Here is a 56,252-nt window from a genome sequence, read left to right on the forward strand (position 1 = left end):
TCGACCACCACGACCCTCAACGCGGACGAAATACACCGGCTCGGCATTGCCGAAGTCGGCCGCATCAGACAGGAAATGGAGGCCCTGAAGGCGAAAGTCGGCTTCACCGGCCCGCTTCGCGATTTCTTCAAATATCTGCGTGAGGATGATCGCTTCTACTATCCAGATACCGACGAAGGCCGTCAGGCCTATATCGAGGCCGCAACCGGGCACATCGCGTTCATCAGGCAACAGCTTCCACGCTATTTCGGAATTCTGCCCAAGGCAGGCGTGACAGTGCAGCGCGTCGAAGCCTATCGCGAGATCCCCGGCGGGCCGCAGGAATATCAGATGCCGGCGGCTGACGGATCACGGCCAGGCGTTTTCTATATCCATCTTGCCGACATGCGGGCGATGCCCATCCCGCAGCTTGAAGTCGTCACCTATCACGAGGCACTGCCGGGTCATCACATGAACTATGCGATCGCGCAGGAGCTGAGGGGCGTTCCCAGGTTCCGCCGCTTCCTGTCGATCAATGCCTATCAGGAGGGCTGGGGCCTCTATAGCGAGAAGCTCGCCAAGGAAATGGGCGCCTATCAGGATCCCTATTCGGATTTTGGGCGCCTGACGACGGAGATGTGGCGTGCGATCCGGCTGGTCCTCGACACCGGTCTCCACGCCAAAGGCTGGACCGAAGAACAGGCGATCGCCTATTTTCTGGCGAATTCACCTCTCACCGAGGCCCAGATCCGCTCCGAGGTCCGCCGTTACATCGTCATGCCGGGTCAAGCGACCGGCTATAAAATCGGGATGATCAGGATCGAGCAGCTTCGGCAAAAAGCGCAGGCAAAGCTCGGTGCCCGGTTCGACATCCGCGGATTTCACGACGTCGTGCTGGGCGGTGGCCAGCTACCTCTGGATCTGCTGGAACGCCGGGTAGACGAGTGGATTACCGAGAGCTGTCGGGCCGGCAAGGCAGCCGGCAGCCGGGGTTGCTAAACGCATGCATGCAAGCACGCTGCGCGCGCATCGGCATTGGGTTCACATTGCGCAAAGCTCGCCTCCTTGCCGAAGTTTGATCCGGCGAAACGACCCTGTGACCATAAGCGCATGACACCCCAACCGCGCCGATGAAGACGGTTTGTGACGCCATATCGAAGATGCCTGTGCGGTTCCGCAGCCGGGCTGCCGGCGCCAAAGGCCCCCATCCGCCCCGTGGAGACCAGCTCATATCCGAGCAACAGAAAATCCCGACAGGCCGCCATCGCGGACCTTCGTCACGCCGGGATCATGAGCGCCCGCGCCACAGTGAGCGCACATAGCCCTCGGCCCTTCGTCCCCAGTTCGTCTCGCGTGCCCAATTGAGGATCACCGAGCTGACGATGAAAAAGAAGAACGGCACGAAGACAATCAGCGCATAGAACATCAGCGCCACCGTCGTGACCATGATCGCGTCTCCGCCCAACGCGATATCGGGGAAACCCAGGAAATCGAGCGTGACCGGTTCGGCCTTCTTGTCGGGACCGCCCTTGGCGGTCTCGCCGATCCAGTACATCATTTGCCCCGCGCCGAACACGCCGGTCCCGCCCAGAAGGATCGAGAGCTGGCGATCGCGGCGTGCCGCGGCTTTCTCGTTACTCGCCTCATTTCGCCGCTGCAGGTCGCTCGCATGATCCTCAAGACTGGCGACAGCGAGGTCGAGAGCGTCCTTCTTGCGCTTGATGCCGCGCAATTCCTCGAGCTTGCCGAAGACGGCTCGCTCCGTGTCGTATCGGAAGGGGTTGGCGTACCGGAAACGCTCAAAATCCTTATATTCGGAGAACTTGACATGGTTGATCGCCATCTCGGCGCGATCGAAATCGTCTTCACCTTCCAACGGCTCGCTCTCGGCAAGCGCTTGCGCCGATGCGCTCAGCGGCTCGGGAAGGCGTCCCTGACCCCTCGCTACAAGCGCCTCGATCCGCTCTATGCGGGCCATGCTCCTGGCTTCGTGCCCGCGCGCAAGAAACTCGTTGTGAAGCGCAAGCGCGTGAATGAGGAACGCATAGGGACATGTGCCGATATAGTCGTTGCCGGTCTCAAGGCTTCGGCTCTTGGGAACATAGGTGAGCATTGCGCGATGATTGGCATAGCGAACGAAGAACCGCTCGTCGGACTGCGCGTCGCTCTCCGGATAGATCGGATCAATGCTGTCCAGGATCTCCGAGGTGTCCTGGTTCATGAAATCGATGATGTTCTGGTTGAATCCGGCCAGAAACAGATAATCCAGGCAATCCGTCCGCCCCTCTTCGAATGCCGGGATCCGTAGCGGTAGCGGCGCGGACAGCCGCCGCCCGGCCTCGTCGACCGTTTGTTCGACAAGGCCGAGCCGCATCGCTGCAGCCAGCTCATCGACGCTGCTGAACCTCCCTCCGCCGGCCTTGCGCAGCACCGGGCTTCGGCCCCTGATCCAGTCGGCATATTGCGGCTGCGCCGTGACCCAGCCCCAATAGCCTTCGTCGAGCCTTACGATACCGTCGCCGGCTTGCGCGGCATCAACCTGTTTTTCCAGCCTGAGCTGATAGGGGAGGTAGCAGCGCTCCTGTACCATCACCTTGGGCGCGGCGCCGTCATTCGTGACCGGATCAAGCGGCATCAGCCGCTTGAAGAATCGCTCGTCATGGATGAGGAACATGAAACGCGACTTGGGCACGACGAGCCCGGGAACCTCGATAAACGGCACCTGGTCGATCAAATGCTCGTCGAGCGCGGAACTCCGGGCCTGGCCGAGCTGCAACGCCAGCCTGTCGAACAACCGTGCGGCATCGTCGAGCATTCGCCGACGCACGAATGGCCAGAAACGCTCGGGCTTTCCGCTCGCGTCGGTAACGGTCAGCTGATCGAGCGGCGCAATGCCGAGATGCTCGTCGAATACCGACGCGGTCGAACCCGGTTCCCACCGCTCATCGAGCTCGAACTCCTTGGGCGCGGCAAGCTTCTGAAGCAGCGACAAGAAATAATAGGTCGCCGGGGTATAGTTTGCCTCGTCCCCATCCCTTTCCAGCGACGCATAATGGTGGCTGAAGGCGAGGTGGTAGCTGAGCGCTCCGTTATTGTGCGCAAGCCAGAAGCGACGGAGACGGACCGCACGTTCGTCCCCGAGCCCGGGCGGAATCGCCTCGTAGGTGATCCCTTCAGTGGACCATTGGACCGATGCCGGTGGAGTGAAGATGAGGCGCTCGCCTGTTCGGATCGACTTGGCGGCTGCGAGACGTCGCTCGCGACGGTCGGTCCCCTCGGCCATCGCGGGTCCATCATCGGCGGCGAGCAGATGCTCCTGCACCTCGCCGAGCACCTCGCGATCGGCAATATCGTTGAACAGCGGATCGATCGCGTTGCGCAGCAGGAGCGAAGGCAGGTGCCGAGCCTGCATCGTGCCGAATTGCTCGTGGTGCAGCGGCTTGCCGGCCTGACCGGCCGCGGCCGCCACGCGATCGGGCTCGAGATAGAGCGACAGCGTCCAGTAGAGCGTGCCCGGCCTCGCCTTCTCGAAACCCTGCCCCTCAGGCCAGTCCCCCCTGATCGCCATATCAACCTATTCCTCCGCAGAAGATGTCTTGGCGAGTGCACGGAAGCTGTCGAAGTCATGCGTCGGCCGCCCGCTTCGGAGCCAGTCGAGCGCCGGCTCCATCGGCAGCAGCGGCACTGGCGCGGCGCGCGCGCCAAGCGCGGCGAGTTGCCGGGCCGCGACGCCGTCGGGCACCTCGGCCACGCCCTTCCGGACCGAAATCCCGAAGAAACTTTCGAGATGATCGTGCAGCAAGCCCGCATCGATCGCGCTGTGCGGATAATCGATCGCGGCATAAATCAATCCGTCGTCCGGCTGCTGAAGGGCCGACAGGGCCGGCTGGACATAGGGAAAGTCGACGACGCGAGCGCCCACCTTCGCCCAGATCGCGAGCCGGTCGACCTGATCGGTTCCCGAATGAGCGGTGTCGGCGGCGTATTCCTCGGCGGTCAGGCGGAGCGGATCATTCTGCTCGATGAAGATGGCAGGGGGTAGAGACGCCCGATCAAGCCCGAGTGCGACGAGCGCGAGTTCACGCACCGCGCCCAGGATGACACGCAAGAGGCCACGCCCCCGCGCCGCTGCCTCGACATAGACGTAGTTGAGCGCGATCGTTGCAGGCGGCAGCCCGCCGCCGCTGTCGATGCCGGTCGCGAGAAGATTGGCGCCGCCGAGCAGGGTTCCCCGTTCATCTTCGAACACGGCGACGAGTTCCGAATGCGTACGGCCATAGGCGTGACGATGACTTCGGTTCAGTGCCAGGCAGGCCTTGAACCCCTCCAGTTCTTCGCGCTCGTCAGGAAGGACGAAAGCCCGGTCATATCCTGAAAAGAAGCGGCTCAGCACGGTCGAGCCGGGATCGCCCGACGCCTTGACGCGTATCCCGCCGCCAAGATCGAGCACGATCAATCGATTGTCGGTCCCCCCGGGCATGGCCGATGATTGCCACGCGATCCCGACCGTCGCAAGGCTAGGTTATCCGCAAGCAGGCGCTCCACGCAGCAGACCGCTGTCGGCCGGACGCCATCTTTGAACGAGGACCACATCCCTGAGGCTTCGACGGTTTTCGATGACGATTCGGGTGCCCGGCGGCATGCCCCTCCTCGCCTGCCTCCTTCCTCAATTGAGTGCGAGCACCTGTTTGCTCCTTATCCCTGACTCCTGAAGCTCGCCTTGTCGCAATAAACCCGCTGCCAGGCCGAGGAGGATCGCGGCCTGTTCGTCATTGAGTTGATGCTGGAAATCCGACAAGAACTGACCGAGCGTCATAGCGGCTTCAGTTCCCGATATCGCCGGCATAGCTCCAGCAATATCTGAAATTAGCTCCAAGATGTCGAGTTTACAGCTTTCCATGATTGCCCCCGCGTCCATTTATGACTGCGCGCATCGGGTTGGAAACCGTCCGGCCCGCTCGCCATGCCTCCGACGGCGTCTTTTTTATCGTTGTGCAACGCAACAAATCCTAAATCCATGATGGTTGCGGCTGCGTTGAGACCCGAAAACTGCACGCTTGACCCGTGAGCGGAGCAAGACCGCCGCCGTTTAGCTCCCTCGCGCACCCTCGCCCGGAGGCATGACGCCGGTCTAACGCTCCAGCGCCGCCATTGATCGAAGCAGCTCGATCAGGTCATGGGCGGCAAACGGGTTTGGTGAAGCCGAGGGAGAGCGGACGAGCGGACCCAACCGGCTTTCAACCAGTGTAGCGGGGCCCGCATAAGCCATCGTCCAGTTGGCAAAGCGGCGCATGGAGATTTGCTCGACCTCCAAAACCCTCACATTCGTGTGTCGTGGATCCCGGCTGATGCTCTCCATGAGCTCATCCAGCGCCCCCGGTTCCCCTTCCAGTACCTGTGCGAAATGCGAGTATGCGAACATGAGGGCGCCGGTGACATCGAGCTTCATGTTGCGAACACGCGAGACATCGACAATTTCCGTGACGCGCCATTCCTCGTCAGGAACCTTCACCCTGGCGTCACTGACGTAAAGGAGCGAACGTAGAGCCATCAATATCTCTCCTCGTCGGAGCACATCCCGCGCTGCCGACCCTTAGCCACATCCAAGCCCCTAGTTGTAAGAGTCTTTGCCAGGAACCTGAAAGACGTGATCTAAGTTGGACAGCCAAGTGCAAATTCGATCGGGTCGCTCGTGCAAACCGCAAATGTGACATCACCCCTGGAGCCGTTTTTGACAAGGTTACGGGACCATGCGGATCTCACCGACTTGGACGCAGCATCGGTCCTGGCGCTGCCGAGTACACGGCATGTCTTCACTGCTGGCGATTATCTCGTGCGCTATGGCGAGATCCCAACCAGTTGCCATCTTTTGTTAACGGGCTTTGCGCAGCGCAATAAGCTCTTGCCGGATGGCTCCCGGCAAATCATCGGCCTCCATATCGCCGGAGACCTTGTCGACTTCCAATATTCGTTGTTGGGTCGTGCAACCCATAATGTGCAGTTGCTCACGCCGGCCAAGGTTCTCGAGATTCCTGTCGGGCCGCTCGTCCACCTGATGCGTTCCCGCCCCGCGGTGGCGGAAGCGATCTGGCGCAATGGCCTGACCGAGGCCTGCGTGTTCGAGGAATGGATCGTCAATATTGGTCGGCGCGACGCACGAAGCCGGATCGCCCATCTTTTCTGCGAGATCGGAATCCGGCAGGAGCAGGTCGGGCTTGGTTCCCGATCGCATTTCGACCTTCCGTTGTCCCAGGAGCAATTGGGTGATGCGCTGGGCCTGACCGCAGTCCATGTCAACCGAGTATTGAGACGGATGGAGGCGGAAAAGCTCGCTTGGAAAAGCCGGCGTTCGGTCAAGGTTTTCGACTGGGACCGCCTTGCCGCTGTCGGCGACTTTTCCGGCGACTATCTGGATCAGCGACGCGCCGGACAAGGCGGGCTGTAAAGGCGCATATCACCCTGTCGCACGACAGGCCCGGAGGTGGCGCCCGCCGGGAGCGGGCGAGCCCAGGACAAAGCACACTTGATGCCGATTTTTCCAGGAAATGGCTGTTAAGGGATAGAGCAGCGGGAAGGCTGGCGGCGATAGCGATCCGATGCGAGGGCCGCTCGTTTCCAGTATTTTGAGCGCCAGAGTGTTGGGAGAGCCTGCCTTGTGGCAATGAGCGTCCTCTGTCTGCCGGCATCCTGGGAACGGCTCACCTCGAGTGAGGTTCGTTGGTCCCTCGCTCCAGTTCCTCGCGCGTCACCCAGGTCCCGACAGTCCCGCCGTACCTGTACCGACTATCCTGATGGTGCCCGTCCTGCCCCAGATAATGCTCGATACCCCCGATGATGGCTCCTGCGATCATGAAGAGTCCGTCACGGGTCTCTTCCTCGCGTTCAATGATAAAAGTCACGATGCCACTGGCACCAAAGTGGCGGAAGGTCTGACCGATTGCCATGTTACCGATGTGCCCGATGCCAAGGCTGATGTCACATTGTCGGCTAGGCTCAGTCCGGGAACTTCGCGAAAACATTGCGAGCGAATTGGCCGGGATCGATGATCCGGAAGCGCACGCGACGCTTGGGACCTTGCCTAATTTCCTGGTTCGCACTGAGGCAATCCGCGAGCATATGCGCGCGACGGTCGATCACATCTCGGTCTTGATCGAGCAGCACGACCCGCGATGAGCAGGAGCAGACCAGCTGCTTTAGGGATTTTCATGCGTTGCGATACCGCTTCCGGGTTCGATGCCGCGCCGCTGATACTCCAACTCAACCAGATTAAGCCAAGGCGCATTACCTGCAGAATTCGCCACGCCCTGAACGGCATCGATCCAAGCGCATCTTTGATCTCGATCAGCTTTTTTTCCATGTCTTGCCTGCCGGCGGCCAAGGCAACGGCGCATCAGCCTAAGGCGATAGGGGCCGGCGCCCCATGGCGGAAGCTGTCGGGCCGGAGCCACCAGGGGCAGCCCGATCGCAGCACATGGAGGATCGCCTCGATCATCCGGCGCATCGACCATCGTCGTCGCCGTCAGCATGGTCGGGGTGATGGCAGATACGGCTCGATCAGTCGCCAATCGGAATCGCTGAGATCGCTTCCATATCGCAGGCCCGCGCGGGTTCGAGCCCCAGACTCTCGTAAGAAACGGGAGGCCCGGCAAGCCGGGCCTCCCGCAAGTCAGTAATCCGTCGACTGCATCGACGCGGCCTTCTCCTCCCGCGGCACCTCGGCGACGAGCGCCTCTGTGGTGATGAGTAGCGACGCGACCGAAGCCGCATCCTGCAGCGCTGTGCGCACGACCTTTGCCGGATCGATCACTCCTGCCTGGACGAGGTCCTGATACTCAGCGCTGGCTGCGTTGAAGCCCCAGTTATAGTCGGAGCTTTCGAGCAGCTTGCCGACGATATAGGCGCCGTCCTCGCCGGCATTTTCGGCGATCTGCCGCGCCGGTGCGCGCAGCGCCCGGCGGATGATGTCGATGCCGGACTGCTGGTCGTCATTGACGGCCTTCAGACCATCGAGCGCCTTGATCGCACGGAGCAGTGCGATGCCCCCGCCCGGCAGGATGCCTTCTTCGATCGCGGCCCGCGTCGCATGGAGCGCGTCGTCGACCCGGTCTTTCTTCTCCTTGACCTCGACCTCGGTTGCGCCGCCGACGCGGATCACCGCGACACCGCCGGCGAGCTTGGCCACGCGCTCCTGCAGCTTCTCACGGTCATAGTCGGACGTGGTGGTCTCGATCTGCTGGCGCAGCTGCGCGACGCGGCCATCGATATCGTCCTTCTGGCCCACCCCGTCGATGATCGTCGTATTGTCCTTGTCGATCGTTACCTTCTTGGCGCGGCCGAGCATGTTGATCGTGACATTCTCAAGCTTGATGCCGAGGTCCTCGGAGACCACATTGCCGCCGGTCAGGATCGCGATATCCTCCAGCATGGCCTTGCGGCGATCGCCGAAGCCCGGAGCCTTGACCGCGGCGATCTTCAGCCCGCCGCGCAGCTTGTTGACGACGAGCGTCGCGAGCGCCTCGCCCTCAACGTCCTCGGCGATGATCAGCAGCGGTCGCCCCGACTGGACGACCTTCTCCAGCAGCGGCACAAGCGCCTGAAGGTTCGAGAGCTTCTTCTCGTGGATCAGGATGTAGGGATCGTCGAGCTCGACCTTGAGCTTCTCGGCATTGGTGATGAAATAGGGCGAGAGATAGCCGCGGTCGAACTGCATGCCCTCGACCGTTTCAAGCTCGGTCTCGAGGCTCTTGGCTTCCTCGACCGTGATCACGCCCTCATTGCCGACCTTCTCCATCGCTTCGGCCAGGATGCGACCGACTTCCTCGTCGCCATTAGCGGAGATGGTGGCAACCTGCGCGATCTCGCTGTTGGCGCCGACCTTTTTGGCGTGGCTCTCAAGATCCTTGACGACCGCGTTGACCGCGAGGTCGATGCCGCGCTTGACGTCCATCGGGTTCATGCCGGCGGCGACAGCCTTCGAGCCCTCGCGTACGATCGCCTGGGCCAGCACGGTCGCAGTTGTCGTGCCGTCGCCCGCCTTGTCATTCTGCTTGTTGGCGACCTCGCGCAGCATCTGCGCGCCCATATTTTCGAACTTGTCGGCAAGCTCGATTTCCTTGGCGACGGTCACGCCGTCCTTGGTGATCCGTGGAGCGCCGAAGCTCTTGTCGATGACGACGTTTCGGCCTTTGGGCCCCAGCGTCACCTTCACGGCGTTGGCCAGCGTATCCACGCCGCGCAGCATGCGATCACGCGCGTCCGACGCAAACTTCACTTCCTTGGCAGCCATCGCTGCTACTCCTTTCTATTTCCTTCCTGAATGTTCGAGGGATAAGGGCGGTCGATCAGGCCGCCTGCTTGAGAGGCACGACGTTGTCGATCACGCCGAGGATGTCGCTCTCCTTCATGATGAGCAGATCCTCGCCGTCGATCTTGACCTCGGTGCCCGACCATTTGCCGAACAGGATGCGGTCGTCGGCCTTGACGGACAACTCGACAAGCGCTCCGCTATCGTCGCGCACGCCGGGGCCGACTGCCACAACTTCGCCTTCCTGCGGTTTTTCCTTGGCGGTGTCGGGAATGATGATGCCGCCCGAGGTCTTTTCCTCGGCTTCGATGCGGCGGACGACCACACGGTCGTGCAAGGGGCGGAAATGCATGCATAACCTCCAGATGCAAAACAGATTGTGATGTCCCTATCGTTCAAATGAGCGACAGGTTTGGGTGAGCTAGGCGAAGAAATTTCTGCGTTCAAGAGGGACGAAGAAATTTTTCTGGCACTCAGGCACCCAGAGTGCCAGCTCAGCCCTTTTCCAGCGACAAGCACCGGCACTAGCCCTCTTGACGCGACTCAAGACCGCACCAAAATCTTCGGCCAAGCGCGGTATCGCCCACGCATGAAAAGGAGCGACAAAAGGAAAGGAGCCACGGTCATGTCGCAGCCATCTTCGCGTTTTCTACACCCGTTTGACGTTGCTTGCCATCCGAGCCTGGAGCCGGAAGTGAAGCGTGCCATCCTCGCCTCTTGGGCGTCCGAGCACACCGCGGTGAAGGACCAGCCGGCGATGCGCAGGCCGCCTGCCCCCAAGCGCGCCGAACCGGTCGACGAGATCCTAACCACCATGCGGTCGCCCGAGGCATCGCGGACAGAGAGCCGGGCGGAGAGATGATCGATCGCGATTTCACGGCGCAGCTGGAGGGCTATGGTCTCACCACCGCCGAGATTCATTATTATCGGCCCGATGCACCGTCGCTTCTCCAGCTCTTCGTCTGGCAGGAATATGACTTGGCGCCTGATTTCCCCGTGCTGTTTGACTTTCTCGACCATTGGCGGCGCGAGATCGAGGCTGCACTCCATTCAGTCCGCATCGCCCATGAACGACAGATTGGCCCTACCGAATGGCGCGCGGTCGACGGCATCTTCCCGCTTCGATGACCATGGTCGATCATTTCGGCAGAAAGCGCAGACAAGACGGTATCCGGTTGGAAATCGAATAATTTCAAGGAGTCGTGCCGGAGGACGGCCTGCTGCCTGCGACTTGCTGGAACATATATTCGACGCGTGGACCTCTAAAGACCGCCAGGCGGACAAGCCAACCGGCACCTGGGGCTGCTCCGTTTGCGTGAGTGATATAGAGTTTCTGAACTCCCTCTCGCGGCGGAGTCTCGATGCCGAGGCGCATTCGCGAGGAATCTGGGCAAGCGCCCGCATCAACTCGACGAAGCCGCCTTTGTGACCTTATACTGCCCGCGCACCAATGAAGTCCCGTTCCCAGAGCCGGTATCCGATCCCGCGACGTGCGTTATCGAACGCGGCGGTTGACCCGCCGGCAGGCACGGGCAGGCTTTAGACGGGGGGGGCGTCGTGCGTTTTTCCATCGGATCTCGGATCATCGTCGCTCTTGTCGCCATGCTCTCGATGCCGGCGCCAGGCATTGCCGCGCCTCCCCCGGTCGCGCGAAGCCCCGTCACGATAGCGCTCGGCGACTATCTCGGCGTGCTCAAGACCGCCGAGATCCGGATCGGCGACGAGCGCGCCACAATGATATTGGACACCGGGGGCGGCATCACGGTCATCACCCCCGAATTTGCACGCAGGATCGGCTGCAAGCCCTGGGGCCAGCTCAGCGGCTCGCGGATGAGCGGCGAGCGGCTGACGATGCAACGCTGTGCGCGGCAGCCCGTCGCGATCGCGGGGCAGGAACTCGGGCCGCTCGAGATGGGTGTCTTCGACCTGGCGCGCATCCTGCCCGCGGACGCGCCGCGCGTCGACGGCGTGCTGTCTCTCGACGCGTTCGCATCCGTTCCCCTGACCCTCGAGCTCGAAGCCGCCCGGTTGACGATCGAGACGCCGGACAGTGTCAGGCTTCGCACGAGTGCGGCGGCGGAAATACCCATGCGGTTGCATCGCCAGGCGGGAGGCGCCAGCCTTACGGTCATGGCGGCCGTGCCGGCGGCACCGGGCGATCTCTGGATGCAGATCGATTCGGGGAGTGACGCGCCCTTGCAGCTGCCGCCTTCCTCCGCGTCCGCGCTTGGGGTCGAACCGGGCGCCGGGGAGCAGGTCATCACGCTTTTCGCCGGAACAGCGGCAGGCCGGGATATCGCCGTCGCGGCCAAGGCCCGCGTGCGGGACATGATCATCGACGGCAATATCGGGATAGCGGTTCTGCGAAATTGGGTGATGACCTTCGATTTCGCCGGCGAGAGATTGTGGATCAGGCGGGCGACGACGGTCGATCGGGCACAGCCTGCGCCGGGCCCTTTATCCAAACCCGCCCGGTAACGGACGCGAAGGAGGCGGCCGCGGCTTCGCTTGCCGCGCTCGAGAGAGGAAACAGCGAAGCGACCGGGTCGCCGGCCATGCCAAGCGGCGCGATGCGCCCTCGGACCTTGAGCAAAAGCATAGTGTGCCGGCGCGTTAGGCCCGGAGGGCTTCGAAACCGCAAACAGGCCGTTACGAGCGGCCGGCCGTCTCCGGGCATTGAGCGACAGGCCCGCGCCCGAAATCAGTTCGCCTCGCTCGCCTTTTCCTGCGCCCAGCGCCGATAGGCTTCGACGAACGCGTTCACCTCGTTGGCCATGGTGTTGCTCGCCTCGGCGGCCTTGCGCCCCTCGGCGATCAGCGCCTCGGCGCGCTTGCGGGTATCTTCGAGGACCGGCCGCATGCAATCGACATAGTCCTGGGTCGCCGCGGTCACACGCTCGATCTCGCTCTTGTCGACGCGCGGCCTGTCGCTCAGCTCGGGCTTGCGGCACGCGGACGCGGGCGACGGCGTACCTCCCTGCCCCGAGCCCCCGGCCTGCGCCAGCGCCGGTCCGGCCTGCGCGACCAGCGCCGCGGCAAGCGCCGCCGAAATCCATCCTGTCCTGCCGGCCATCGCCATTCTCCCCGAGATGATGCGTCACACATGACGCCTGCACCTCAACGAGCGCGGACCGCATGTCCTCATGCGGCACGCCGCCGCGATCAGCTGATGATCACCACGCCGGGCAGTCGCGTCGCGGTGACGTTCTGGGAATCCTCGAGCCGTTCGATCCACTGGTCGATCCGGTCGAGATGGACGACGGCGTCGATCCGGCGCTGCCCCGCCCTGTCGTTCCTGAGCATGATCATGCCGGGATAATAGCGGTCGATCTCGGCGACCACCTGCGCGAGCGGCCGGCCCCTGAACACCAGGAAACCGCGCGACCAGGAAAGAAGCTCGCCCGCGTTGACGCCGGCGACGGCGCCGTTCCGGCCGCGGCCGAACGCGACCTGCTGGTTGGGCGTCAGGTCGACATGCGAACCGCCGGCCGATACCCGCACCTTGCCGCGGATGACGGTGACGCGCGCGCCGTCACCCTCGCGCTTGACCGAGAATGCGGTGCCGAGCACGCGAACCTCGCCCGCGCCAGCCCCGATCACGAACGGACGCGACGGATCGCGCTTCACGTCGAAGAACGCCTCGCCCCGCGCCAGCGTCACGCGGCGTTCATTGCCCCGATAGTCGATATCGATCGCCGACCCGGTGTTGAGCTCCACCTTGCTGCCGTCCGCCAGCTCGGCATGGCCCCGCGCCGCCCCTTGCGTCGCATGGTCATATTGCCAGACGGTGAGATATTGCTGGCCGATGACCGCCATCGCCGCGATGCCCGCCGCCATGGCGGCGAAGCGCCGTCCCCAGTTCGCGAGCTGGCGCGGCCGGTGCCGCAGCTGCACGACATTGTCGGGCGGGCGCACCGCCCTGTCCATGTCGCCCAGGATGCTTTCGACCTCGGCATAATAGCGGGCATTCTCGGGATCCTGGCGCCACCGCTCGAAGGCGCGGATCTCCGCATCGGACATCTCGCCCGAGGTGGAACGCGTGATCCAGCGCAGGGCTTCCTCTTCGGGATCCTGCCCGAATTTCAGCCGGCGCGTCTCTTGATCGATCCCCGTCATATCCTCACTACGAGTGACCCCCGACAAACCGCACGCCACCGGATGATCCATTTTGGTGGCTAGTTCCAAACACGGCCCGGTGGCAACACCCGCTCCTCTCCTCAGCGCTTCTTCATGAAGAATTCGACGGGGACGAGGAGCGCGATCTGCTCGCCCGCGACCTCCTGCGGCGGCTTGGGCAGCGGGCTGGCGCGCCGCACCAGCGCGGCGACCTCGCTATCGAGCAGCGAGAAGCCGCGGCTGCGGCGGATCTGCGAATTGATCACGCGCCCGCTCCTGTCCATCACGATCCGCACCTGGACGACATCCTCCTGCCCCGCGCTCTGCGCCGCGTCTGGATAGCGCTTGCGCCGCTCGAGCGCGGCCAGCACCTTCGCTTCCCAGGTCTGCTCGGCGCGCGAGTTGCTGTTGGAGGGTGCGCCGGTCTGCGGCGCCTTGGGCTTGTCCTTGTTGGGCGCCTCGGGGGCCGCCTGATGCGTCGTCTCCTCGGCCGGCTTGTCCGCCTGCTCCTTCTTCTCCTCCGGCTTCTCGCGCACCGGCACCGCCACATCGGGCGTGATGTTGAACGCGAGCTTGGGGATCGGCGGCAGCTTGAGCTTGTCGATCACCGGCTCGGGCTCGGCCTTTTTCTGCTCGGGCGTCGGCGGACTGAGCGTCGGCGGCGCCGGCGGCGCCGATGGCAGTTCCGCCATCTCGACCACCATCGCCGCCATCGGTGGTGCGGGCGTCGCGCCGGCAAATCCCACGAACAGCGCCGCCGCGACCGCGCCATGCACGCCGAGCGAGGCCAGCCCCGCCCCCATCAGCCGCCGACTGTCGTCGACGGGCGCGATCACCGACACCGGCGTCGCAGCCGCGAGCGGCCCCGTCCCGGTCTTCCCGAGCGCGTCGGCCTTCTCCACGTTCCTGGGCGGAACCGACGTTGCGCCAGCCGTCGACACCCCGGGCTTCTTCAGGGTTGCCTGGACGGTCATGGCTGCGCGGCTCCGGGTTCGAGGCCGACCAGCGCCACCTTCAGATAGCCCGAGGCGCGCAGCTCGTTCATCAGACCCATCAGGTCGCCATAATTGACGACCTTGTCGGCACGCAGGAAGATCCGCGCATTGAGATTGCCCTTGGTCCGCTCGCCCAGCCGCGCCGCCAGCGCCGCCCGCTCGATCCGGTCATTGCCCAGACTCAGCGACAGGTCCTTGCCGAGGCTCAGCACGATCGGCTCCTCGGTCTGGGGCTGCGCCTGCGCGGTCGAGACCGGCAGGTCGACATTGACGTTCACGGTCGCGAGCGGCGCCGCGACCATGAAGATGATCAGCAGCACCAGCATCACGTCGATGAACGGCGTCACATTGATGTCGTGGTTGAGATCGAGCCCGTCGTCGCTGTGGGAGAGCTTCATCGCCATGGCGCGAGATCCTCAGGCGGCCGCGGCGCGGACGGATCCGCGCGCGCCAAGCTTCACATCGACCTCATGGCTGACGAGGCAGGCGACCTGGGTCGAGGCGTCCGCCAGGTTGCGCCGATAGCCCGCCACGCTGCGCGCCACATGATTGTACATGATCACCGCCGGGATCGCCGCGACCAGACCCATCGCGGTCGCGAGCAGCGCCTCGGCGATGCCGGGCGCCACCACCGCCAGGTTGGTCGTGTTCGACTGCGAAATCCCGATGAAGCTGTTCATGATGCCCCAGACGGTGCCGAACAGGCCGACGAAGGGGGTGATCGCGCCCACCGTCGCCAGCACGCTGGCGCCGCGCAGCATCCGCTCGATCGCGCCCGCCTCGACGGTCACGAAGCGCGCCGCGAGCCGCTCCTTGACCCCCTCGCCCGCCTCGACCGTCGCGATCTCGCCCGTCCGCGAGAACTCGGTGCGCACCAGCTGGAGCATGCCCGCTGGCGCCCCGTGCTGAAGCTCGCCCACCTTGCCCAGCGCATCCACCGTTCCCAGCATCGCCAGGTCCGCGCGCAGCCGCCGGTTCGCGTTCTTCAGCTCCACCAGCTTCGAGATCCAGATCGTCCACGTCGCCACCGACGCGAACAGCAGGATCATCATCACCAGCTTCACCACCAATGTCGCGTGCGCGAACATCTGCCAGTAGGTCAGGTTCTTCGGCACCACCAACGGTACCGACACAGGCACCGCACCCTGCGCAAACGCCGCTACGGGCACGCACATCACGCCCGCCAGTACGAGCCCGCCCAGCACGCGCGCCCCCGCACGACGCCGCTGAGGATTGAAGCCAAACTTGCCGTTCACGTCCATCGTCCCCTGTCTCCATGGCGGCGCACCGCCCGGGCCAATCGCCCCGATGCGCGCCTCACTCGTCATGACGAGTGAGCGGACGGGCACCGCATGGCCCCAGGACACAAATCGCAACGGAAAGCCGGGCAACCACCGCATGAACGGCTCGCTCCATCCTGCCCTCAAGGCGCCGGACATGTCCTGCGAACCATGGTTGCCGCATCCAGCGGCCCGCAAGACCGGGCCGCGTGACCGTCCGGTCATCGCCGCGATGCTTCGACCGCCGCCCCGGCGCCCGCCTCGTCGATCTCACCCGCCTCGCGTACCCTGTCGCGGCAGTGCCGGATCGAACGCATGATGGTCTTCTCGACCAGGCTCACCGAAATGCCGAGACGCTCCGCGATCTCGCGATGGGTCAGCCGCTCATGGCGCGACAGCAACAGGATCTCGCGATAGCGATCGGGCAGCTCTTCCATCGCGTCGGCCACGATGCCCAGCTGCTGGCGCTCGATGATCGCCGCCTCGGCGCTTTCGGTCATGGTTTCGAAATGGACGAGATTCTCGTCGATGATCGCCACGCGCCGGCCGGCGATCTTGACATGATCGATCGCGATATTGGCGGCGACCCGGTAGAGATAGCGGCGCGCATCCTCGCGCGTGCCGGAAAAGTCCACGACCCGGTCGAGGCGCAGATAGACCTCGCTGGCAAGATCCTGGGCGGTTTGCTGGCAACGAACGCGCCTGGCGATGAATCGCTCGAGCGCGGGCCGGTCCTCGACGAACGCGGACGCGAGATCCGACGGTTCGCGCGCCGGCTCGCTCACGCCGCGACAGCCTCCGCGGCATCCCCGGCCACCGCATCACAGGAGAAGCGGCAGACGCGCGCGGCTGAACCCTGCCCAGCAAGGCCGCATCGCCATGAACCCGAACGCGTCATCCGCATACCCAGTCCCCACCCCCTGACCCTAACGAATAGCGCGAGGGTTTCCGCACCCAAAAATTTATTCGCCCGATTTTGTACCGTGGAATGCGGTCAATGGGGTTGCGAATCGTAGTGGAGCTGCGGGCGAGATTGGCCCTGATTGGCAAGGATTCATGCAATGACGCGCAATATTATTGATTCCGTCGACCGGAAGATCCTGACAGCCCTTCAGCGCGACGCTTCGATTCCCGCGACCGCTCTCGCCGAAGTGGCGGGACTGACCTCGACCGGCTGCTGGCGCCGGATCAAGCGTCTCGAGGAAATCGGCGTCATCGCCGCACGCGTCACCCTGCTCTCGCCCCAGGCGCTCGGCCTGGGGCTCACCGGCTATGTCATGATCCGCACCCGGGATCATGGCGATGCCTGGCTCAGGCGCTTCCTCGATACGGTCGGCGCCTTTCCCGAGGTCGTCGAGATCCACCGCACAACCGGCGATCTCGATTATCTCCTCAAGATCGTCGCGCGCGATCTCGCCGCCTATAACGAGATCTACCGCACGATCAGCCAGCTGCCCGACGTAACCGATGTGAGCGCGGCCTTTTCGATGGAGGCGATCAAATCGACCACCGAACTGCCGCTCCCGCGCTGACCGACCAACCCGTCACTCTGACACGCCCGTCACTCCGCCGCGACCGCGAACGCCCCGGGCGTCGCCGCCGGCCGGACCAGTCCGGTCCCGTCCACCTTCCGCCGCGATCCCGCACCGGGCATCGTCACGATCATCGCGCTGGCGCCGGCACCGGCTTCGCCCGCCGGGACCGCGCGCAGGATACCGCCGGCGACACGCGGCGCGGCGAGCCGGCGGATCGAGGCCGCCAGTTCCTCTTCGGCGATCGCCGCAACCGGCCCCGTCGCGAGAATAAGCCGGTCCGACGGCGCCAGCATCACGAGCGGATCCGCACTCCCGGCGCGCACCGCCGAACCGCGCATCGAGCGCCCGGCCTCGACCGCCCCCGCGAGCGCCACCTTTCCGGGGCCCCGCAAGTCCGCCGCGCCATCGGCACATACCGGCGCCACGGCGCGGAATGGACCACCGCGCTTGCGGCGCCAGAGCACGGCATCACCGCGACAGGCGAAGCAGAACACGTCCCAGTGCGGCAGCAACGCCACCGCGCAGACACCCCAGCCACCAGCGGGCAACCCCGGCCCCGCCAGGCGGGCGAGCGCCGTGTCGAACATATCGTCGAACGCCCGCGCCGCATCGTGGGGAGAGCGGAACTGCTGACGCTCGAACCCGCGCAATGCCATGGACAGAAGCAGCCAGGCATCCTCGCGCAGGTCAGCCCCGGTGCCGCTCGCGATGCCGGCGCTGACGCCTGCCCCGGACGAACGCACCAGCGACAGCGCCGGCCGCTGCCGCCTGCCCTCGGCGATGCTCGCCGCGAAAATGTCCCGGTCCTCGACCGGACGCCAGTTGCGCCACGCCTTGCTGTCCACCGAATTCCCCATCGCTGCGAACCGGCCGCGCCGGGCCGTCATGGGACAGAACGAGGCAGGTGGGCATAACCTCAATCAGCGGCGCCTGATCACGAACTCGACGGGCACCAGCATGCTGAAATTCTCGCCCGGGACCGAGTCCGGCGGCTTGGGATAGGGCGCCGCGCGTTTGGCAAGCGCAAGCACTTCCCTGTCGAGCTCGGCATGTCCGCGGCTGCGCAGGAGCTCGGCATGGAGCAGGGCGCCCTTCCTGTCGATCACCAGCCGCAAGGTGATCACGTCCTCCGCGCCGCTCGACAAGGCAGCCCTTGGATATCTCTTCTTGGCCGCGATCCGCCCGAGGATCTCGCCCTCCCAACGCTCCTCCTCGGTCGATATGGCCCGCGCCCCCGCGATCGACGGCGCCGTGGCAAGCGGCGCGGCGCGCGCGTCGACTCTCGTGGCATGGCTGATATCGGGTGACGGCACGGGCGCGATGCTCGGCGCCGGCGCGGAGGCGCTGCCGGCGGCCGCCTGCTTTTCGGGCGCATCGACGACGCGCGGGAGCCGCGGTGCGTCGCGCGTGGCATCCTCGGCGTCCGCACCCGCCACGGGGCGGGCCCGGACCGCGTCGCGCGGCGCCTGGCCCGGCTCGACGACCAGGTCGACGGTCATGCCTTCCCGCGTATCCCCTTCGGGCGGCGTGGCGCGGTTATAGTGGATCAGCGGCGTCAGGACGAGGATCGCATGGATGCCGATGACCGCCGTCCAGCCGCGCCATGAAAGCTGGCGACGATCCACATCCTCGAGTTCGTCATCGTCGAAGCTCAGCTTGGCGCGCTTGCGCGCACGACGGCGCTCTCCGAACACGACATGGTAGAGCGTCGCTCCATCGGTCCGCTCGATCCGGCGCAACCCGCGCACGGACGACACGCCCAGGCGGCGCGCCGTGGTCATCTCGGCAAAAGCGGGACGCCCGCCCGGGCCTGCCGCTTCCCGGCACCCGACGCCCCCGCTCCGATCTGATCCCGGCCCATCATGGCTTAAGGCTGCCACGCCGATGGACGCGAGTCATGCGACAAATTTGAGTGCAATTCAGCTCGTATCCGCTGCGGATGACCGCCGCTCATTCGTCATGATCAAACGAGACCAGTGACGCGTGGCGTCCGGCATGCGGAGACGCACGCCGGACAAGGGGGTGTGGATGAGCGTAGCGGTATCGATCGACGAAGGCGCGGACGCGAGCGAGAACAGGGGCTGGGCGGCCGGCGCGATGGCGCTCCTCGAATGCGAGAGGCTCAAGGCGGGAGAGACGCCGCTCTTCCAGCTTCCGCTCCCGGAGTTCGACGATATCCGCGTCTTCATCAAGGACGAGACAACCCATCCCAGCGGGTCGCTGAAGCATCGCCTTGCGCGGGCGCTCTTCGCGCATGCGATCTGCAACGGCGACATCGTCAGCGGGACGACGGTCGTCGAGGCGTCGTCCGGATCGGCGGCGATCTCCGAAGCCTGGTTCGCAAAGGCGCTGGGATTGCCCTTCGTCGCGGTCGTGCCGGCATCGACCGCAACGGCCAAGGTGGCCGAGATCCGCTGGTCGGGCGGCGACGTGATCAGGACCGCCGCCGACGAGGACTGCGCGCTGGCCGCGTTCCGCATCGCCGCAGAACGTCGCGGCCACTTCATGAACCAGTTCGCTCGCGCATCCGAAGTGATCGACTGGCGCGGCGCCAACACGCTGCCCGAAACCCTTTTCTCACAGGTCGAGCAACGCACCGGCCGCGCACCGGACTGGGTGGTGGCGGGCGCGGGCACCGGCGGCACCTCGGCCTCGATCGGCCGCTACATGCGATACAGGCCCCATCTCGCCAGGACACGGCTCTGCGTCGTCGATCCCGAGCACTCCGCCTATTTCAAGGCCTATGTCTCCGGCGACTGGTCGATCCGCGGCGAGGCGAGCATGGTGGTGGAGGGCATCGGCCGTCCGCGGGTCGAGGCGAGCTTCAATCCTTCCGTCGTCGACAAGATGATCGCGATCCCCGACGCCGCCTCGGTCGCGGCGGCGCACTGGCTCGAGGAGCGTGCCGGCCGCCGCTTCGGCCCGTCGACCGGCACCAATATCGTCGGCGCGCTGCTGCTCGCCCATTCGATGCGCGATCGCGGCCAGAGCGGCACGATCGCGACGCTCGCCTGCGATGGCGGCGATCGCTACGCGGACACCGTCTTTTCGCATGCCTGGCTCGCCTCGCGCGGGCTCGATATCGCGCCATGGCGCGACCTGCCGCGCAAGATCGGCGCCTTCGCGCTTCCCCATTCGGACGACCGGGATTTCTAGGCGAACGGAAACCGCCGGCGAACACTGCGGAATCGGCCTGCTCGTTCGTTATATCCCAAAGCGGGGACTTCGGGGGAAGCATGGAAGCGTCTGCAAGGCGAAGCGAACGAGCCGCCGACGGTTCCGCGCCGGGCATGTCGGCAGGGCGCGATCTTGCCGAGGCGCTGCAGACCCGGATCATGCGCTGGGACGTCACCTGGGGCTGCGCCGGCGAGCGGATCGGAACGGACCGGGTCAGCGTCAATCGCCCGATGCGCGGCGAGCTCAGTCGCGTCCCGCTCGACACGCTGCTGGATCTTTCGGTCGCCGCCGGTCTGCATGTCGAGCTGGCCATGGCCCCGGCCGACGATTCCGACCGACGCGAGACCTGAGCGCCACCATGCCCGACGAAATGCGCCGCCCCGAACCCGACCGAAAAATCACCCGCCACGCGTCTTTCCCGCATCATTCGGCAGCCAGCATAGGTGCCGCGATAGTCTCCGGCTTCCTGAGCGGGCCCGGTATCACCATTCACACTTTCGCGAAGGCGAGCGGCATCGCCGCCGAACGCTGGCAGGCGCTGATCGAAGGGGAGGCCCTGGTCGACCAGGACATGGCGGCGGCGCTCGGCGCCATCACCGGCCTCGATCCGCAGCTGATCCTGGAAGCCCAGGACGATTTCATTCCGGCAAAGCCGCGATCATGCTGATCCCATGGCTTCGAGTTGCCGCCACGACCGGAACGGGCTTCCGGAACACCGGCATCGGGACACTGAATGCGCGACAACGGCTGCCCCACAAGCCGCCCCGTCGCGCAGGGCCGCGCACCGCCTTTTTTCCTCTTCGGCGGTGCGCGGCCTGCTTCCTCGAAAACTCCATCCGGTCCGGATGTATCGGCGATTGCCCTTGCCCTCCGGCTGGCTAGATTTGCGGGATCGCCCATGTACGGGGACATGGGCGTCGGCGAGGCGGGCGTCGGCGAGATGCGCGGACCTTTGGTCCGGCAATGCCGGGCAGCCGGCTCGCAAGACATGGATCGCTCATCCGGAGGGGAAAGATGGCGCAATCATCTGGTGCAGGCTGTTTCGGATGGCTGATCGCGGGGATCCTGGGTATTGCGATGATCAGCCAATGCTCGTCGAAACAGGGATCGCCGACACCCGATGCGCCCGCGGCGGCGAGCGGCACGCAACGCTATGTCGATGCGCGCTCGCTCAACTGCAGGTCCGGCGCATCCGCGAGCGCGACACCGCTCAGGGCCTTTGCGCGCGGCACGCCCGTCACGGTGACGGAGGAGGCGAACAGCTGGTCGAAGATCGACGGCTCGCCGCCATGCTGGGTTTCCAGCGCGTTCCTTTCGTCATCGGCACCCATGAGCGGCACAGCCTCTTCCGACGCCATGCCTGCCGCGGCGGCAGCCACGGCGGCGGGCACGGCGGCGGGCACGGTGAGCTATTTCACGTCGCAGCCACAGCGCGCCAAGGCCACCCGGTCCGGCAAGGCGAAAGCCCGGAAGGAGAGATCGTCCACGAAACGCAGGTCGCGCGGCTATGACGGCGGTGGCTGCCCGTGCAGCGGAAGCCGCGTCTGCATCGGTCCGCGCGGTGGCCGCTATTGCATCACGAGCGGCGGCAACAAGCGCTATGGCGTCTAGCGCGCAGACATCGCGCCAGGTCTGGTTGACGCGTCCATGACCCCTGAACAGGAACGCTGGGCTTTCGCCGGCAAATTGATCGAGATCCATGGTGACGATGTGATGGGATATATCGCCCGGCGCGTCGCGGATCTGTCCAGAACCCAGGACGAGCTCGGCGTCCGCTTCTGGATCGACATCACCGACAAGGTCAGGCAATTGGCCGGCCCGAGCACGGAGGTTCCTGTCCAGTGATCCTGACAATCATGGCGGCCGCGCTCGTCTCCGGATGCCAGGCCACCGACGGGGACAGTCTGCGATGCGGCGGCGAGCGCATCCGGCTTCTGGGCATCGACGCTCCCGAAATGGGGCGCTGCCAGCAAGGGCGCCGCTGCGCGCCGGGTGATCCCGTCGCATCGCGGGACAATCTGCGCCGGATGATCGCACGCGGCTCCGTCAGGATCGATCGCGTCGCCAGGGACCGCTATGGCCGGACGATCGCGGTCGTCTATGCCGGTGGCCTCGACCTGTCCTGCGCGCAATTGAAAGCCGGGCACGCCATCTACCGCCAGGACTGGGACAATGGCCGCCGCATCGGCAGGACATGCCGATGAGCAGTTACGGGCGCCGCTTCGAGGCAGCCCGGCTGTTCGGCGGCACCGGCGATCATGATCCCACAACCTTCCGCCGGCATGGAAGGGTCGGTGCCGGATGACCGCCCTGTATCGCTGCCGCACGGCCCTGTCGGAAGTCGCCGGACTGTTCGAAGCGGACGCACCGCCACAGGCGGACTGGTCCGCGGAACTCTGGCCCGGACGGACCGGCCTCATCGTGCGCTCGGCAAATGCGGGCCGGGTCGTTGAAACCATGAAATGGGGCATCGCGGGAAACATCGCCGACGGGACACGGGGTCGCCCGCCGGCGACGACCCTCTGGTTTCGGGAACTCTTTCCGTCGCGGCCGGACTGGCTCGATCCCGAACGGCGGTGCCTCATCATCATGGACTCCTTCGCCTGCCCCGAGGGGCCTGCCGGAGCACGGACCAGGACCTGGTTCGGCCTTGAGCATATCCCACTCTTCGCCTGGGCGGGCATCTGGCGCGAAAACGAAAGTGCGCGGGGTTATTGCGGCCTCGTCGCCGCCGCCGATGATCGTATCCGAGATCGCGGCCCGATGCCCGCGCTGCTTCGGCCTGAGGAAGCGGGAGAATGGCTTCTCGGTGACCTGATCACGGCGGGACGCCTCGCCCGACGCAGCTATCCCGCCGAAGACATGTATCGCGAAGCACTGGACGAGCCCTGGTCGGCGCCCCGTTAGTCGTCGCGCCTGCTCTCGGCTTCCAGCGGGCCTCCCCCGAGAGTTTGTCACGTGCTGTGCAAATCTCTCATCGGATTAATCAAATTGCGAAATATGATCGGCGCGCCCCATCCCCACCGCCGCCGGAGCTGATCCGGAACTGCATCCAGGATCGCGCACTCCCTTTTTTGATCCTGAAGGACCGCATCCTGGCTGCCCGGGAAAAACGCTCCGGGATCATGGTCTCGGCCGGGGCAGCAAATGATGAGACATCAGGTGCCGGATCCCGCGTGGACGTGGCAAGAGCTTCCCCCACACGGCCAGGCGACCGCCTGGCCGCAAGCTGGCACACGATACCGTCGTAGCGGCTCGAGGGCCCCGGGTTCGGCCGATGTCATGGGTGGAGCGGACGGCGCTCCAGAAGGCGAGGAGCCAAGTGTCCGGACAATCGCAGGCCTGGGAGCGCCGGTGCGACGCAGCGTGCCTGGACCTGGCCCGCTTCGTCCTTCGCCTTTCCGAAGACGTTCAGCGCGCGCCCGACCGTCCGGCGGCACGACCCTCCGCCTCAATGGAAGTCATGGCTGCGGATCGGCACCAGCGCTTCCTGCTCGTCCGGCGTCCCGAACGGCCGCGATGACAGCGTCCTTCCGCGCGGGGCCCAGTCCCCATCCGTGGAGGGGTCGCGAGGATCCGGCCCGCCCCCATTTTTGGCTCCGTCGCCGCGACCGGGCGCGATGGCAAAGTCCATTCGCCCGATCGATCTCAACATGGCGTCATGGTCGGTGATACGGTCGCAGATGATATGGATGACCTCGCCCTCCTTCTGCAGCCGCCCGCGCATCGCGATCATCGAGGCCGACATGACCTGGCGACGGTAGATCTCGAACCGGTCGGGCCAGAGGATGCCGTTGGCGATGCCGGTCTCGTCCTCGATCGTGACGAACAACACGCCCTTGGCTGATCCCGGCCGCTGCCGCACAAGGATGACGCCCGCGACCTCGACATTGCGCCCGTCCCGGATCGACGACAGATCGGTGCATCGCACAATACCCATGGCATCGAGTTCTTCGCGCAGGAAACTCACCGGATGCGCACGCAGCGACAGCTGGGTCGCACGATAATCCTCGACCACCTCGCGCCCGGCGGTCATCGGCCGCAACTCCACCTCGGGCTCGAGCCCCTCGGGTGAGAACCCGGCCTCGCGCGCATCAGCGGCAGCGAAGAGCGGCAGCGGCGCCTCGCCCAATCCCTTGACCTTCCAAAGTCCCTCCCGCCGGTTTTCGGCGATGCAGTGGAATGCGTCGGCCTCGGCCAGCCGCTCGATCGCAGCCCGCGGCACGCCGGCGCGCCGCCAGACCTCCTCGACGCTGTCATAAGGTGCGGGTCCCCGCGCCCCGGCAATCGCGGCGCCATGGAGGTTGGCAAGGCCGCGCACCATCCGGAATCCCATCCGGACCGCAAGATAGCGGCCTTCGCCGGCCTCGAGCGTGCAGTCCCAATGGCTGTCGTTGATCGAGACCGGCCGGACTTCGACGCCATGCTTGCGCGCATCGGCGACGATCTGTGCGGGCGCGTAGAACCCCATGGGCTGCGCGTTGAGCAAGGCCGCGCAGAAGACATCGGGATGATGATGCTTCATCCAGCATGAGGCATAGGCGATCTTGGCGAACGAGGCGGCATGGCTCTCGGGGAAACCATAGCTGCCGAACCCCTCGATCTGCTTGAAGGTGCGCTCGGCGAAGTCCCTTGGATAGCCGCGCGCGACCATGCCTCCGACCAGCTTGTCGTAGAAATGGCTGACCCCGCCGGTCAGCTTGAACGTCGCCATGGCCCGGCGCAGCTGGTCGGCTTCCTGGGGCGTAAACCCCGCGCCCACGATCGCGACCTTCATCGCCTGCTCCTGGAAAAGCGGCACGCCAAGCGTCTTCTCGAGGACGGCGCGCAGTTCGGGTTTTGGATAGTCCGGCGTCTCCTTGCCCTCGCGCCTGCGCAGATAGGGATGAACCATGTCGCCCTGGATAGGGCCCGGCCGGACGATCGCGACCTCGATCACCAGGTCGTAGAATTTATCGGGCTTGATCCGCGGCAGCATCGACATCTGCGCACGGCTCTCGATCTGGAAGACGCCCAGCGTGTCGGCCTTCTGGATCATGGCGTAAACGCCCGGATCGTCGTCCTGGAGATCTGCCATCGTGACCTTGATGCCCTTGTCCTGCTCCAGCAGGTTGAAGGCGCGGTTCATGCAGCCGAGCATGCCCAGGCCCAGAATGTCGACCTTCATGAATTTGAGCGCGTCGATATCGTCCTTGTCCCACTCGATGATCTGGCGGTCCTCCATCCGCGCCGGCTCGATCGGAACGAGATCGTCGAGCCGGTCCTGGGTGAGGACGAAGCCGCCGGGATGCTGCGAGAGATGGCGCGGCGTGCCGATCAGCTGGCGGGCAAGATCGAGCGTGAGCCGCAGCCGGTAATCCCCGGCGTTGAGATTGAGGCTGGCGATCCGCTCCTCGGGGATGCCGTCGACCGACCAGCCCCAGACCAGGCCGGTCAGCATCTTGGTCAGGTCGCGCGGCAGCCCCAGCGCTTTCCCGACCTCGGCCACCGCTCCACGTGTGCGATAGCGGGTCACCACCGCGGTCAGCGCGCTACGGGTGCGGCCATAGGTGTCATAGATCCACTGGATGATCTCCTCGCGCCGCTCATGCTCGAAATCGACATCGATATCCGGCGGCTCCTTGCGCTCGCCCGAGACGAAGCGCTCGAACAGCAATTCATGCTGGATCGGATCGATCGAGGTGATGCCGAGCAGATAGCAGATGCAGCTGTTGGCGGCCGACCCGCGCCCCTGGCAGAGAATGCCCCGCCGGCGGCTTTCCGCGACGATCGCGTTGACGGTCAGGAAATAGGGCGCATAGCCGAGCTCGTCGATGAGCTTGAGCTCATGGTCGATCTGTTCGCGATAGCGCCGGGGCACGCCGCCGGGAAACAACCGCTCCGCCCCTTCCCCGGAAAGCGCCGCCAGCGCCTCCTGCGCGGTCCGCCCCGCCATCACCTGCTCATAGGGATATTGATAGCGGATCTCGCCGAGATCGAACCGGCACGCAGTCGCGATGTCGGCGCTCGCCTGGATCGCATCGGGAAAGGCGGCGAAGCGCCGCTCCATCTCGGCGGGCGATTTGAGATCGCGATCCATGAACCGCTCGCGCCTGAACCCCAGTGCGTCGATCGTGGTCTTCTCGCGGATCGCGCTCATCACATCCTGCAACTGCCGCCGCTCATGCGTGTGATAGAGGACATCGCCGGTCGCGACCGAACGGATGCCGATGTCCCGCGCGAGCGCATCAAGCATATGAAGCCGCGCCGCATCGTCAGGCCGGCGGCGCAGCGTGAGCGCCAGATAACCGCGCGCGCCAAAGACCGCCCGCAACCCGGCGAGCCGATCCGCTGTCAGCGCATCCGCCATATCGGGCAGCAGGATGGCGATCAGGCCGTCGGCATGCGCCGCGACATCGGCCCAGTCCAGGATGCAGCACCCCTTGCCGCCGCGCGCCTTGCCCATGGACAGCAGCCGGGTGAGCCTGCTCCACGCCGCCCGGTTCATCGGATAGAGCAGCAGCGCGCGGCCATCGGTCAGATCGACACGGGCGCCGGCGATCATCCGTACCCCGGTCGCCTTCTGGCCGTCCCATCCGCGCACCATGCCGGCGACACTGCCATGATCGACAAGCCCCAGAGCCTGATGCCCGAGCAGCGCCGCCGCCGCGAACAGCTCCTCGGGTGAGGACGCTCCACGCAGGAAGGAAAAATGGCTGGTCGCCTGCAGCTCGACATAGGTCATCGACCGGTCCCTCTCATCCGAACAGGCCGTGCATGTGCCAGCTGAGATCGCCGGTCGCGGCCTCGACGCCATCGCCGCGGCGAAAGATCCAGAACCGGCCGCCGCACTCGGCCTGGACCTTGAAGTAATCGCGCACCGCCCACATTTCGCTTGGGCTCCGCCACCATTCCCCATGGATCCGCTCGGGCCCATCGCCGGCGATCACCCGGTAGGATCTGCCGCGCCAGGCGAAGCGTCGCGGCGGATGGTCGGGCAGGAGCGCGACCACGCTGGACAAAGGCTCGGGACGGCGCAGCATTCGCGCGGGCCGCGACCATCCGGGCCAGCCCGCCGGCTCGACCAGTGGTGCGACGCGGCGGACGGCGCGCTCGGGCACGTCGCTCTCGACCGCGCTCAGCCGGAACAGCGCATCCGGACCGCAACGCCCGCCAAGCTGATCGATCAGCGGCGCGATATCGGGTGCGCGATCGGCGTCTTCGAGGCCGGCAGTGAGCGCGACCGGTGCCAAGGGCTCGACATGCGGGCTCGACAGCGACATCGCCTCGATCCCGAGCCCCGGATCGATCCGCTCTACCCGCATGGCGAGCATGCGCTTGAGGTGCGCGGGATCGCGCGTCGCGCGCGCCGTACCGATCGCGATGCGCTGGCTGCCGCCGTCGACGATCGTGCAGTCGAGGATCGCCGCCCGGACGCCGAGCCCGCGCGCCTGAAGCACGCCGACAAGGTCTTCGACCAGATCGCCGATGACCTGGACGATTGCCTCCGCGGTCCCGATCGGTTCGAGCAGCCGCCGTTCGGCACGAGGCATTTCGAACGGCACGACCGGCACGATCGGTTCGCCGGCCAGCCCGCGCGCCTGATCGAGCCGCTCGACGGTCCCGAGCCCCAGGCGGCGGGCAAGCGGTCCACGCGCAACCGGATAAAGGTCCGATATCCGTTCGAGCCCGAACCGTGCGGCCGCCACCAGCGCCTCGGGTCGGAGACGCAGCGCGGCGAGCGGCAGGTCGGCGATGGCCTGGGTTTCGGTTCCCGGCGGCACTATGGTGATGGTCTGCCTCCCGAAGCGGGCAAGCGCATGCGCCGCGCCGGCGGATCCGGCGATCGCGACACGCGCGGTAAAGCCAAGCCGCCTCGCGAACGCCACCAGCCTTCGGCAGAACCGCTCCTCGCCGCCGAACAAATGCGTTGTGCCGGTCAGGTCGAGCCAGATGCCGTCCATGCCCGACACGCTTGCGATCGGCGTCCAGTGCGCGACCGCATGCAAGGCCAGCCGGTCGAGGAAAGCGCGATCCCTGTCCGGTTGGGCATCATGCACCTCGAGATTGGCGACGAGCGCCCGGGCATGAGCGGCCGCCATGCCGGGTCGCAAGCCGAGCTCGAGCGCCACCGGGCATGCGGCGGTCACGGCGTCGCGCTGGCCGGTGCGGGCTACGAGAATCGTCGGTTGCCCCAACAGCGCCGCCCAGCCCGGTGCTTTCGGCGCAGGTGCACGACCTGCAGCGCCTTCGTCGGGCGGCATCGCCTTGAACGGATGCTCGGCGTGCTCGCTGCGCCGCCCCATCTCGCGCATCGTCGGCCGCTGATGCGCAGGCAGCGCCTCGAGGTCGGTGGTTGCCGGCTGTTCGACCATGCCGTCGCGCGCCCAGCGGGCGCCGGGACGCCAGCCGCCGCCGCGCGGAACCGAGCAGGCGCCCGGGCCGTCGTCGATCGGCATGGGAAATCGCGGCGCCCTGAAGGGCTGCGGATCAGGCGGCGTGGCTGAGCGCTCTCGCCGGCGCAACCGCTCGATCGGGAGCTGCGGCAGGAAGAGCGAGGCGACCCGTGGCATCACATGCTTCAACTTCGAGGGAAAAGGGATTGCCGCCACGCTGGCGGACAAGCTCGACCGACCATCGGGCACGTCCGACGCCGGGATGGGGCAGCGGCAGCGACGGCGTGCAGCCGATCCGCCAGCGCGTCATCGCCGTAGACGGCATGTCGAGCGGGCATCGGCCGAGCGTCCGGTGGCGGCGATAGAGCAGCATCGGGGTTTCGCTGTCCGATGCCGCAAGCTGCAGCCGCCGCGTAATGGTGAGGTCGGCGGACTTCACTTCGGCGACAACACAGGCGAGCGTGCCATGACGAAGGCCATCCTCGGCGAGCGCCAGCACATCGGCGTCCCTGCGCCCCTGGGCATAGATGATCCGGTCGGGCGGCAACCCGGCCTGTTCAAGCCCGGGTGCGTAGAGATCGAAACGCGACAGCGCCCAGAGCACGGAAAGGCCCGGCTTGCCCGCGAACCGTGCGGCGATGCCGGTGAGGAACAACGTCGCAGCCGCATCGTCGCTCAGCGCGGCGCTGGCTGCCGCCACCTCATGCAGCCCGCCTCCGGCGAGGCCGGCGTCCGCCAACCGTTCGTCGATCGCAACGACGTCGAACGGCAATACCGGCCCCCGGGCGCGCCTTTCGCCTGCCAGCGCAGTGCGAAGCGCGGCAAGCTGCTCGGCATCGGGCCGGTCGAAGGAGGGCGAAGGAAGCATGGGGCAAGAGACTCATATGTTCCCCTTATGTTCCGATCGTCGGTCGTCCGCGTCAAGCCGGTTCGGAAGGCATATCGGGCCGGCCTTGCCCATCCCGCAGAAACCGTAGGGTCGTTTCGTCCCGGATACCATGGAACCAGCGATCGATCGCCTCGCCCAGCACCGGAGGACCGCCGGCCGACTCGAACAGGCTGAGCGAAGAGCGCAGCTTTTTCGCATCGACTGCACCGAAGGCGGCGACCGGATCGCTGATGTCCAGCGCCTGCAGCGCTTCCACACAGTCCAGATAGCGCGGTCCCAACAGGGGATGATCGAGATAGGCGCGCGCCTCGGCGATCGAGCCGATCCCGAAATATCGCGCCGTTGCACTGTGCCCGAGATCACCGAGTTGGGGAAAGATGAACCACATCCAGTGCGTGGCCTTGGACCCGCGCCGGATTTCCGCCAATGCCTTGGGATAGGCGGTCGCCTGTGCATCGACGAACCGCTCGAGATCGAACGGATCGTTCATCACAGATCGAGCGAGGCCTGGGCCGGCGGCCCGCCATAAACCTGTGTGACCGCAAGAACGCCGCTCGGCAGATAGCCAAGCACGTCCTTGGCGGGCACCGAGAGATCAAGCCAGTCAGCCCATTGGTCCCGAACGAGCGGAATGATCTGGCGATGATGATAGGGCGAGATGTCCTCGCCGGCATCGAGCGTCAGCATGGTGAAGGCCTCGCCGACATCGGGATGGTGCCGCCAGATGCCGGCGATGCAGAACCAGCGATGGCCGTTCACCGTGAAGAGCCATTTATCGAGCCGCTTCTGCTTGGGATCCTGCGGATCGGTGAATTCATAAAAGCCGTCGGCCAGGATGAGGCAGCGCCTTGAGGCGAATTTCCGGCCCTCGGCCCGGAAATTATAGACCGGCGCGCCCTTGGGACTCGGCCACCCCCAGCGGCGATTGACAAGTTCGCCGACCCCGCGCGCGCCATCGACACTCTTCACGATCGGCGCCATGTCGGTCATCCTGATGTCCTCGCGCGCGGGCACATTGGGGATCCCTTCGGGCATCGAGATCTTGATCTTGAGGTCCTCGAAATCCTCGGCGATCGAGGCGACATCCACTTCGAGGCGATAGTCGTTGCACATGTCCGTCTATCCTTGCCGCCGCCCATTGTTCCCATTATGTTCCATACATGAACCCGAGTGCCAGACCCTTCGACTCGAACGCGCCGCTCGGCGAACGCCGGACGATCATCCGGCGCAATCCGGATGACGCGCAAGAGATAGAGATGATCGAGGCGGCCTGGGGTTCCAATCCGCGCTTCAGCGACGGGGTGAGTTTCCGGTTCATGCGCTCCGAGGGGCAGAGCTTTCCAAGGCAGCGCTGCCTTGTGCCTGCTTCGGAATTCCATGTCCGCAATGGTGACCGGACCTTCCGGGTGACGCTCGACGGCGGCAATTTCTTCTATCTCGCAGCACTTTGGGAACCGGCCATGGGCGACTGGCCGGTCAGTTACCGGATCGTCACGGTCGATGCGAACCCCGAGGTCATGCGCTATCAGGAACGCCACGGCGCGATCATCCACCGCCGGCAGGTGATGCAGTGGCTCGACCTGACCGTGCCGGAAACGGCGTTGCTGGTGACGCCGCCCGCCAACAGCTTCGTCATCGAGGAGATTGTCCGCCAGCCGGTTTTGCTGTGAGTCCGTTCGATCCCTGTCGAACCTTTCAGCCCGGGCCGTGACCGTTGGTCCTCCCGTCCCTCTCGCGCGTTATGCAGACGGAATGGCCATGATGAAAACTGCCGAAGGCCTTGGCGCCAAGATCACCGGTGATTTCTTCGAGCGTGACGTGGAGACGGTGGCGCACGACCTGGTCGGCGTCTCTGTACTGGTCGACGGTGTCGGCGGGACGATCGTGGAAACCGAGGCCTATGCCCCCAACGATCCAGCCGCCCATAGCTATAATGGTCCTACCCTGCGCAACGCGGCGATGTTCGGTCCGGCTGACCGGGCGGGCATCATGTGGAGCGACGCCCCACCGCACGAGCAGGACGGCGATCATGCGGCTCGCGACCTCCACGCCGCGCTGATTGCCGCGCACATAGACGGACCACTCGTGCTGATCGGCCACTCCCTTGGAGGGCCGTACATCATGAATTATACGCGTCAGTTCGGTTCGAACGCGAAAGGCCTGGTCTTCGTCGACGCCTCGCACCCCGATCAGATCCGTAAACTGGCAGCCCCTGGGACGACACCCAAGCCACCCGAGTTACCAGCTTTCATGTACCTGCTGGCGAAGCTGTCCTGGACGGGTGCTGCGAGGCTGATCGACCTTCCAGGCGATCCCGACGAATCGACGGCAGTTACCGCTGCCCGAAATGCCTATCTTGGCCATAGCATCAAAGGAGCGGTCGCCGAGATTTCCGCTCTTGAAACGACGCTTGCGCAGGGTGGGCGGTTGCGCAGTCTGGGCGACCGACCCCTCGTGGTGCTCACTGCGATGAAGCCCTACTCGGCAGGGGCGCTTGCAGAGGAAAATCTTACAGCGAGCCAAGGGGCCGCACGACAACAACGATGGCTCCAGCTTCATCGCGACGAGGCCAGCTGGTCCAGCCGATCACGACATGAAAGCTTGAGCGACGCGGGCCATTATATCCAGAACGATCGGCCGGATGCGGTCATTCGTGCCGCGTCCGGCCGATCGTCGAAGCCGTGCGCGCGACAGCCCATCAGCAGGAAAGTCATCCCGCTCGTCGAGCGCCCCGCCAGAGGTGAGTCCGCTCGGGTCCCGCCGATTCAGTCAAGCGAGCAATCGATGAACGCTGATGCCCATCGACAGACCGGCTGGGGCGTCTCAACCGACAACCCCCCCGGCGCTTGTGCCGACGGACCAGCTTTCCCGGGCGATCGCATGCCGCTGAAGTCGACAACCGGACTTGAGCGCCTCCTCGTGCTTTCCTTTCAGTCGATGATCACCCGATCCCGCTCAGCCGCCCCCATCTCCGCGCGACCGCATCTCCAGGCGACCGCCGTCGACATGGCAAGCGCGAAAGCGCTCAGGCCGAGCGTCACCCAGAACGATCCCCCCGGCCAACGATCGATCAGCAGCCCGCCGATGGCCGGCCCCGATGCGCTGCCGGCGAACAGGAGCCCGCCGCAGACCGCTGCCACTCTTCCGCCGGGACCGATCCTGACGGCCAGCTCCATCACGTAGGGCCATGCGAACAAGGTGGCTCCACTCCAGAAAAGCAGGGAGCCGATATAGGCGGCAGCACTGGTCGCACCCGCCATCAGCCCAAGCACGATCAGCGCGATGAGCTGCGTCATGAAGACGGTGGAGAGGCGGCCGAAGCGCAAGCCCATCACGGCAGCGGCCAGAGACGCGCAGAAACCGATCAGCGACACACCCATCAGTGCCCATTGCAGCACCGGCGTCTCGACGCCCAGCGTGGCCACGCGATGATCGAGCATCGACCAGGCCATCGCGTCCCGGGCCCAGAAGGCCAGCGCGCACAGGCCGATCATTACCGGCATGCCCCAGCCCCGGCTCTCGCCCCGTTCGACCGAAACAGCTTCGGCCGCCCGGTTCGTCCAGCGCCAGGGGATCGCCACAGCGGCCAGAAGCAGCAGGCCCGACGCTGCGGCCTGGACGAGGAAGATCGCGTCCAGGCCGCCCCGCCCGGCAGCGATAGGGCTGATCCACCAGACCAGGATCTGCCACAAGACGCTCAGCCCCCACATATTCCCGCTCAGGCGCACTGGATCCCGCGACGCGGCGATCAACGCATTGGCGCCGGAACAGGCCAGGCCGCATCCCAGTCCGACCATCAGCAGCGCCCCCAGCCCCCGGCTGGACGGGACGAGATGCAGCAGCAGCAGTGCCGCCGTCGATACCAGGCCCCCCAGTGATCCGATCGGCCTGGCCCAGCGGGGTCGCAGAACAAGCGCGGTGACGCCCGCGACGATCGCTATGGTGCCGAGCAGGATTGTGCCCGCCAATCCGCCCGCCTCTGCGCTCAGACCCAGTTCCCGGCCCAGTCCCCCGATCAGCCAGGGCAAGGTGAGCGACGGCACATAGGATATGCCGTTCAGCGCGAAGACCAGCACGAGCAGGCGTGGCTCGCTCGTCAGCCTTTCACCCCAGGCGGGCAATCGCACGCCCTATCGCGCCACAATGAAGGACGCCGGCCGCCCCATGGGGAGGCAGGGCTTCATCCAACGAACCATGTGCGGGCGGAACGCCATGGCGCTCCTATCGGCGCTCGGTTCGGACAAGACAATGCGTCCCCGGGTCATCGGCCCGCGCCAATGGGCAGATAATCACAGGGATAACCGAACGCGCGCGGCCCCACTCGGTCCAGCGCGACCGGCGTACGCAACTGGGCCGGCGCCTCGATCACCAGCACACGGACATTCTGCCCGTAGCGGATCGCATCGGACGTCAGGGGCGCCAGCGTGTCCGCGTCGACAACCGCGATGATGTCGGGTGTCGATGCGACAAGGCTGCCGCCCTCGAATGCCATCAGGAACTCGTTCTGGAAATCGATCCGCAGACTGCGCGATCCGCCCGCCACGCGGATCTCCACATGCCCCCGGTCGAAACCCTCGCGCGTCGCGCGTTCGCATTCGCTGACCCGGCCGGCGAAGATCTGGGCGACGGTGATGTCCCGTTCTTGCCGCAACGTGCAGGTCAGCGCGTCCAGTCGCGCTTGCGCTCCCGCTGGTTCACCGATCGCCCGGCCGATCGACCGCGCCAGCGACAGCGTCCCGGGCACCGCATAGGCGCGCACTTCGTTCGCTTTCAGCGGATAGTCGACCGCGAATGCCATGCTGCCCATGAGAGTCGCGACCGCCCGGCCAATGTCCTCGGCGCGTGCATTGCTCGCGCGCTCGATGGTGACGACATCGCCCGCCTCGCTCGTCAGCACTGTCGGCAGGCAACTGACTCCATTGAACGCAAAGGTGACGTGATCCGCACGCGGAAAGGCCCGGCCCATGCCGTCGCCATCGACCACCGGCAGTCCCGTCAGCGCCGACGCGATCAACGGAACCATGCCGTTCATGCCACCGATCTCCGCGGATATCAGCGCCCGCAACGGCCCCTTGAGCCGCCCCCGCATCGCATCGATGGCCGCCACCATCTCGCTGCCTTCGAAAAGCTTTTCCGACAGCACCACCGGAGCGCCCATATAGCCGACATTGACGGTGAAACCGTCATCGTCGAGGGTGTCGGCATCGATAATGGGTATGCGGTGCCCTTCGGCCAGCAGAGCGCTCAACAGGATGACCGCACAATAGGTGTCACCGCCTCCGCCCGACCCCAGCATCGTGCAGCCCCGCGCGATCGGCGCGATATCGGCCTGGCTGAGAAGCCAGCTCATGCGTCGGCCAGCTCGCCGGCGACGCGCACGCGCAGCCGCCGCGCGCCCCCGGGCATATAGGCAAGCGGGAGATCCTCGACATCCACGGTCTTGAGCGATTGGGCGCATGCTCCCGCCGCGACGGCGCGGTCGCGCGCCTCCTCGGTTGCCGCCGCCAGCGCGGCCTCGCGGGTCATGTCGGTGAAAACCCGATCCACCTCGCCGCAGATCTGCGCCATCGCGGCCCCCACGGCATTTGCGACGTCATGATGCTCGACGAAGACCACTTCCGAGACCCCGGCGAGATCCTCGGGGATGAGGAAAGCGCCCCCCCCGACGGCTATGACGGGCAAATCGCCGGCGCGCGTCTTCATGCTCTCGATGCCGTCTTCGAGCATCGAGCGGACGGTTCCGTCGAACGCGGACAGCAGCGCTCCCCCGATATCGGCGACACCCACCGCATCGCCGATCCGCGCCCTGCCGGCGGCGACCGCCATGTCGGTGGCGGTGAGTTGCCGCCCCCCGAACACGCGCGCATCGCTGGTCAGCCGATAGCCGACGCTGTCGGGTCCCAGCCGGAAGGGGTCGGTGCGGATCCGCGTGCCGCCGCCCAGCCCCAGGCACAATATGTCGGGCATGCGGAACAAGGTGCGGACCCCGCCGACTTCGACCACGCCATTGGCTTCGCGCGGAAAGCCGTTGACGAGCATGCCGATATCGCTGGTGGTGCCGCCGACATCGATGACCATGCCGTCGGAGCGGCCGCTCAGCAGGGCGGCTCCGCGCATCGAATTGGTCGGCCCCGACGAAAAGCACAGCACCGGCGCCTGTTCGGCCAGTTCTGCGGGCATGACAGTGCCGTCATTCTGGGTGAGGAAGAGCTCGGCCGCCAGGCCGCTCTGCGCGATCGCCGCGCGAAAGGCGGTGATGGTGGTGCGCGCCAGTTCGAACAGCGACGCGTTGAGCAGCGCCACATTCTCCCGCTCGAGCAGGCCGGTACGACCCAGGTCGCTCGACAGGCTCACCCGCACCTGCGGGCATAGCCGCTCCATGATTTCCGCCGCCGCGCGCTCATGGTCGCTGCGCAACGGCGAGAACACGCCGGAAATCGCAGCGGCGGGCACCCCCGAATCCGCGATCCGACGCGCGACATCCTCCATCGCCGCCTTGTCGAACGGCGCGATCTCGCGGCCATCGACCTCATAGCCCCCTGGCAGCAGATGGACATCGGCGCGGACTTCATTGCGGAGATCGTCCGGCCAGTCGATGAAGGGCGGGATGCTCGACGATGCCGGCAGGCACAGGCGCACCGCCGCGACGCGGTTGAGCCGCTCCCGCTCAACCACCGCATTGACGAAATGGGTGGTCCCGATGACGACGGCGCGCGCCGACCGTGTTTCCGGGCCGGCCCGTTCGACAAGCGCGGCCAGCGCGTTGCAGATGCCGGTCGTCGCATCGGCCGTGGTCGGCGTCTTCACCGCCGCGACGACGCGCGTTCCGTCGAGCAGCGCGGCATCGGTATTCGTGCCGCCGACATCCAGTCCTATTCTCATCATGTCCGATCGCCCTGTTGCCGGTGTGGCGTGATGTGGTCGAAATCATAGCCGAAGGCTCTGGGCCCAACGGCGGCAATGGCGCGCGGCGTCAGATGTTCGGCCATGGCGGGCAGCGAGACGATCGCGACCTGCCGGGCATAGCGCAACGACTCGGTACCGATCGGCTCACCCGTCGTCAGGTCGAGCAGGCATAGGAGGTCGGGCACCGTCGACAGGATCTCGCCGTCACGACGGGCGACCAGATATTCGTTCTGGAACGCCACCTTGATCGGCGGCCCGCTTACGCCCGGCATGATCGTCGCCTCGCCACGGACGAAGCCGCCCTCGATCCGTCGCTCGACATCACTGATCCGCCCCCGGCCCAGCTCGCATCCCTCGTTTTCCGCCAGCAGCCGCGCGACGACATCGTCATGGGCGCGCTGTGCGGCGCGGATCGTGTCGCCGATCCGGATCGCCCGCGAATAGCTGCCGATCACCGCATTGCGCTTGATGAAGCCGGCGGTGGCCGGCGTCGCGATGCCCGCGACCGATCCCAGCGCGGTCGCAGCCGCGCGCACCAGGATCTCGGTCCAGTCCGCGTCCGCGGCCCGGGAAACGATGATTTCATTGGCACGGATGTCCGACAGGACCATCGGCGCCATGGTCGCGCCATTGATCGCGAAGCTCGACATGTTGATCTGCGGAAAGGACCGGCCGAGTGTATCGCCGTCGATCAGCGGCAAGCCCAGGCTGCCCGCGACGAGAACCGGGATCATCGCATTGAGGCAGCCGATCTCGCAGCCCATCACTGCGTCGAAGTCCCGCCCCAGATAGCGGGACAGGCCCCGCGCCGCGCCTACGAAATGATCGGTATCGACCAGCCGCTCCAGCATCACCAGCGGTGCGCCGACCATCGCGACCATCGCGACCAGGGCATCGTCGTCCATGCTCTCTGCCGGCACCATCCGAACCCTGGCCCCGCCGCGCAGCATCTCGCGTGCATGCAGATGTTCAAGATAGGGGAAGGATCCGCCCCCCGCGCTCAGCACCGCCGCGCCCATGGCGAGGCTGTGCAGCGCGTCCTCATCGATCATCGTCATGGGACGGCGATCAGAAGACGAACCGGCCGGACACGCCGTAGAGCCGCGGCGGCGCGTAGATGTTCATCGTCGCGCCGTTCGTCGTCTGATAGGGGACCGCCGCGACGCTATAGGCCTTGTCGAACATGTTCTGGACGAAGGCGGAGATTTCCCAGGGGCCATCGGCCGGGCCGAAGCTGATACGCGCATTGGCCAGCGCATAGGCCGGCTGGCGCGTCGCGGGATAGTCGATCAGATTGAGCCGGGTCGCGCTCAGCCATTTCACATCACCCTGCGTCGTCAGACGGTACTCTCCGATCGGCCAGACCTTGCGTCCATACAGGGTCAGCGTCCGCTTCGGCGCGTTGGGCAACGCCTGGCGGCTGAGCGTGACCGTGCCCGCCAGCGGGTTGAGCACCTCGACCGGATCGGTCCGCGTGTCGAGCAGTGCTCCCGCCGCACCGATATCCAGCGTCGAAGTGACGCGTGCCCGCGCCTCCAGCTCGGCGCCGTAGATCCGCGCGTCGCTGTTGAAGGTCAGCGTCGACGTGCCGAGCTGGCTGAACAGCTGTACGCCCTTATAATCGTAATAGAAGAGGCTGCCGTTGATCGTCAGCCGCCGGTCGACAAGGCTCAGCTTGAACCCGGCTTCATAGTCGGTCAGCACCTCGTCGTCGAAGCGCGTCTGTGCAACGGTGTAGAAAGCGGTGGTCCCGGCATTGAAGCCGCCGGCCTTGGTGCCGCGCGAAACGCCGGCATAGAGCAATGCGTCCGCGGACGGTTCGTAGCTCAGCTGGATCTTGCCGTCCCAATTGCCGGTCGACCGCACCGGCCGCGCACCCGGCACCGATGCATTATAGCCGGTGCCCTGGACGATATCGGGATTGTCGAGACCGAAAATCCCGCATCCGGCACCCAGGCAGGCGGTGCGATAATCGATGGTCTTGCGATCCCAGGTGTAGCGCAGTCCGCCGACAAGCTTGAGCCGCTCCGCCAGCCTCACCTCGCCCTGCCCGAAGAACGCGATCGATCGTGTCCTGAGCGTCCAGCGGTTCGATGCGAGTGCCTGAAAATCCGGATCGGTCGGATAGAAGCTGAAGCCGCTGTCATATCTGCCGTGGATATTCAGATAATAGGCACCCAGCAGCCATTGCCCCCAGTCGCCCTTCCCGGTCAGCCGCAACTCCTGCTGGACGTCGCGCGCCTTCGCCCCCTGTTCGAACCGCAGATAATCGAGCGACGTGCCGTCGGAATCCTCGTCGCGATACGCCTTGTCGAGATGGCTGTAGGAGGTGACCGACGTCAGCGTGATATCATCCGACAGCTTCAGATTGGCGGTGAGCGTGGCGCCATAGCTGGTCCGCTTCAGCCCGCCTCCATCACGATCATTCTGGATTGTATAGCGGCCGCCGGCGGCGACGTCGCCGCTCAGGCAGTCGGTGGCGCCGGCACCGACCCCGGTGCCGAAGAAGGCAGAGCAGAAAGCCGCGAAATCGGGCCCGCTGCCATTGACGTAGAGCCCGGTGACCGGATCGGGATAGCCCGGTTGCGCCCGGTTCGGAATGGTCGACACAGTGTCGCGCGAATAGCGGGCGATCAGCCCGATATCGCTGCCCCCAGCGAATTCCTTGTAGAGCTGCCCGCGCGCGCTCACATTGTCGCCGTCGCCTTTGCGGGTGCCGGTGGTGATATTGCGAAAATAACCATCATGCCGGTCGCGCACGACGCTCAGGCGGCCCAACACACCGCCACCGATCGGCCCGCTGATCGCCCCTTCGGCGCGCAGCGCCTTGTAGTTGCCGTAGGAAAGCTGGCCATAGCCCGAGAGTTGTTCGGTCGGCCTGGCGCTGATCAGCTGGACGACGCCGCCCGTCGCATTCCGCCCGAACAATGTTCCTTGCGGACCGCGCAACACCTCGACCCGTTCGAGATCGAAGAGGTTGGCGCCCACCGCGCTCAGATAGGGGACATAGGATCCGTCGGTGAACACCGCGACCGGCGATTCCTGGTGATCGCTGAAATCGAACTGCGAGACGCCGCGCAGCGTGAAGATCGTGAAGACCGGGTTGCCATAATCGCTCACCGTCAGATTGGGTACGATCCTGCCCAGCGCGACCGAGGATATGATGTTCTGTTCGCGTAACTGCGCGGCAGACGCCACCGCGACCGAGATGGGCACATCCTGCAGATCCTGCGCGCGCTTCTGTGCCGTCACGACGATCACCTCGTCGTCGGCGGATGTCGCCGGGTCCTGGGCGAGAGCCGGCGCGGCGGCAAGAAGCGAGGTTCCGGCGAGCAGGATGCTCCAATGCGGTGCGGACATGGCTGACGACCCCTTGATGACGTGCATCGACAGTGGACCGGTGCGGCCTCAAAGCCATTGAGGACGGAACGTAGGGGGTATTGAATTGATTAGTAGGGGGGCATGATCGCCAACCCCGCTTCATGAAGTCTGGCGCAGGCCTCTTCCCGGCTGCCGACGTTCATCTGTGCGTAGGCGCGCTTGAGATGGTAGCGCACGCCATGCGGGGACAGCCCGAGTGCCAGCCCGATCTCCTTGTCGGTCATGCCTTTCGAAAGCGCGGTCAGCACTTCTCGCGCGCGTGGCGTGAGGAGATGATCCGCCGCAGCGGCATGACAGCCGTCCGACCGGCCGATCGCGGCCGCCATTTCGGCGCGCATGCCGCGATTGGCCGGATCGGCGAGAGAAGCGTAGCGTGCCTTGCATCGGCCGAGATCGTTGATCACCGCATGGGACATCCCGGCCGCCAGCAGCAGGGCTGTGCCCTGGTCCGGTATCGCCTGGTCGAGCAGGGCGCGCGCCTCCAGGCATGCTTCTACCTCCCGCCAGGAACGCACCAGAATGTCGTTGCTCTCCAGCGAAGCGTAAGCGGATATCGCGTCGCGCGCGGCGGCTGTGTCTCCGCCCAGCATGTGAATGATCGCGCGCTGATGTTCGATGACGAAGACCAGCGGCTCGACGCCCTCGCGCCGCGCATAGAGCAGCCCGGCGTCGAGCAGCGCCACCGCGCCCTGGGCGTCGCCCGCGAGCATCAGTTTTTCCGAGTAGGTCCGGAAAGCAGCGGCGAAGAGATCGGGCCATCCCTCCAGCGACGGAAGCTCGCGACAGATTGTGCGCAGCCTGCCCATCGCGTCGAATTTGCGCGGATCCTCCTCATGGTCGAGCTCGATGAGGAAGGTATCGAGCACGACGCGCAGCCTGACATCGGCGCGAAGCACGTCGCGATAATCGCGCGCGATCCGGTTGAAGATCTCGCGCGCCAGCGATCGTCGCCCCGCGATCGCCTCGATCACCGCCAGGTCGCAATGATGGTAGAAAGTCGCATAGCGGCCTTCAAAATCGCGGCATGAGGCGATACCGTCGAGCGCGGCCGCGCGTGCCTCGGCGATCCTGCCCATACTCTGGGCGGCCTGTGTCCTCACCGCGGCGATCCAGCTGCGGGCCTCAGGTAACCGCGCCGACCAGCGTTCCGCCAGCTGCTCCATCAGGACCAGGTCGCTTGGCGAAGCCAGCTTGCCCTGGTGAATATTGAGCAGCGCCTTCGCGACGAAGAAATGCGCATTCTCCTCGGCGACGAGAGACGGCTTTGTAGAAACGGCCTTCCCCGCGACCTTCTCGACGAGCAAATTCGCGTCGTTGATCCGACCGTTCTTCAGCAGGCTGATCGCACAGGCGCTGGCGATGCGGATGTCTCGCTCGACGACATCGGGCGGGATCAGCTGGATGATCTTCTCCAACTCGGAAATGCCCTGTCCCAGAAAGATCTCCAGCGGATCCCACGCATCGATGATGCTGGCGATGCATGCGTCATCGCCGATTTCAACGGCGAAGCGCATCGCCGCGACATAGTCGGCCCGGTCGAACAGGTCGGCAAATGCCGTTCGCCTGATCGCGACCGCCTCACCGGGCATCGGATCGGGCGCCAGGCGGGCGAGCAGCGGATTGACCGACAGGCCCAGTCCGTCCCGAACCTGGTTCGCCGCGACCAGCGTCAGGTCCGTCAGCCGCGACAATGATGCCGCGCCGCCCAGGCGTCGTGCCAGCGGAAGGTCGAACGCGCGCAATGCGGTGAGCTTCGTCAGCAAGCCAAAGTCGTCCTGCGTCAGCAGCGGTGCCAGATGCTTGCGGGCAAACGCCCCGATCAGGGCGTCCGCCATCGCGGGCGTGATCGAACAGCGATATTGATCGGTCAGTATATTGACCAGCCTCGGCCAGCCCTGTGATTGTCGCAGCAGTGCCCGCGCACGACGCATCGAAATGCTGCGTCCGCACAAGTCCTTCACCTCTTCGAGGGTGAAACGAAGATCGGTGGCACCGAGTGCGAGATCGGCATGGCCGGCAAGCGTCTCGTCGGCGATGCGGAGCGAGCAGATGATCGAGAGATTGCGTGGAGCCAGCCGGAACAGGGGCTGGAGGACACTGTCGCGTATCTCCGCGCCCCACCGATCGACATCGTCGAGGATCAGGCAAAGCTGGGTCTCTCGAGCAGCGACGGCGGCGAGGAGACCCTGCACGGCACGACCGAGTGCCTGCTCCGCCAGTTCGAACAGCGGCTGGTGATCGATCTCCAGGCCCGCCGCCAAATAGGCGACGATCGTCGCCGGATCATCGACCGGATCCGCGGCGAGCCAGGCGGCATCCATGCCTCCGCGCCTCGCCCGCCGGAATCGCTCCGACAAGAGACCGGTCTTTCCGAAGCCCGGGGGTGCGGCGACGACTATGCGCCGAACGCCCGGGGTCGAAGTCGCCGCTAAAAGTCGAGGCCGCTCCGCAGAGGGCCCCAGGGAGGATGCTGGTCTCAGCCTGTCCCGGATTAGCCAGGATGGCGACTGCCCGACAGGTCGCATCAGCCGAGGCTAGGGAGACGCGACGAGGATTGCAATCGCGACGGCATCAAACGTACCGGCCTTGTCAGCTCCAACGGAAATCCTGTTCGCGCCGGTCGTCCGCATCCAGCGCGACCGCCGGTCGCACCGGGCATTCGCCCCTGTCCGATGCCCGCCGGAACCCGTCCGACGGTTTGCGATCAAACGGACGGCCCAGGCACGAGGTGACCGGCAGCTTCGGTCCGTTCGACAGGCGGGCCGCCGGAACGGAACGGCCGCCGGACGGTTCATCTGACGAAGGAGTCGGACATGCATCACGAGCGCGCAGACGGGGAAGACGTTATCCACGTATCGACGACCGAGGCTCGCAGCGCCTCGCGGAGCCGGCTCAATCGCAACGTTCTCTTGGTCAGTTTGCCCCTTGTGGTGCTCTTCCTGGCAGCGATCGTGGTCTTCGGTTTTCTGGACACGTCCCAGTCCGGGGCTGATGATGTGAACGGGGTCAACCGTGCGCAGTCTGCACCCGCCTCCTGATCGCGATGCATAACAGGCAGCGCGATGAAGCGTGCGATCACCCGGGCACCTCGGTCCGCCATTGAGCAGCCCCCAAGGGACGGCGCGGGATGCACCGACTGAACATCGCTTTTCACAAGGACGTCCGATACCGTTCGAGACCAACCCGGCCCGGGGCGAACGTTCGCCGACCTCCGACAATGCGCCCGGACATGCGACGATGGCGACTGTTCCGTGCGGTTGCCGCGAAGTCGCGGACGACCGGAACGACCTCGTGGCGGCATCATTCCACAGTCGATGCCCATTGGCTGACTTACCCGAAGGACGATGATGGAACCGACGACGAGCGGCGAATTCCCGCGGACGCTTCTCCTGGCCACCGACCTGAGCTGCCGCTGCGATCGTGCGCTCGATCGTGCAGTCGGGTTGGCCAGGGCCTGGGGCGCGCGCTTGATCGCGGCAACGGTCATCGAACCCGACCCCGGCGAATTCATGGAAAGGGACCGCCCGACGCGCATGACGAAGGCGGAACGTGCCAGACGGACGCTCGAATCGTATCTGGGCGATACGGACCTGCCCGTTGAGATCATGGTCGCGACCGGCGAGCCGGCTGCCGAACTGCTGTCGATCAGCGAAAGCCGAGGTTGCGATTTCCTCGTCACCGGAATTGCGCGCAACGACACGCTGGGCAGCCTGCTGCTCGGCGGCACCGCGAAACGCCTGATCAGCAACGCCACCGTTCCCGCTCTCATCGTCCAGGAACGCGCAGCAGGCATTTACCGGAACATCGTTGTCGCGGCCGGCAGGACGGATGTTGCCCAGGCGGCGATCCTGGCTTCGGCGCGATTGTTTCCCGAGGCGCGCATTACGCTCCTCCATGCGCGCGATGCCCCCGTCGCAGCCGGAATTGCGCCCGATTCGGGGAACAGCGAGGACCAGGCACTGGCCGACACCATGCGCGCGGACATCTCCGCGGACCCACGGATCGGAGCCGAGCTCGGCGCTCGCCTCGAGGTGGTGGTCGCGGCGGGCTCGATCGAGAGCCTGATCGGCGAATTCACCGAGGACCACGCAGCCGATCTGACCATTGTCGCAAGTCGCGGTCGTGGCGCGATCTTCGAGGCGCTTGTGGGCAGCACCGAACACAAGCTGCTCGACAGTCATTCGGGAGATCTCCTCATCGTCAGGAGTGGCCGAAACTAGCGCCGGAATCGGCCAAAAGATCGGGTGACCATCGCCCACCGCTTGCCCCGCAGCGTCAAGCCTCTCTAAGGCAGGAGCCACGCCCAACCGTCAGCAGGAGGTCTCGTTCATCCATGCACGACACGCACTATCTGCTGGCGGTGCTCTGCCTCCCGTTCCTCGGAAGCGTGATCGCAGCGGCATTGCCCCAGGCCGGCCGGAACTGGGCGTCGGCGATTGCGGGAACGATCGCACTCGCGGGTTTTGCGCTTGTCGCCGCCTTTTACCCCGCCGTCGCCGCGGGCGAGGTCATTCGCCACCAAGCCCCCTGGCTACCCTCACTCGGCCTCCAGTTCACGCTGAGGCTTGACGGCTTTACCTGGCTGTTCGCGCTGCTAGTCCTGGCGATCGGCGCGCTGGTGATCCTTTACGCACGCTATTACATGTCGCCGAAGGACCCGGTGCCTCGGTTCTTCGCTTTTCTCCAGGCATTCATGGGCGCGATGCTTGGCATCGTTCTTTCGGGAAATCTGATCCAGCTCGCCTTTTTCTGGGAATTGACCAGCCTCTTCTCCTTCTTGCTCATCGGATATTGGCACCACAACCAGGGAGCCCGCGACGGCGCAAGAATGGCGCTGATCGTGACCGGCTTCGGCGGCGTCTGCATGCTGGTAGGCTTCCTCCTGATCGGCCGGATGGCGGGAAGCTATGACGTCGATGCCGTACTCGCGGCCGGGCCGGCGATCCGTTCACACGAAGCCTATCTCCCGGCCCTGATCCTCGTCCTTCTCGGCGCCTTCACGAAGAGCGCGCAGGTTCCCTTCCACTTCTGGCTCCCGCACGCCATGGCCGCGCCGACGCCCGTCTCGGCCTATCTCCACTCGGCGACGATGGTGAAGGCCGGCATCTTCCTGCTCATACTGCTGTGGCCCGTCCTGTCGGGCACGGAGAGCTGGTACCTGATCGTGACGACCGCAGGGCTTGCCACATTGCTGGTCGGCGCCTGGTCGGCCATTTTCCAGCAAGACCTCAAGGGCCTGCTCGCATATTCAACGATCAGCCATCTCGGCCTGATCACGCTGCTGCTCGGGCTCGGCAGCCCGCTGGCCGCCGTCGCGGCGATCTTCCACACGATCAATCACGCGACCTTCAAGGCCTCGTTGTTCATGGCGGTCGGCATCATAGATCATGAAACCGGCACGCGCGACTTCAGGCGGCTAAGCGGCCTCGCGAAGTTCATGCCCGTCACGGCGACCCTGGCGATGGTCGCAGCCGCGGCAATGGCGGGGGTGCCGCTTCTCAACGGGTTCCTGTCGAAGGAAATGTTCCTGGCCGAAGCGCTCGAGGCCCATAGCGGAACGGTCATCGACGTCGTCCTGCCGTATCTCGCGACACTCGCAAGCGCGTTCAGCGTTTTCTATTCGATCCGCTTCATTCACAAGACCTTCTTCGGACCCGCGCCGACGAATATCCCGCGCATACCGCACGAGGCGCCGCACTGGATGCGTGTACCCATCGAGATCCTGGTGCTCGCGTGCCTTCTCGTCGGCGTCTTGCCAGCTCTCACCATCGGCCCATTTCTCGGGATCGCGGTCGAAGCGGTGCTCGCCGAACGGACCCCCGCCTACAGCCTCTCGATCTGGCATGGCTTCAATCTTCCGCTGCTCATGAGTGTCACCGCCCTTGTCGGCGGAGGGCTTGCCTATTCGCGTTTCGGCTCCCGCCTCGACACGATCGAGCGGTCGCCGGTGATCGGTCGGCTCAGGGCGAGACGCACGTTCGAGGCGGTGCTCGCCGCGATCGTCGATACGGCTCGCGCACTTCACCGGACGCTCGGTACACGACGCCTGCAGGTCCAGCTGCGCCTCCTCATCGGCACCGCGATCCTTCTCGGCTCGCTGCCCTTCCTGTTCCTCGGCTACAGCGTCGGCCCCGTCCCGATCAGCCTGATCGATCCCGTCTTCGCGCTTCTCTGGCTCATCGGCGGCCTGTGCGCAATCGGTGCCGCATGGCAGGCCAAATTCCACCGGCTGGTCGCATTGTCGCTGATCGGCGGTGCCGGACTGGCGACCAGCATCAGCTTCATCTGGCTCTCGGCCCCGGACCTCGGCCTGACGCAACTCCTCGTGGAAATCGTGACACTCGTGCTTCTTCTTCTGGGTCTGCGATGGCTTCCCCTCCGCAAGCCGGATGTCTGGACCCAGGCCCGGGTGCCGCTCATGGTCCAGCTGCGACGCGCCCGCGACCTCATCATCGCGCTCCTCGGCGGGCTCGGAATGGCGGCCCTCTCCTATGCGATGATGACGCGTCCGCGCACCGACAGCATCTCGCGCTATTTCGTCGAAAATGCCTATCCCGAGGGCGGCGGCGCAAATGTCGTCAACGTGATCCTCGTCGATTTCCGGGGCTTCGACACATTGGGGGAGATCACGGTCCTCGCCATCGTGGCATTGACGGTCTTCACGCTCCTGCGCCGCTTTCGCCCGGCGCCTGAAAGCATCGAGCTCCCGCATCAACAGCAGCGTCAGAACGATTTCGACCACGCCGAAGAAGATCGCGCCCACGGCGACACGCTCGCGCATTATTTGTTCGTGCCGCGGATCATCATGCAGTGGCTGTTCCCCTTGATCCTGACCTTCTCCGTCTATCTTTTGATGCGCGGACATGATCTGCCGGGCGGCGGCTTTGCCGGCGGCGTGACAGCCTCGATCGCGATCCTGCTCCTCTATATGGCGGGCGGGACGCGATGGGTCGAAGCGCGCCTCGACATCAGGCCGCTCAGATGGATCAGCGCAGGACTGCTGATCGCGGCCGGAACCGGAGCAGCAGCCTGGCTTTTCGGCCGGCCTTTCCTCACAAGCTATTTCACCTATCTGCCGGTGCCGCTGATCGGCGACGTTCCGGTTGCCAGCGCCCTGGTTTTCGACATCGGCGTGTTCACCGTTGTCGTGGGAACGACCGTACTGATCCTGATCGCGCTCGCGCACCAGTCAATCCGGTCGCCGCTCAAGAAGAAAAAGCCGGCCGGCGAGGTGAACCTGGTCGATGCGCCGGAAGGCGGAAACTGATGGAAGTCGCGCTCTCCCTCGCCATCGGCATCCTGACCGCCTCGGGGCTCTGGCTGCTGTTTCGTCCCCGCACCTTTCAGGTCATCCTCGGGCTCTCACTACTCTCCTATGCGGTCAACCTCTTCATTATCGCGGCGGGTCGCCTGCGCACGGATGCCCCTCCCATAGTCGGCAAGGGACCAGCGGACGCGGCCGCCTATGCCGATCCGCTTCCCCAGGCGCTGGTCCTGACAGCAATCGTGATCTCGTTCGCGACGACCGCGCTGCTGCTCGTCGTACTGATGGCCTCTCGCGGGCTGACCGGAACCGACCATGTGGACGGCGAGGACGGCGAGGCATGACGCAATGGTCCGATCATCTGATCATCGTCCCGATCGTGCTGCCGCTGGCGGCGAGCGCATTGACGCTTTCTCTCGACGAACGCCGCCGCGCCGCGAAACGCGTGATCAGCCTCGGCGTAGCTGCGCTGATGGTCGCAGTCGCGGTCGCGCTCATCTGGTCGGCACGCGAAACCGGCCCGGTCGCATATCGGCTCGGCGACTGGCCGTCGCCGTTCGCGATCGTCCTCGTCGCCGACCGCCTCTCGACGATGATGCTGTTGCTGACCAGCGTCCTCGGTTTCACGTCGCTTTACTATGCCACTGCGCGATGGGATCGGTCCGGCCCGCGCTTCCACACGCTCTTCCTGCTGCTCCTCATGGGCATAAACGGCGCGTTCCTGACCGGCGACATCTTCAATCTGTTCGTTTTTTTCGAAGTGCTGCTCGCCGCGTCGTACAGCCTGATCCTGCACGGGTCGGGGACGGAACGCACAGGCGCAAGCCTCCACTATATCGCCATCAACATAGCCGCGTCGCTGCTGTTTCTCATCGGCGTCGCCCTTCTCTATTCCGTGACCGGCACGCTCAACATGGCGCATCTCGCGCTCAGCCTGGCTTCGGCCGACCGGGAAAACCTGGCGCTTGTCGAAGCCGGAGCGGCGATCCTCGGCGTGGCCTTTCTCGTGAAGGCGGGGATCTGGCCTCTGAGCTTCTGGCTACCCCGCACCTATGGTGCTGCCTCGCCCCCGGTCGCGGCGGTGTTCGCCATCATGACCAAGGTCGGCATCTACGTCATATTACGCCTGTCCTCCCTTCTTTTCGGAAAGGAATCCGGGGGGGCGGCGGGCTTTGCCAACGAGACCCTCCAGCTCGCCGGCCTCGCGACCATGCTGTTCGGGATTCTCGGGATTCTGGCCGCACGGCAGCTGACCCGGGTGGCGGGTCATTACGTCCTGGTCTCCTCGGGCATATTGCTTGCCGCGATCGGCATAGGCGGCGAAGCGCTCACCGCGGCGCTGCTCTTCTACCTTGTGAGCTCGACGCTGGCGGTCAGCGCACTATACCTGATCATCGAGCCGGTCGAGCGCAATGCCGACGAGGAGGACCTGATCGGGGGCATCGCCGAGCCGGTGTTCGACGATGAATATGTCGGCGCTATCGAGGAGAAGGAGGACGAGGTCGGCATCGTCATCCCCGGCACGATCGCCATTCTGGGCGGCGGCTTCATCTTTTGCGCCCTTCTTCTGGCCGGTCTGCCGCCACTGTCGGGCTTCATCGCCAAGTTCGCGCTCATCGACGCATTGTTCCGCAACGTCGAGATCGCGCCCACGCACTGGATACTGATCGTCCTGATCATCCTTTCGGGACTCGCAACGATGATCGCCATGACCCGCGCCGGGATCGACCGGCTCTGGACGCCGGGCGAGGACTCGCCGTCGCGCCTGAGCCTGATCGAGGTCACGCCCATCGGCTTGCTGCTTCTGGTCTGCCTGGCGCTGATGCTCACTGCCGGGCCCGTCATGGATTTCATGCAGGCAACCGCGGAAGCGCTTCAGGATCCCACGGGCTATATCAGCGCCGGCGGACCCGGGGGCACGGTCGGCGATCCGGGCAAGGCCGCTGTCTCAGGGCTTCGGAGATGAAGCGCCTGCTTCCCTTTCCCCTGCTGGCCCTTGCGCTGCTGGTGATGTGGATCCTGCTCACGGGCTTTTCCCCGGGGCATGTCCTGCTCGGCGGCGTGGTCGCAGTCCTCATATCACGAACGATGCTGTCGCTCCGACCGGACGCAGCGGGCTACAGACCAGGTCTCGCGGTCATCCGCCTGGCCGGCATGGTCTGCGCCGACATCCTTCGCTCGAACATCGCAGTGGCCCGGATCGTCCTTTTCCGCCGTACCGACCGCAAATCCGGGTTTCTCCACCTGCCGACCGGGCTTCGCAATCCCCATGCGCTCGCGGTGCTGGCGGTCATCATCACCGCCACGCCGGGCACATTGTGGGTCCAGCACGATGCGCGCAGGCATGTCATTCTGATCCACGTTCTCGACCTTGTCGACGAGGAGGAATGGATCAGATTGATCAAGGACCGATACGAACGCCTGCTCATGGAGATCTTCGAGTGAGCCTGCTGATCCTGGCGCTCGTCATCACGACGTCGCAAATCATCCTCGGACTTGCAATGATCTTCGCCGCCTATCGCATGCTGCGCGGCCCGCGCGCGCAGGACCGGGTTCTGGGTCTCGACGCGCTTTACATCGGCGCGATGCTGCTTCTCGTCACCTACGGCATCCAGACCGGCCGAACGCTCTATTTCGAGGCCGCGCTCGCGATCGGCCTGCTCGGCTTCGCCGGCACCGTGGCGCTCGGCAAGTTTCTCATGCGCGGCGAGGTCATCGAATGATCCAGGCGCCCGACCTCCCGATCTGGGCCGCCATCGTCGTGGGCCTTCTGCTGCTCGCCGGATCGACGATCACGCTCATAGGCACGTTTGGCCTGCTGCGCCTGAAGACCTTCTACGAGCGCGTCCACGCGCCCACGCTCGGCACGACTTTGGGAGCGGGCCTGATCCTCGCGGCGTCGATACTGTGTTTCACCGTCCTGTATTCACGGCCCGTCATTCACGAAATCCTCATCGGTATCGTGGTGACGCTCACCACGCCCGTTACCCTCATGCTGCTGGCCCGTGCCGCCATATACCGCGATCGCACCGAAGGAACGTCGCCGGTTCCGCCCGACGCCCTGACGAAGGACCGCGACCAATGAGATGCTGGCCGGTACGCCGTTCGTTCACGCGTCGGAGAACTCCCGGGCCCCTCAAAGAGTTCTTCATCCAGAAGGAGAGCCCGGATGACCGAGATCGACCAGATGATCCATGAAGATGCCCTGCCCGGTCATGAAAGCCGGCTGGAGCCCAAGCCCGACTGGCGGCCGCGCTACAGGGGCTCGGACCGGCTCGCCGGCAAGGTCGCGATCATCACCGGCGCCGATAGCGGCATCGGCAGGGCGGTCGCCGCGCTCTATGCGCGCGAAGGCGCCGATATCGCGATCGTCTATCTGCTGGAGGACGACGATGCCGCTGAAACCAGACGCATCGTCGAGGCCGAGGGCCGAAGCGCGATCACCATTCGCGGCGACATCGGCGAGCGCGATTTCGCCGACGAGATCGTGAATCGGACGATCGAGGCGTTCGGCCGGATCGACATAATCGTCAACAATGCCGGCGAGCAGCATCCGGACGAGGACATCACCGATATCACCGAAGCGCAATTGCGCCGGACTTTCCAGACCAACATCTTCGGCATGTTCTTCCTGGTCCAGGCGGCGCGGCCGCACCTGAAGTCCGGCGCCGCAATCATCAACTGCACCAGCGTCACCATGTATCAGGGCAGCAAGGAACTGCTCGACTACAGCTCGACCAAGGGCGCCATAACGGCGTTCACGCGCTCGCTCTCCGAAAATCTGATTGGGGACGGCATTCGCGTGAACGCGGTCGCGCCGGGCCCGATCTGGACACCGCTCAACCCGTGCGGCGGCGCAAGCCCGGAGAAGCTCGAACATTTCGGCGAGCAGACGCCGATGGGGCGTCCCGGCCAGCCGAACGAGGTGGCGCCCGCCTTCCTGTTCCTCGCCTGCGAGGATTCGAGCTACATGTCGGGACAGGTGCTCCATCCCAATGGCGGGACGATCGTCAACGGTTGAGGCGCCGCCGGGGCCAAAGAGGCAGATCTCCGACACCGCCATCCATGCGAGGACGGTAGCGACATCGCAGCATGAAGATCGCGACCTATAATGTGAACGGGGTGAATGGCCGCCTGCCGGTGCTGCTGCGCTGGCTCGAACTGGCGCAACCCGACATCGTCTGCCTTCAGGAATTGAAGGCGCCCGACGAGCGCTTCCCCGACGGGCCGATCCGCGATCTCGGCTATGATGCGGCCTGGCACGGCCAGAAGGCGTGGAACGGCGTCGCGATCCTCAGCCGGATCGGCGAAATCCACGAAACCCGGCGCGGTCTGCCTGGCGACACGCGCGACAGCCACAGCCGCTATATCGAGGCGGCGGTGGGCGGCGTGCTTGTCGGCTGCCTCTATCTGCCGAACGGCAATCCCCGGCCGGGGCCGAAGTTCGACTATAAGCTCGACTGGTTCGCCCGGCTTCACGCGCATATGGCAACGCTTGTCGGCCTGGATGCGCCCGTGGTCATCGCGGGCGACTATAACGTCATGCCGACCGAGCGTGACGTTTACGCCCCCGAACGCTGGCTGGACGATGCGCTCTTCGCGCCCGACGTCCGCAAGGCCTATGCCCGGCTCCTCGGCCAAGGATGGATCGATGCGCTCCGCCATCTCCATCCGGATGCGACGATCTATACGTTCTGGAAATATCTGCGCCACGCCTTCGAACGCGATGCGGGTCTGCGCATCGATCATCTCCTGCTCAATCCGGTGGCCGCCAGACGGCTGACCGCAGCTGACGTCGATCGGGAGCCCCGGCGCTGGAAGAAGACCAGCGATCACGCACCGGTGTGGATCGAACTCGCGGAAACACCCGCTCGCCGGCGACGCTCCGGCAGATAGGCGCGGGAAACCTTGGTTGCGGACATCGGTTGTGAAGGCGTGTCCCAAAGCCCCCGAGGAGCAGACGCCGTGGCGGAGCTAGTCCCCCAGCTCGAATTCGACGGACAGTGCCGCGAGGCGTTCGAGCGCTATGCCGCGCTGTTCGGCGGCGAAATCACCGTCATGAACACGCTGGGCGAAACCGGGGACGTGCCCTTGCCGCCGGGCTCTACCGCCGGCGCGCCCGACATGGTCCGCTTCGCCGAACTGCGACTGGGCGACACCCGGCTTCTCGGGAACGATCTTCCCGCCGATCAATATGCGAGTCCGCGCGGCTTCAATCTGGCGATGCATTTCGAGACAGCCGATGAAGCGCGCCGGATTTTCGACGGCCTGGCGGATGGCGGCTCGATCAGCGTCGCCCCGACGAAAGTCGCATGGGCCGCGCTGTTCGGCATGGTCACCGACCGGTTCGGCATCCCCTGGCTCATTCTCGGCTTTGAGGACTGAACAACTGGAGGTGGAAATGGACACCCGGGTACGTCATCATCATGTGCGTGTCGGCAATGTCGACGCCTTTTACCGTGAGGCGGGGCGGAAGGGCGCGCCCGTCCTGCTCCTGCCCCACGGCTATCCCTGCTCATCCTATGAATTCCGCAACCTGATGCCCCGCCTGGCGGACCGCTGGCATCTGCTGGCGCCCGACTATCCCGGTACCGGCTATAGCGGGACGCCGGACGATTTCGATTATAGCTTCGACGGATACGCGGCCTTTCTCGACGCATTCGTCGAGACCCTGGGGATGAACCGTTTCGCGCTCTATCTGCACGATTTCGGATCGCCGATCGGAGCGAGGCTGGCGATCAGGGACCCGGATCGCGTCGTCGCCCTCATCATCCAGAATGGCGATATCCCTTATGAGGACGCGCTCGGCCCCAAATATGCCGAGATCGAAAAGAGCTGGGCACTTCCTCCAGACGAGATGCGCGCGCAATTGCGCGAGGCCATCTCGAAGGAGGCATTTCGCGAGGAGTTCCTGAACGAGGTCGGCGGCGATATCGCGGACACGATCCCGCCCGATCTCTGGACGCTCCATTGGTCGCTGATGACGCCGAAGCGGCAGGAGATCGCGGTCGACCTGATCGCCGGGCTCAAGGCGAACCGAGAATGGTTTCCGGAGCACCGCCGCTATCTGAGTACGCACCGGCCGCCGACGCTCATCGTCTGGGGCCCGCAGGACGGTTATATGCCCGAGATCTCGGCCCGGGCCTATCTGCGCGATCTGCCCGACGCCGAACTTCACCTCCTCGACGGGGGGCATTGGCTGCTCGAAACCAATCTCGACGACGTCGTGCCGCTGATCCGCGACTTTCTCGAACGCGTGCACCCGGCATAGCGAATTCCATCGCGCGCGGACCTTGCGCTCTCGGATCATGATGGAACAGGCACCACCCCCCGGCGGCTGCAGCCAGGCAGAACCCTCGCGGCAAGCGTTCGGAAGGATATGATGAATGTCGCCAAAACCAGCGTGATCGAACGGATTGCCCGCGTTCCGGCGGCGCAGCGACTGAGCGGCAATGCCGACGGCAGTCAGCCATCGGCGGCGCCCGATGTCGATGAAGCCTGGCCCGATTATCAGGCCGACGCCATCGCCGTCCTGAAGACGATGCGGGAAGCCGATGAAGACATGGCCGCCGTCGGTGATCCCGCAACCTGGGAACGCATGATCGCGGCCGCGCTGGGCACGCCGCTCGATACGCCCGATGCGTTCGACCCACCGGCATCTGGCAACGATCCCCTGCACGATGATCCATGAGCGCCTGATCGAGTGACGCCCCGATCAGGCGCTCATGATCATATCGTCAAATCCCGCAGCGGTTCGGTCTCCGGCTTCGCCCAAACCGGTGCCGCTGGCCTGCCCTTGCCCAGCCTCTGCGCTCACAATCAACATAGGTTAAACCAATAAAATGAAACAATTTATTCGACATCAACGTTGTGCGCGACATGCTGAAACCAACCAATGATCTCAATCATCCCCTCGCCCGCGCGTTCCAGTCCTTCATCAAGGCGGACAACTTCCCCTGTGTCGGCGCCAAATCGGCGCTCGCACGTGGAAAAATGCGCTTCGTCGTCGGCAAGGAGATCGGATCGGCCTGGGACGATCTGCGCATCTATCCCAATCTGCTCGACCTGGTTCAGGACTATCGGGCCGATCCGGCGCTGTTTCAGTCGCTCGTCGTCCTGTTCGAGAATGACGCGGCGCTCGACGAGGCCGCATTCGAACGCAATCTCTGGGCACGGCTTCAGTCGCTCAGCGACAAGGACGAATGGCTTGGGCAAAGGCCCGATCCGCGCGTCAGCGCGGATCCCGACGATCCGCACTTTTCCCTGAGCTTCGGCGGCGAGGCGTTTTTCGTTGTGGGCCTTCATCCGCACGCCAGCCGGCCGGCGCGTCGCTTCCAGCGCCCCGCGCTGGTCTTCAATCTTCACGACCAGTTCGAACGGCTGCGCGAACAGGGGCGTTACGAGAGACTCCGCGAAGCGATCATCACACGGGACGTCGCATTGGCCGGTACGCCCAACCCGATGCTGGCGCGGCACGGCGCGATATCCGAGGCACGGCAGTATAGCGGCCGACAGGTCGGGCCGGATTGGCAATGCCCGTTCCGCAAGCGCAAGGAAGAACAGGATGCCGCATAGGATTCCCCCGCGCACCGGCGTCGCATTCGAATTGCCGAAAGGCGCGCTGCTCTCGGTGATCGACCCGAGCGGCGAACAGGTCGCCGACCTGCTCGCCTTCCGGCGCGACGATGTGCGCGAGGTGCTGTCGTCGGGGCGAACGCTCGATTATGCCGGCCGCATCTACCTCACGACCGGTCACAAGCTTTACTCCAATCGCAGCAATATATTGCTTGAGATCGTGCATGACGATGTCGGCCGGCACGATTTCCTGCTCACGCCATGTTCGAGCGATACGTTTCGCATCATCTACGGTGATGACGATCCGCACCATGGCTGCTTCGGCAATCTCGCATCGGCGCTGGCCCCTTATGGCGTTACGCCGGATGATATTCCGGTCGCTTTCAACTGCTTCATGAACGTGCCGATCGATCCGGTAACCGGCGCCCTGCGCGTCGATCCACCGCTCAGCGTCGCGGGAGATCGCATCGTCTTCAGGGCGGAAGACGATCTCGTTATCGGCCTGACCGCCTGCTCGGCGCCGCAGTCCAACAATGGATCCTTCAAGCCGATCGATTACGAGATCGCTTGCCTCTAGGCGGAGCTCCTCTTTCCGCGGTCAATCGGTCGATGAAGGGCATCGCCCGTCACCCCGGTGCATCGGTCGCCAGAAGGTCCTGTTCCTCGGGATGCCGGTCGAGATAGGCGGATACGAACGCGCAGAGCGGAACGACCTTGAGGCCTTGATCCCGAACGTCCGCAAGCGCGCCCTTGATCAGCCGGCCGGCAAAGCCCCGGCCCTGCAGTGCCTCCGGTACTTCGGTATGGGTGAAGATGATCGCGCCTTCGCGACGCTCGTAACGTGCAATGCCGAGGCCGCCGTCCACCTGCAATTCGTAACGGGTGGCATCGATATTGTTTCGCACTTCAGTTTCGTTCCTCATCCAGTCGTTCCTTCCCGCGATACCGACGGATCATATGTTCTGACGGGTCTGGACGTGCTCAGCATCGTCCTGCCTTCGGCAGGTCGTCACAGTTGCGCACGCCAAACCCGCACGGCGCGCTCATGGCTGGATTTCACCCGATCAAGCTTGTGCTGCAGCGCCGCTCGTTCCCGATCATGGCGGAGCCCGAGCGAAGCCTTTTGTCGTTCGACCCGCGCCAGTTCGGCCGCGATCTCGCGCATTTCACGACGCTGTCGCGCCGCCAGTGCATCCAGCTCCCTTTCGAGCGCATCCAGCTTTTCGCGGGATGGCCGGGGTCGACGTCTCGGAGATGATTTTCGGATCGACGCACGCGGTTTTTCCGCTGGGCCGGATTTCTCGGTCGTATCTCTGCCCCCGACGGCTGCTTCGGGATGCCGTCGTGCTCGATCTCGCGGCAGTGCCGCAAGATGCTCCGCGGCCGTGCCACGTGTGCGCCGGATCACTTCTCCAGGTTTTTCGAGCGGCTCGGCGGCCAGCCTCGGATCGCTCACCCGCTCCGCCACGCCACGCG

The 56,252-nt window shown here is 65.2% G+C and carries 56 protein-coding genes and 1 pseudogene (2 of these 57 running past the window's edge); 30 read left to right on the forward strand and 27 right to left on the reverse strand.

All coding sequences use genetic code 11. The features are described from left to right. Positions 1–978, forward strand: the 3' portion of a protein-coding gene (locus K7G82_RS14055; RefSeq protein ID WP_222990531.1) for a DUF885 domain-containing protein. It extends 954 nt beyond the left edge of the window; only the last 978 of its 1,932 coding nucleotides appear in the window; its start codon lies beyond the left edge, outside the window; the stop codon is at positions 976–978. Positions 979–1,267: 289 nt separating this feature from the next. Here the strand turns inward: K7G82_RS14055 and K7G82_RS14060 are convergent, their stop codons facing one another. From K7G82_RS14060 to K7G82_RS14075, 4 genes are all read right to left on the reverse strand, one after another. Then, positions 1,268–3,448, reverse strand: coding sequence for a hypothetical protein (locus K7G82_RS14060; protein ID WP_222990532.1), 2,181 nt, complete (start codon positions 3,446–3,448; stop codon positions 1,268–1,270). Positions 3,449–3,553: 105 nt separating this feature from the next. Further along, on the reverse strand, positions 3,554–4,459 hold the full coding sequence (locus K7G82_RS14065; RefSeq protein ID WP_222990533.1) for a hypothetical protein: 906 nt from the start codon (positions 4,457–4,459) through the stop codon (positions 3,554–3,556). A gap of 186 nt (positions 4,460–4,645) precedes the next feature. Then, positions 4,646–4,897 carry a hypothetical protein gene (locus K7G82_RS14070; protein WP_222990534.1) on the reverse strand — a complete coding sequence of 84 codons (252 nt, stop codon included), beginning with the start codon at positions 4,895–4,897 and terminating at the stop codon, positions 4,646–4,648. 213 nt (positions 4,898–5,110) lie between these two features. Then, positions 5,111–5,530 (reverse strand): BLUF domain-containing protein, encoded by a 420-nt coding sequence (locus tag K7G82_RS14075; protein WP_222990535.1) that lies wholly within the window; start codon positions 5,528–5,530, stop codon positions 5,111–5,113. A 216-nt stretch (positions 5,531–5,746) separates the two neighbouring features. Here K7G82_RS14075 and K7G82_RS14080 point away from each other — a divergent pair, with 216 nt between their 5' ends. After that, positions 5,747–6,424: a Crp/Fnr family transcriptional regulator gene (locus K7G82_RS14080; protein ID WP_222990536.1), complete on the forward strand. Its 678-nt coding sequence runs from the start codon at positions 5,747–5,749 to the stop codon at positions 6,422–6,424. Positions 6,425–7,405: 981 nt separating this feature from the next. Here the strand turns inward: K7G82_RS14080 and K7G82_RS29790 are convergent. From K7G82_RS29790 to groES, 3 genes and pseudogenes are all read right to left on the reverse strand, one after another. After that, positions 7,406–7,576 (reverse strand): annotated as a pseudogene (locus tag K7G82_RS29790) (transposase); the annotation flags it as partial. Between the two features lie 69 nt (positions 7,577–7,645). After that, positions 7,646–9,265, reverse strand: a complete 1,620-nt coding sequence (gene groL, locus K7G82_RS14085) for a chaperonin GroEL (protein WP_222990537.1) — start codon at positions 9,263–9,265, stop codon at positions 7,646–7,648. 55 nt (positions 9,266–9,320) lie between these two features. Next, positions 9,321–9,635 (reverse strand): co-chaperone GroES, encoded by a 315-nt coding sequence (groES, locus tag K7G82_RS14090; protein WP_222990538.1) that lies wholly within the window; start codon positions 9,633–9,635, stop codon positions 9,321–9,323. A 273-nt stretch (positions 9,636–9,908) separates the two neighbouring features. On the opposite strand from groES, the gene K7G82_RS29795 reads away from it, so the two are divergent. The 3 genes from K7G82_RS29795 (at position 9,909) to K7G82_RS14100 (ending at position 11,761) form a co-directional block, all read left to right on the forward strand. Continuing rightward, a complete protein-coding gene (locus K7G82_RS29795; protein WP_246623556.1) occupies positions 9,909–10,145 on the forward strand; it encodes a hypothetical protein in 237 nt (78 codons plus the stop codon). Further along, entirely contained in the window at positions 10,142–10,411 is a 270-nt protein-coding gene (locus K7G82_RS14095; protein ID WP_222990539.1) for an usg protein, read from the forward strand. The genes K7G82_RS29795 and K7G82_RS14095 overlap by 4 nt, the downstream gene beginning before the upstream one ends. 474 nt (positions 10,412–10,885) lie before the next feature. Next, the gene (locus K7G82_RS14100) at positions 10,886–11,761 is read left to right on the forward strand and encodes an aspartyl protease family protein (protein ID WP_222990540.1); all 876 of its coding nucleotides are present in this window, start codon (positions 10,886–10,888) and stop codon (positions 11,759–11,761) included. A gap of 223 nt (positions 11,762–11,984) precedes the next feature. Here K7G82_RS14100 and K7G82_RS14105 read toward each other — a convergent pair whose 3' ends face one another. From K7G82_RS14105 to K7G82_RS14130, 6 genes are all read right to left on the reverse strand, one after another. Then, on the reverse strand, positions 11,985–12,356 hold the full coding sequence (locus K7G82_RS14105) for a hypothetical protein (protein ID WP_222990541.1): 372 nt from the start codon (positions 12,354–12,356) through the stop codon (positions 11,985–11,987). Positions 12,357–12,445: 89 nt separating this feature from the next. Next, positions 12,446–13,399: a FecR family protein gene (locus tag K7G82_RS14110; protein WP_222990542.1), complete on the reverse strand. Its 954-nt coding sequence runs from the start codon at positions 13,397–13,399 to the stop codon at positions 12,446–12,448. A 101-nt stretch (positions 13,400–13,500) separates the two neighbouring features. Then, positions 13,501–14,373, reverse strand: a complete 873-nt coding sequence (locus K7G82_RS14115) for an energy transducer TonB (RefSeq protein ID WP_222990543.1) — start codon at positions 14,371–14,373, stop codon at positions 13,501–13,503. Continuing rightward, complete coding sequence (exbD, locus tag K7G82_RS14120; protein WP_222990451.1) at positions 14,370–14,798, reverse strand: TonB system transport protein ExbD; 429 nt, start codon at positions 14,796–14,798, stop codon at positions 14,370–14,372. The genes K7G82_RS14115 and exbD overlap by 4 nt, the downstream gene beginning before the upstream one ends. Positions 14,799–14,810: 12 nt before the next feature. Beyond that, positions 14,811–15,650, reverse strand: a complete 840-nt coding sequence (exbB, locus tag K7G82_RS14125) for a tonB-system energizer ExbB (RefSeq protein ID WP_222990544.1) — start codon at positions 15,648–15,650, stop codon at positions 14,811–14,813. A gap of 245 nt (positions 15,651–15,895) precedes the next feature. After that, the gene (locus K7G82_RS14130) at positions 15,896–16,459 is read right to left on the reverse strand and encodes an RNA polymerase sigma factor (RefSeq protein ID WP_222990545.1); all 564 of its coding nucleotides are present in this window, start codon (positions 16,457–16,459) and stop codon (positions 15,896–15,898) included. A 276-nt stretch (positions 16,460–16,735) separates the two neighbouring features. Here K7G82_RS14130 and K7G82_RS14135 point away from each other — a divergent pair, with 276 nt between their 5' ends. After that, positions 16,736–17,206 carry an Lrp/AsnC family transcriptional regulator gene (locus K7G82_RS14135; protein ID WP_222990546.1) on the forward strand — a complete coding sequence of 157 codons (471 nt, stop codon included), beginning with the start codon at positions 16,736–16,738 and terminating at the stop codon, positions 17,204–17,206. A 29-nt stretch (positions 17,207–17,235) separates the two neighbouring features. On the opposite strand, the gene K7G82_RS14140 is transcribed toward K7G82_RS14135, so the two are convergent. Together K7G82_RS14140 and K7G82_RS14145 are read right to left on the reverse strand one after the other, a co-directional pair. Further along, on the reverse strand, positions 17,236–18,054 hold the full coding sequence (locus K7G82_RS14140) for a hypothetical protein (RefSeq protein WP_222990547.1): 819 nt from the start codon (positions 18,052–18,054) through the stop codon (positions 17,236–17,238). A 75-nt stretch (positions 18,055–18,129) separates the two neighbouring features. Further along, positions 18,130–18,990 (reverse strand): energy transducer TonB, encoded by an 861-nt coding sequence (locus tag K7G82_RS14145; protein WP_222990548.1) that lies wholly within the window; start codon positions 18,988–18,990, stop codon positions 18,130–18,132. A gap of 247 nt (positions 18,991–19,237) precedes the next feature. Between K7G82_RS14145 and K7G82_RS14150 the strand changes: the two genes are divergently transcribed. From K7G82_RS14150 to K7G82_RS14180, 7 genes are all read left to right on the forward strand, one after another. Further along, on the forward strand, positions 19,238–20,365 hold the full coding sequence (locus K7G82_RS14150) for a PLP-dependent cysteine synthase family protein (RefSeq protein WP_222990549.1): 1,128 nt from the start codon (positions 19,238–19,240) through the stop codon (positions 20,363–20,365). Between the two features lie 134 nt (positions 20,366–20,499). Further along, the gene (locus K7G82_RS14155) at positions 20,500–20,736 is read left to right on the forward strand and encodes a helix-turn-helix domain-containing protein (protein ID WP_222990550.1); all 237 of its coding nucleotides are present in this window, start codon (positions 20,500–20,502) and stop codon (positions 20,734–20,736) included. Positions 20,737–20,756: 20 nt separating this feature from the next. Then, a complete protein-coding gene (locus K7G82_RS14160; RefSeq protein ID WP_222990551.1) occupies positions 20,757–21,053 on the forward strand; it encodes a helix-turn-helix domain-containing protein in 297 nt (98 codons plus the stop codon). Between the two features lie 347 nt (positions 21,054–21,400). Further along, positions 21,401–21,997 carry an SH3 domain-containing protein gene (locus K7G82_RS14165; RefSeq protein WP_222990552.1) on the forward strand — a complete coding sequence of 199 codons (597 nt, stop codon included), beginning with the start codon at positions 21,401–21,403 and terminating at the stop codon, positions 21,995–21,997. 36 nt (positions 21,998–22,033) lie between these two features. Continuing rightward, the gene (locus K7G82_RS14170; RefSeq protein WP_222990553.1) at positions 22,034–22,231 is read left to right on the forward strand and encodes a DUF6961 family protein; all 198 of its coding nucleotides are present in this window, start codon (positions 22,034–22,036) and stop codon (positions 22,229–22,231) included. Beyond that, positions 22,228–22,590: a thermonuclease family protein gene (locus tag K7G82_RS14175; RefSeq protein ID WP_343228580.1), complete on the forward strand. Its 363-nt coding sequence runs from the start codon at positions 22,228–22,230 to the stop codon at positions 22,588–22,590. The genes K7G82_RS14170 and K7G82_RS14175 overlap by 4 nt, the downstream gene beginning before the upstream one ends. 97 nt (positions 22,591–22,687) lie before the next feature. Then, a complete protein-coding gene (locus K7G82_RS14180) occupies positions 22,688–23,293 on the forward strand; it encodes an SOS response-associated peptidase family protein (RefSeq protein ID WP_222990554.1) in 606 nt (201 codons plus the stop codon). Positions 23,294–23,837: 544 nt separating this feature from the next. Here K7G82_RS14180 and K7G82_RS14185 read toward each other — a convergent pair. The 5 genes from K7G82_RS14185 to K7G82_RS14205 are packed head-to-tail and all read right to left on the reverse strand — an operon-like array spanning position 23,838 to position 30,763. Further along, positions 23,838–27,110: an error-prone DNA polymerase gene (locus tag K7G82_RS14185; RefSeq protein ID WP_222990555.1), complete on the reverse strand. Its 3,273-nt coding sequence runs from the start codon at positions 27,108–27,110 to the stop codon at positions 23,838–23,840. Between the two features lie 13 nt (positions 27,111–27,123). Continuing rightward, the gene (locus tag K7G82_RS14190) at positions 27,124–28,824 is read right to left on the reverse strand and encodes a DNA polymerase Y family protein (RefSeq protein WP_246623557.1); all 1,701 of its coding nucleotides are present in this window, start codon (positions 28,822–28,824) and stop codon (positions 27,124–27,126) included. A 31-nt stretch (positions 28,825–28,855) separates the two neighbouring features. Continuing rightward, positions 28,856–29,629 carry an ImuA family protein gene (locus K7G82_RS14195; protein ID WP_222990557.1) on the reverse strand — a complete coding sequence of 258 codons (774 nt, stop codon included), beginning with the start codon at positions 29,627–29,629 and terminating at the stop codon, positions 28,856–28,858. A gap of 52 nt (positions 29,630–29,681) precedes the next feature. Then, positions 29,682–30,140, reverse strand: coding sequence for a DUF1810 domain-containing protein (locus K7G82_RS14200; protein WP_222990558.1), 459 nt, complete (start codon positions 30,138–30,140; stop codon positions 29,682–29,684). Further along, a complete protein-coding gene (locus K7G82_RS14205) occupies positions 30,140–30,763 on the reverse strand; it encodes an SOS response-associated peptidase family protein (RefSeq protein WP_222990559.1) in 624 nt (207 codons plus the stop codon). The genes K7G82_RS14200 and K7G82_RS14205 overlap by 1 nt, the downstream gene beginning before the upstream one ends. A 47-nt stretch (positions 30,764–30,810) precedes the next feature. Between K7G82_RS14205 and K7G82_RS14210 the strand changes: the two genes are divergently transcribed. Both K7G82_RS14210 and K7G82_RS14215 read left to right on the forward strand, forming a co-directional pair. Continuing rightward, positions 30,811–31,320, forward strand: a complete 510-nt coding sequence (locus tag K7G82_RS14210) for an SOS response-associated peptidase family protein (protein WP_246623558.1) — start codon at positions 30,811–30,813, stop codon at positions 31,318–31,320. A gap of 88 nt (positions 31,321–31,408) precedes the next feature. Next, positions 31,409–32,833: a DNA-3-methyladenine glycosylase gene (locus tag K7G82_RS14215; RefSeq protein WP_222990560.1), complete on the forward strand. Its 1,425-nt coding sequence runs from the start codon at positions 31,409–31,411 to the stop codon at positions 32,831–32,833. A 1,078-nt stretch (positions 32,834–33,911) separates the two neighbouring features. Here the strand turns inward: K7G82_RS14215 and K7G82_RS14220 are convergent. The 5 genes from K7G82_RS14220 to K7G82_RS14240 form a co-directional block, all read right to left on the reverse strand. Then, the gene (locus K7G82_RS14220) at positions 33,912–35,000 is read right to left on the reverse strand and encodes an S-methyl thiohydantoin desulfurase family protein (protein ID WP_222990561.1); all 1,089 of its coding nucleotides are present in this window, start codon (positions 34,998–35,000) and stop codon (positions 33,912–33,914) included. After that, on the reverse strand, positions 34,997–36,535 hold the full coding sequence (locus K7G82_RS14225) for a hydantoinase/oxoprolinase N-terminal domain-containing protein (RefSeq protein WP_246623559.1): 1,539 nt from the start codon (positions 36,533–36,535) through the stop codon (positions 34,997–34,999). The genes K7G82_RS14220 and K7G82_RS14225 overlap by 4 nt, the downstream gene beginning before the upstream one ends. Next, positions 36,532–37,614, reverse strand: coding sequence for an S-methyl thiohydantoin desulfurase family protein (locus K7G82_RS14230; protein WP_222990562.1), 1,083 nt, complete (start codon positions 37,612–37,614; stop codon positions 36,532–36,534). Before K7G82_RS14230 ends, K7G82_RS14225 begins: the two co-directional genes overlap by 4 nt. Positions 37,615–37,624: 10 nt before the next feature. Then, positions 37,625–39,916: a TonB-dependent receptor gene (locus K7G82_RS14235; protein WP_222990563.1), complete on the reverse strand. Its 2,292-nt coding sequence runs from the start codon at positions 39,914–39,916 to the stop codon at positions 37,625–37,627. 89 nt (positions 39,917–40,005) lie between these two features. Further along, positions 40,006–42,258, reverse strand: a complete 2,253-nt coding sequence (locus K7G82_RS14240) for a helix-turn-helix transcriptional regulator (RefSeq protein ID WP_222990564.1) — start codon at positions 42,256–42,258, stop codon at positions 40,006–40,008. A 492-nt stretch (positions 42,259–42,750) separates the two neighbouring features. Between K7G82_RS14240 and K7G82_RS14245 the strand changes: the two genes are divergently transcribed. The 15 genes from K7G82_RS14245 to K7G82_RS14315 all read left to right on the forward strand — a co-directional run bounded on the left by K7G82_RS14245 (position 42,751) and on the right by K7G82_RS14315 (position 55,353). Beyond that, the gene (locus tag K7G82_RS14245) at positions 42,751–42,975 is read left to right on the forward strand and encodes a hypothetical protein (RefSeq protein ID WP_222990565.1); all 225 of its coding nucleotides are present in this window, start codon (positions 42,751–42,753) and stop codon (positions 42,973–42,975) included. 309 nt (positions 42,976–43,284) lie between these two features. Then, positions 43,285–44,157: a universal stress protein gene (locus tag K7G82_RS14250; RefSeq protein ID WP_222990566.1), complete on the forward strand. Its 873-nt coding sequence runs from the start codon at positions 43,285–43,287 to the stop codon at positions 44,155–44,157. 113 nt (positions 44,158–44,270) lie between these two features. Then, positions 44,271–47,204: a monovalent cation/H+ antiporter subunit A gene (locus K7G82_RS14255; RefSeq protein ID WP_222990567.1), complete on the forward strand. Its 2,934-nt coding sequence runs from the start codon at positions 44,271–44,273 to the stop codon at positions 47,202–47,204. Next, entirely contained in the window at positions 47,204–47,545 is a 342-nt protein-coding gene (locus K7G82_RS14260) for a Na+/H+ antiporter subunit C (protein WP_222990568.1), read from the forward strand. The genes K7G82_RS14255 and K7G82_RS14260 overlap by 1 nt, the downstream gene beginning before the upstream one ends. Continuing rightward, positions 47,542–49,167 carry a monovalent cation/H+ antiporter subunit D gene (locus K7G82_RS14265; protein ID WP_222990569.1) on the forward strand — a complete coding sequence of 542 codons (1,626 nt, stop codon included), beginning with the start codon at positions 47,542–47,544 and terminating at the stop codon, positions 49,165–49,167. The genes K7G82_RS14260 and K7G82_RS14265 overlap by 4 nt, the downstream gene beginning before the upstream one ends. Beyond that, positions 49,164–49,646: a Na+/H+ antiporter subunit E gene (locus K7G82_RS14270; protein ID WP_222990570.1), complete on the forward strand. Its 483-nt coding sequence runs from the start codon at positions 49,164–49,166 to the stop codon at positions 49,644–49,646. The genes K7G82_RS14265 and K7G82_RS14270 overlap by 4 nt, the downstream gene beginning before the upstream one ends. Continuing rightward, positions 49,643–49,924: a K+/H+ antiporter subunit F gene (locus tag K7G82_RS14275; protein WP_222990571.1), complete on the forward strand. Its 282-nt coding sequence runs from the start codon at positions 49,643–49,645 to the stop codon at positions 49,922–49,924. Before K7G82_RS14270 ends, K7G82_RS14275 begins: the two co-directional genes overlap by 4 nt. Further along, the gene (mnhG, locus tag K7G82_RS14280; protein WP_222990572.1) at positions 49,921–50,286 is read left to right on the forward strand and encodes a monovalent cation/H(+) antiporter subunit G; all 366 of its coding nucleotides are present in this window, start codon (positions 49,921–49,923) and stop codon (positions 50,284–50,286) included. Before K7G82_RS14275 ends, mnhG begins: the two co-directional genes overlap by 4 nt. A gap of 84 nt (positions 50,287–50,370) precedes the next feature. Then, positions 50,371–51,222, forward strand: a complete 852-nt coding sequence (locus K7G82_RS14285; RefSeq protein ID WP_222990573.1) for an SDR family oxidoreductase — start codon at positions 50,371–50,373, stop codon at positions 51,220–51,222. 71 nt (positions 51,223–51,293) lie between these two features. Beyond that, positions 51,294–52,097, forward strand: a complete 804-nt coding sequence (gene xth, locus K7G82_RS14290; RefSeq protein ID WP_222990574.1) for an exodeoxyribonuclease III — start codon at positions 51,294–51,296, stop codon at positions 52,095–52,097. Between the two features lie 69 nt (positions 52,098–52,166). Then, positions 52,167–52,586 (forward strand): VOC family protein, encoded by a 420-nt coding sequence (locus K7G82_RS14295; RefSeq protein WP_222990575.1) that lies wholly within the window; start codon positions 52,167–52,169, stop codon positions 52,584–52,586. Positions 52,587–52,602: 16 nt separating this feature from the next. Then, the gene (locus tag K7G82_RS14300) at positions 52,603–53,472 is read left to right on the forward strand and encodes an alpha/beta fold hydrolase (RefSeq protein WP_222990576.1); all 870 of its coding nucleotides are present in this window, start codon (positions 52,603–52,605) and stop codon (positions 53,470–53,472) included. Positions 53,473–53,583: 111 nt separating this feature from the next. Beyond that, the gene (locus K7G82_RS14305) at positions 53,584–53,892 is read left to right on the forward strand and encodes a hypothetical protein (protein ID WP_246623562.1); all 309 of its coding nucleotides are present in this window, start codon (positions 53,584–53,586) and stop codon (positions 53,890–53,892) included. A 188-nt stretch (positions 53,893–54,080) separates the two neighbouring features. Beyond that, entirely contained in the window at positions 54,081–54,776 is a 696-nt protein-coding gene (gene gntA / locus K7G82_RS14310; protein WP_222990577.1) for a guanitoxin biosynthesis heme-dependent pre-guanitoxin N-hydroxylase GntA, read from the forward strand. Continuing rightward, complete coding sequence (locus K7G82_RS14315) at positions 54,766–55,353, forward strand: DUF1989 domain-containing protein (protein WP_222990578.1); 588 nt, start codon at positions 54,766–54,768, stop codon at positions 55,351–55,353. Before gntA ends, K7G82_RS14315 begins: the two co-directional genes overlap by 11 nt. A gap of 49 nt (positions 55,354–55,402) precedes the next feature. Here the strand turns inward: K7G82_RS14315 and K7G82_RS14320 are convergent, their stop codons facing one another. Together K7G82_RS14320 and K7G82_RS14325 are read right to left on the reverse strand one after the other, a co-directional pair. Next, entirely contained in the window at positions 55,403–55,699 is a 297-nt protein-coding gene (locus K7G82_RS14320; RefSeq protein ID WP_222990579.1) for a GNAT family N-acetyltransferase, read from the reverse strand. 86 nt (positions 55,700–55,785) lie between these two features. Continuing rightward, positions 55,786–56,252 carry the 3' portion of a hypothetical protein gene (locus K7G82_RS14325; protein ID WP_222990580.1) on the reverse strand. 112 nt of this gene lie beyond the right edge of the window, so only the last 467 of its 579 coding nucleotides appear in the window; its start codon lies beyond the right edge, outside the window; its stop codon occupies positions 55,786–55,788.

This window comes from Sphingomonas colocasiae (genome assembly GCF_019880585.1).
Classification (GTDB): Bacteria; Pseudomonadota; Alphaproteobacteria; order Sphingomonadales; family Sphingomonadaceae; genus Sphingobium_A; species Sphingobium_A colocasiae.

Coding starts and splice junctions, on each gene's coding strand:
- K7G82_RS14135 (WP_222990546.1), top strand. CDS start 16,736: ATGACGCGCAATATTATTGATTCCGTCGACCGGAAGATCCTGACAGCC.
- K7G82_RS14170 (WP_222990553.1), top strand. CDS start 22,034: ATGACCCCTGAACAGGAACGCTGGGCTTTCGCCGGCAAATTGATCGAG.
- K7G82_RS14155 (WP_222990550.1), top strand. CDS start 20,500: ATGTCGGCAGGGCGCGATCTTGCCGAGGCGCTGCAGACCCGGATCATG.
- K7G82_RS14215 (WP_222990560.1), top strand. CDS start 31,409: ATGATGAAAACTGCCGAAGGCCTTGGCGCCAAGATCACCGGTGATTTC.
- K7G82_RS14315 (WP_222990578.1), top strand. CDS start 54,766: ATGCCGCATAGGATTCCCCCGCGCACCGGCGTCGCATTCGAATTGCCG.
- K7G82_RS14320 (WP_222990579.1), bottom strand. CDS start 55,699: ATGAGGAACGAAACTGAAGTGCGAAACAATATCGATGCCACCCGTTAC.
- K7G82_RS14200 (WP_222990558.1), bottom strand. CDS start 30,140: ATGAACGATCCGTTCGATCTCGAGCGGTTCGTCGATGCACAGGCGACC.
- K7G82_RS14305 (WP_246623562.1), top strand. CDS start 53,584: ATGAATGTCGCCAAAACCAGCGTGATCGAACGGATTGCCCGCGTTCCG.
- K7G82_RS14300 (WP_222990576.1), top strand. CDS start 52,603: ATGGACACCCGGGTACGTCATCATCATGTGCGTGTCGGCAATGTCGAC.
- K7G82_RS29795 (WP_246623556.1), top strand. CDS start 9,909: ATGTCGCAGCCATCTTCGCGTTTTCTACACCCGTTTGACGTTGCTTGC.
- xth (WP_222990574.1), top strand. CDS start 51,294: ATGAAGATCGCGACCTATAATGTGAACGGGGTGAATGGCCGCCTGCCG.
- K7G82_RS14205 (WP_222990559.1), bottom strand. CDS start 30,763: ATGTGCAACGACTATCGCCTCGAAGTGGATGTCGCCTCGATCGCCGAG.
- groL (WP_222990537.1), bottom strand. CDS start 9,265: ATGGCTGCCAAGGAAGTGAAGTTTGCGTCGGACGCGCGTGATCGCATG.
- K7G82_RS14105 (WP_222990541.1), bottom strand. CDS start 12,356: ATGGCCGGCAGGACAGGATGGATTTCGGCGGCGCTTGCCGCGGCGCTG.
- K7G82_RS14165 (WP_222990552.1), top strand. CDS start 21,401: ATGGCGCAATCATCTGGTGCAGGCTGTTTCGGATGGCTGATCGCGGGG.
- K7G82_RS14195 (WP_222990557.1), bottom strand. CDS start 29,629: ATGCTTCCTTCGCCCTCCTTCGACCGGCCCGATGCCGAGCAGCTTGCC.
- groES (WP_222990538.1), bottom strand. CDS start 9,635: ATGCATTTCCGCCCCTTGCACGACCGTGTGGTCGTCCGCCGCATCGAA.
- K7G82_RS14095 (WP_222990539.1), top strand. CDS start 10,142: ATGATCGATCGCGATTTCACGGCGCAGCTGGAGGGCTATGGTCTCACC.
- K7G82_RS14250 (WP_222990566.1), top strand. CDS start 43,285: ATGGAACCGACGACGAGCGGCGAATTCCCGCGGACGCTTCTCCTGGCC.
- K7G82_RS14230 (WP_222990562.1), bottom strand. CDS start 37,614: ATGACGATGATCGATGAGGACGCGCTGCACAGCCTCGCCATGGGCGCG.
- K7G82_RS14255 (WP_222990567.1), top strand. CDS start 44,271: ATGCACGACACGCACTATCTGCTGGCGGTGCTCTGCCTCCCGTTCCTC.
- gntA (WP_222990577.1), top strand. CDS start 54,081: ATGCTGAAACCAACCAATGATCTCAATCATCCCCTCGCCCGCGCGTTC.
- K7G82_RS14180 (WP_222990554.1), top strand. CDS start 22,688: ATGACCGCCCTGTATCGCTGCCGCACGGCCCTGTCGGAAGTCGCCGGA.
- K7G82_RS14065 (WP_222990533.1), bottom strand. CDS start 4,459: ATGCCCGGGGGGACCGACAATCGATTGATCGTGCTCGATCTTGGCGGC.
- K7G82_RS14285 (WP_222990573.1), top strand. CDS start 50,371: ATGACCGAGATCGACCAGATGATCCATGAAGATGCCCTGCCCGGTCAT.
- K7G82_RS14075 (WP_222990535.1), bottom strand. CDS start 5,530: ATGGCTCTACGTTCGCTCCTTTACGTCAGTGACGCCAGGGTGAAGGTT.
- exbD (WP_222990451.1), bottom strand. CDS start 14,798: ATGGCGATGAAGCTCTCCCACAGCGACGACGGGCTCGATCTCAACCAC.
- K7G82_RS14190 (WP_246623557.1), bottom strand. CDS start 28,824: ATGCCGATCGACGACGGCCCGGGCGCCTGCTCGGTTCCGCGCGGCGGC.
- K7G82_RS14115 (WP_222990543.1), bottom strand. CDS start 14,373: ATGACCGTCCAGGCAACCCTGAAGAAGCCCGGGGTGTCGACGGCTGGC.
- K7G82_RS14100 (WP_222990540.1), top strand. CDS start 10,886: ATGCTCTCGATGCCGGCGCCAGGCATTGCCGCGCCTCCCCCGGTCGCG.
- K7G82_RS14220 (WP_222990561.1), bottom strand. CDS start 35,000: ATGAGCTGGCTTCTCAGCCAGGCCGATATCGCGCCGATCGCGCGGGGC.
- K7G82_RS14245 (WP_222990565.1), top strand. CDS start 42,751: ATGCATCACGAGCGCGCAGACGGGGAAGACGTTATCCACGTATCGACG.
- K7G82_RS14160 (WP_222990551.1), top strand. CDS start 20,757: ATGCGCCGCCCCGAACCCGACCGAAAAATCACCCGCCACGCGTCTTTC.
- K7G82_RS14270 (WP_222990570.1), top strand. CDS start 49,164: ATGAAGCGCCTGCTTCCCTTTCCCCTGCTGGCCCTTGCGCTGCTGGTG.
- K7G82_RS14240 (WP_222990564.1), bottom strand. CDS start 42,258: ATGGATGCCGCCTGGCTCGCCGCGGATCCGGTCGATGATCCGGCGACG.
- K7G82_RS14260 (WP_222990568.1), top strand. CDS start 47,204: ATGGAAGTCGCGCTCTCCCTCGCCATCGGCATCCTGACCGCCTCGGGG.
- K7G82_RS14185 (WP_222990555.1), bottom strand. CDS start 27,110: ATGACCTATGTCGAGCTGCAGGCGACCAGCCATTTTTCCTTCCTGCGT.
- K7G82_RS14210 (WP_246623558.1), top strand. CDS start 30,811: ATGAACCCGAGTGCCAGACCCTTCGACTCGAACGCGCCGCTCGGCGAA.
- mnhG (WP_222990572.1), top strand. CDS start 49,921: ATGATCCAGGCGCCCGACCTCCCGATCTGGGCCGCCATCGTCGTGGGC.
- K7G82_RS14235 (WP_222990563.1), bottom strand. CDS start 39,916: ATGTCCGCACCGCATTGGAGCATCCTGCTCGCCGGAACCTCGCTTCTT.
- K7G82_RS14225 (WP_246623559.1), bottom strand. CDS start 36,535: ATGATGAGAATAGGACTGGATGTCGGCGGCACGAATACCGATGCCGCG.
- K7G82_RS14150 (WP_222990549.1), top strand. CDS start 19,238: ATGAGCGTAGCGGTATCGATCGACGAAGGCGCGGACGCGAGCGAGAAC.
- K7G82_RS14265 (WP_222990569.1), top strand. CDS start 47,542: ATGACGCAATGGTCCGATCATCTGATCATCGTCCCGATCGTGCTGCCG.
- K7G82_RS14145 (WP_222990548.1), bottom strand. CDS start 18,990: ATGACCACGGCGCGCCGCCTGGGCGTGTCGTCCGTGCGCGGGTTGCGC.
- K7G82_RS14070 (WP_222990534.1), bottom strand. CDS start 4,897: ATGGACGCGGGGGCAATCATGGAAAGCTGTAAACTCGACATCTTGGAG.
- K7G82_RS14110 (WP_222990542.1), bottom strand. CDS start 13,399: ATGACGGGGATCGATCAAGAGACGCGCCGGCTGAAATTCGGGCAGGAT.